Origin of the sequence: Mycolicibacterium pyrenivorans, from assembly GCF_025821625.1 — a bacterium.
GTDB lineage: Bacteria > Actinomycetota > Actinomycetes > Mycobacteriales > Mycobacteriaceae > Mycobacterium > Mycobacterium pyrenivorans.
In genome coordinates this window covers 1-42,205 of the sequence record NZ_JACKSH010000024.1, presented here as the reverse complement: position 1 = coordinate 42,205, position 42,205 = coordinate 1, and the positions used below count along the sequence as shown (strand labels likewise).

Sequence of the window (42,205 nt, the reverse complement as noted above, 5' to 3'; positions counted from 1 at the left end):
TCCTCACGGGCTCGTCCCTCGCCCGATCGTCGTCAGCCGTGTCTGATGGGCTGACTCCTCACGGGCTCGTCCCTCGCCCGATCGTCGTCAGCCGTGCCCCACCCGGAGCAGTTCCGCGACGCTCGTCAGCTTCACCCGCGGTCGGCCCGCTCCTTCACCCGCCGAGCGTTCGTGTTCGTCGATCAGCTTCCAGTGGTCGTCGGTGACCACCTTGGGCTGCCGCTCCACCAGCCATTCCGCCAGCCGGTCCGCATGGTCGGCGCCGAAATCGGCGAGTTCGGCGCCGCTCAGGTCCGCGAGCAGCGTGTCGACCGTCTCCTGGGAGTCCTTCTTGTTCGTGCCGATCACCCCGCTGGGGCCACGCTTGATCCAGCCCGCCACGTACTCGTTGCGGCTATCTGCCACCCGGCCGTCGACGTGCGGGATGGTGCCGGCGCGCTCGTCGAACGGCAGACCCGGGGTCGGCAGACCGCGGTAGCCGACTGCTCGGACCACGAGTTGCGCCGGGACTTCCTCCCGCTCGCCGGTGTCCTTGGCCGAGACCCTGCCAGCGGCGTCGCTGACCAGTTCGTTGCGGCCGAGCACGATCGACGCCACCCTCTTCGGCGTGCCCTCGCCGGCTTTGATCTCGATCGGTGATGTGCGGAAGCGGAACACGATGCGCCGTTTCGCGTCGGTGGGCGTGCGTTCGGCGTACTTGCGCAACACCTTGATGTTGTTGCGCACGGTCTTGCCCGCCGCCTCGAGGTCCTCGTCAGTGATGTCGGCGAAGTCGGCGGGGTCCACGACGATGTCAACATCGCCGAGCGCTTCGAGCTCGCCGAGCTCACGCAGTTCCAGCGTGGTGAACGGCGCCTGCAGCGGCCCCCGCCTGCCGACGATCACGACCTCCTCCACGCCGCGGGTGTGCAGCGACTCGAGCGCGTGGTCGGCGATGTCGGTGGCTGCCAGCACATCGGGGTCGCTGACGAGGATGCGTGCGACGTCGAGCGCGACGTTGCCGTTGCCGATCACGATTGCGCGTCCGGCCGTCAGGTCGGGTGCCATCTCCCCGAAGTGGGGGTGCGCGTTGTACCAGCCGACGAAGTCCACCGCGGCCACGCTGCCCGGGAGGTCCTCGCCGGGGATTCCCAGCGACCGGTCCGATTGCGCGCCGATCGCATAGACGACGGCGTCGTAGCGCTCGGCAAGCTCCGCCGGGTGTACGTCATCGCCGACCACGATGTTGCCGAAGAAGCGGAACCGCGGATCCAGCGCCGTCTTCTCGAACTGGGCGCTGATCGACTTGATCTTCGGATGGTCGGGCGCCACGCCCGAGCGCACCAACCCGAACGGGGTCGGAAGCATCTCCAGCATGTCGACGCGGACGTCGCGATCACCGGAGTCGGCGAACTTCAGCAAGGAAGCGGCGGCAAAGTACCCCGAGGGTCCTGAGCCGACGATGGCCACGTGATACGGCCGCATTGCGGGCATGTAGGGCTGCCTTCTGTCGCTGCCCGGTCGCGCGCAAGGGGCTGTCGCGAGGCGGCCGGACGAGGTTGCAACCCGATGCTAGATCGCGTCGAACGCCTGGCACGGCATTCTGCGGGGGTCGCGGGGAAACAATTGCGAATTCGCAGGAGGACGGGAAGAGCAGACGGCGGCGAAGGGAGCGATGGTCGGCAAGGTGAGTACCCTGAAGTCCCGTGGATCCTGACCGTCAATCCGATATCGCCACCCTCGACGCCACGCTCACCACCGTGGAGCGTGTTCTCGACGTCGAGGCGCTTCGCGGTCGGATCGAGAAGCTCGAGCAGGACGCCTCCGACCCGAACCTCTGGGACGACCAGTCGCGCGCCCAGAAAGTCACCAGCGAGCTGTCGCACGCCCAGGGTGAGTTGCGCCGCGTCGAGGAGCTGCGCGGGCGCCTCGACGATCTGCCCGTCCTCTACGAGCTCGCCGCGGAGGAGGGCGGCCCGGACGAACTCGCCGAGGCCGACGCCGAACTCAAACAGCTGCGCGAGGACATCGCGGCCATGGAGGTCCGCACCCTGCTCTCCGGCGAGTACGACGAGCGGGAAGCGCTGGTCAACATCCGGTCCGGAGCGGGGGGAGTGGACGCCGCCGACTGGGCCGAGATGTTGATGCGGATGTACATCCGCTGGGCCGAGCAACACAAGTATCCGGTCGAGGTGTTCGACACCTCCTACGCCGAAGAGGCGGGCATCAAGAGCGCCACCTTCGCGGTGCACGCACCGTTCGCGTACGGCACGCTGTCGGTTGAGCAGGGCACCCACCGGCTGGTGCGGATCAGCCCGTTCGACAACCAGGGTCGCCGTCAGACATCGTTCGCCGAAGTCGAGGTGCTGCCCGTCACCGAAACCACCGACCACATCGACATTCCCGAGGGCGACGTCCGTGTGGACGTCTACCGGTCCAGCGGGCCCGGCGGTCAGTCGGTCAACACGACCGACTCGGCGGTTCGACTCACCCACATCCCGACCGGTATCGTCGTCACTTGCCAGAACGAGAAGTCGCAGTTGCAGAACAAAGTTTCGGCGATGCGCGTGCTTCAGGCAAAGTTATTGGAACGCAAGCGCTTAGAAGAGCGAGCCGAGATGGACGCCCTCAAGGGTGACGGCGGTAGCTCCTGGGGAAACCAGATGCGGTCCTACGTGTTGCATCCCTACCAGATGGTGAAGGATCTGCGCACCGAATACGAGGTCGGCAATCCAGCCGCCGTGCTGGACGGCGACATCGACGGCTTCCTGGAAGCCGGTATCCGGTGGCGCAACAGAAAAGATGACGACTAGTACCAGTACGTATCAAGCGATCGATTTCGCCGAGGGCTGGAACAGTTTCTGGCACGGCGACATAGGCGCGTGGCTGTTGACGCAGGGATTGCGGATCGCCCTGCTGGTCATCGGCGCGCTGCTGGCCGCCAGGTTCATCAGCTGGATCGCGCGGCGGGTGACACGCCGGATCGATGCCGAGTACCAGGAGAGCGACCAGCTGGTGCGCTCCGAGAGCGCCAAGCACCGCCAGGCGGTGGCGTCGGTGATCTCGTGGGTTTCGATCGCGATTCTGTTCGTCGTCGTCGCGGTCGAGATCACCGACGTGATCAACGTTCCGGTGGGCTCTCTGGTGGCACCCGCGGCGGTGCTCGGTGCGGCGCTCGGTTTCGGCGCCCAGAAGCTCGTCCAGGATCTGCTGGCCGGGTTCTTCATCATCACCGAACGCCAGTACGGTTTCGGCGACCTGGTGCAGGTGAACATGCTCGGCGCGCCCAACGAGGCCGAGGGCACCGTCGAGGAGGTCACGCTGCGGGTGACCAAACTGCGTACCAGCGAGGGCGAGGTGTGGACCGTCCCGAACGGCAACATCGTCCGCTCGCTGAACATGTCCAAGGACTGGGCGCGCGCCGTCGTCGACATCCCGGTGCCCACCACCGCCGACCTCAACCGCGTCAACGACCTGCTGCACGCGGTCGGCGAGAACGCGATGGAGGATGACGGGCTGCGTGCGTTGCTGCTCGACACCCCACAGCTGATGGGCGTGGAGAGCATCGAACTCGACATCGTCAACCTGCGGATGGTGGCCCGGACACTGCCGGGCAAGCAGTTCGAAGTCGGTCGCCGGCTCCGTATCCGCATCATCGCGGCGCTCAACCGCGCGGGCATCGCCACCAAGGACCACACCCCGACGGTGGACACCATCGCCGGCCAGGCCGAGCCGTCTCAGAGCCGGGCGGAGCAGAAGCAGTGAACATCCGTGAGCGGCTGCGCGGTTGGCGGCGAGAAGACCGGGGGTGGCCCCGCTACCTGCCGGGCGGGCGGATCCGCACGTCGACGGCGGGCCTCCTCGTCGCCTTCATCGCCCTGTTCTGGCTGTATCAGGTCTATGAGCCGCCGGTGCGTGCGCCGGAGGCGCCGGCATCCGCGGTGGTGCCGCCCGGCTTCGTGCCGGATCCGGACTACACCTGGGTACCCCGGACACAGGTGCAGGAGCCGAGGAGCACGCCCACCACCACAACAACGCCCACCACCACCGAGCCGACGACCACCACCACCGAGCCGACGACCACCAGTCCGACGACACCGACGTCGCCGGGCGACACGACGAGCCCTACCGGTCCGCCCGGTCCCACCACGACGGTGATCGACCCGGACGGGCCTGGTCCGCTGAGTCCGCAGACGTTCACCCAGGCGCCGCCGGTCATCGGTGAAAACCCCACACCGACGGTGCCGGTGCCGCCGACCACGCTGCCGCCGCAGTAGCGCGGGGGTAGCCCGATGTCGTCCCGCTACACTGGCGTGCCGTGATGATCACCCTGGACCATGTGTCAAAGCAGTACAAGTCGTCGGCACGTCCAGCGCTCGACAACGTCTCGGTCAAGATCGACAAGGGTGAGTTCGTCTTCCTCATCGGTCCGTCCGGGTCGGGTAAGTCCACGTTCATGCGGCTGCTACTCGCCGAGGAGCAGCCCACGTCAGGCGACATCCGGGTGTCGAAGTTCCATGTCAACAAGCTGTCCGGCCGCCACATCCCCGCTCTGCGACAGGTCATGGGCTGCGTCTTCCAGGACTTCCGGCTGTTGCAGCAGAAGACGGTGTTCGAGAACGTGGCCTTCGCGCTCGAGGTGATCGGCAAGCGCGGTGACGTGATCAACCGGGTGGTTCCCGATGTGCTGGAGATGGTGGGGTTGTCGGGCAAGGCCAACCGCCTGCCCGCCGAACTGTCGGGAGGTGAGCAGCAGCGCGTCGCGATCGCCCGCGCCTTCGTCAACCGTCCGCTGGTCCTGTTGGCCGACGAGCCGACGGGCAACCTCGACCCCGAGACCAGCAAGGACATCATGGACCTGCTCGAGCGGATCAACCGCACGGGCACGACGGTGCTGATGGCCACCCACGATCACCACATCGTCGACTCGATGCGCCAGCGTGTCGTCGAACTCGAACTCGGCCGGCTGATTCGCGACGAACAGCGCGGCGTCTACGGAATGGATCGCTAAGTGCGCTTCGGATTTCTCATCAACGAAGTCCTGACGGGGCTTCGCCGCAACGTGACCATGACGGTCGCGATGATCCTCACCACCGCGATCTCCATCGGTCTGTTCGGCGGCGGCCTGCTGGTGGTGCGCCTGGCCGACCAGTCGCGCGACATCTACCTCGACCGGGTGGAGAGCCAGGTCTTCCTCACCAACGACGTCTCGGCCAACGACCCGAACTGCGACGCCGACCCGTGCAAGGCGCTGCGGTCGCAGATCGAGGCGCGCGACGACGTGCGATCCGTGCGGTTCCTGAACCAGACCGAGGCCTACGACGACGCGATCCGCAAGTTCCCGCAATACAAGGACGTCGCGGGCAAGGACGCGTTCCCGGCGTCGTTCGTCGTCAAGCTCAACGACCCCGAACAACACACGGACTTCGACGAGGCCATGGTCGGCCAGCCCGGGGTGCTCAACGTGCTGAACCAGAAGGACCTGATCGACCGGCTGTTCGCGGTGCTCGACGGGTTGTCCAATGCCGCGTTCGCGGTGGCGCTGGTACAGGCGATCGGCGCGGTGTTGTTGATCGCCAACATGGTTCAAGTCGCCGCGTACACCCGACGGACCGAGATAGGGATCATGCGGCTGGTGGGCGCGAGCCGCTGGTACACCCAGTTGCCGTTCCTGGTCGAGGCGATGCTCGCGTCGCTGATCGGCGTCCTGATCTCCATCGCGGGTCTGATAGCGGTGCGGGCGCTGTTCCTGGAGAACGCCCTCGACCAGTTCTATCAAGCCAACCTGATCGCACGCATCGACTACGCCGACATCCTCTACATCGCTCCCATCCTGCTCTTCGTGGGTGTGGTGATGGCCGGTGTCACGTCGTATGTCACGTTGCGCCTGTACGTGCGCAGGTAGCTGTGGCGAAGAAGGCCAAGGCCACCAAGGACCGCAACAACCAGGTTGTGGCGACCAACCGCAGAGCGCGGCACAACTATTCGATTCTTGAGACCTTCGAGGCCGGCGTCGCGCTGATGGGCACCGAGGTCAAGAGCCTGCGGGACGGACAGGCATCGTTGGCCGATGCGTTCGCCACCATCGACGACGGCGAGATCTGGCTGCGCAACCTGCACATCCCCGAGTATCACCACGGCAGCTGGACCAACCACGCCCCGCGACGAAACCGCAAGCTGCTGCTGCACCGGCGCGAGATCGACAACCTGGTGGGCAAGGTCCGCGACGGCAACCTGACCCTGGTCCCGTTGTCGCTGTACTTCACCGGGGGCCGGGTCAAGGTGGAGTTGGCGCTGGCCCGCGGCAAGCAGGCCCACGACAAGCGGCAGGACCTGGCGCGTCGCGACGCCGAGCGTGAGGTCACCCGCGAGATGGGTCGCCGCGTCAAGGGCATGACCTCCTGACCGGCATTCTCACTGCGCTGATGGCGGCTTTGGGTTACGGCATCAGCGACTTCGTCGGTGGCATCGCGTCGCGCCGGATCGCTGCGCTGCGGGTGGTGCTCGTCTCCTACCCGGTGGCGCTGCTCCTTCTGATCGTCGTTGCGATGCCGTTCGGCGGCGAGCTCAGCACCGCTGCGGTCGTGTGGGGACTGCTGTCGGGCATCGCCCAGGCATTCGGTGTGTGGTGGTTCTACGCCGCGCTGGGGTCGGGACCGATCTCGGTCGTGTCGCCGCTGACGGCGATCCTGGTCGCCGGGATCCCGGTCGCGGCCGGATTGGCGCTGGGGGAGCGGCCCGGGCCGGTCGCGCTCGTCGGCGTGGTGCTCGCGCTCGCGGCGGTGGTGCTCGTGAGCCGGGAAGCGACCGATGAGCCGCTTGCGCGAAGAGAATCCAGCACCGACGAGGATGACGCCCGACCCCACAAGTTCACGGCGAGGGTGGCCTGGCTGACGGTCGGGTCCGGCGTCGCGTTCGGGATGAACTTCGTGCTCCTCGACCAGGTGCCGCACGAGGCCGAGTTGTGGCCCCTGGTGTTCGGACGGTTGGCGGCCGTGTCGATTGTGCTGTTGGCCGCGGCGGTCACCGCCAACCTCGTTCTCGAGCGGGGTGTGCCCCTGAGGCTGGCGGTGCTGGCCGGGGTGCTCGACACCGTCGCCAACGTCGCAACCTTGCTGGCGCTGCAATCGTCGATGTTGTCGCTGGCCGGTGTTCTGATCGCGCTTTATCCAGCGGCCACGGTGCTGCTGGCGATCGTGGTGCTTCGCGAGCGGGTGACGCGGTGGCAGGCGGCCGGCATCGTGCTGGCACTGGCATCTGTCGGAATGATCGCCGGCGGTTAGTTACCGTCTCCCTAACGTTACGGCCGGGCAGCGGCCGGTCGCGGGGGGAAGGAGGCTGGTGGCAGCCATCGGCAACCGACCGCGCCTGACGCTGTTCGTGCTCGTCACCGTGCTCGCGGTGATCAACGCGCTGGCTCTCTGGGGTCACCAGGCGGCCGTGCGCGGAGAAGCGATACTCCAGCTGAGCACCGGGATGGGAGCCGTGATCTGCGGCCTCGTCGTCGCCCGGCGGGTGCGCGGCGCGTCGCGTTGGTGGCGGCTGCTTTACGTGTCGGCGATGGTGTGCTGGCTGATCGGGCAGATGCTGTGGTGGGCGGGCAGCGGTCGGGCGGACGGTGGGGTCGCATCGGCTGCCGGGGTGGTTCTCTACCTCCTGTTGCCCGTGTTCGCGCTGCCCGCGGTGATCCTGCTGGTGCATGCCGGCGGTGGTGTCACCGGACGCCGGGCCGGCACGCTGCGGCATTCGCTGGTCACCAATGTGCTCGACGGGGTGGTCGCGGGCATATCGTTCCTGATCCTGGCGGCCATGGGTGGATTCGGCACCCGGTCGACCGCGTCGTTACCCCGGTCGGGCAACCCCGATGTCGAGATGGCGTTCGCCCTCGCAGAACTGCTGCTCGTGGCCGCGGCCGTGGTGATCGCGATGATCTACGACCCGCGCAGCCCGTCACGGGCGAACTATTTCTTCCTGGCCGGCGGTCTTGTGATCATGGCCGCGTCCGACCGCATCATCGCCTACTTCATTTCCGTGGGAGTGGATGGCGGTGAATTGTGGGGCGGCATCGGATTCGTCGTCGGTCCGTTGCTGATCGCCTATGCGATGCTCGAACCTCCGCCGCCGCAGGAGGACGCGGACGACGGCCACAGAGCCGGCATCGACTGGGCGCAGCTGGTTCTGCCGTATGTCGGGTTTCTCGGGATCGCCGTCATGTTCGCGTTCCACGTGTTGATCGGGCAGCCGTTGAACGCGTTCGTCGTCGCCGCCACCGTGCTCATGGTGCTGCTGATGACCGTCCGCCAGGTCGTGGCGATGCGGGCTCAGCACCTGTTGACCGAGCGGCTGTACCGGGCGCAGCGGCGACTCGGATACCAGGTGCACCATGACGCGCTGACCGGGTTGCCCAACCGGCTGCTGTTCGCCCAGCGCCTGGACCAGGCGGTACGTCGTGGCCACTTCGTGTTGATCTTCGTCGATCTCGACGACTTCAAGGAGGTGAATGACCGCTTCGGCCACGCGGCGGGCGACGAATTGCTCTGCGCAGTGGGGGAACGACTCAAGGGGTGTGTGGCCGACACCGACACCCTGGCCCGCATCGGCGGAGACGAGTTCGCGATCTTGATCAACGGTGACGTTGACCAGTTGGACGTCGTGGCGGACCGTCTTCGGGTGGCCCTGCGCGACCCGTTCGCGGTTCATGGCTCCTCGGTGCGGGTGCGGGCCAGCATAGGTCTGGTCACGCCAGAGTCCGACGGCACCCTGCAGACGTCGGACGACCTGCTCAGGCAGGCGGACATCTCGATGTATGCCGGAAAACGGCTCGGCAAGGACACCGCGGTGGTCTATCAACCGGCTTCCGGGGTGCAGATCGACTTCCCGACTGCGCTGCGCCTGGCCGATGGCCGCGCACCGGCCGGCTTCCGGCTCGTCTACCAGGTCGTGGTGCGGCTTCCGGAGGGGACACCGGTAGCGGTCGAGGCCCTGGCCCGATGGACCGCGCCGAACGGCATCGAGATCGCCCCGGAGACGTTCGTCGCAGTGGCAGAAGCCGCCGGCCTGGGTGCCGACCTCGATGCGCTGGTGCTAGAGCTTGCATGTCGCGAGGTGCGGGAGGCGGGTCTGGACGTCGACATCCACGTCAACGTCGGCGCGGCGCGGCTGGGAAACCCCGGTTTCGAGCGCGACGTCCGCGACGCGCTGGCGCGTCATCGAATCCCCACGGGCAGACTCGTCATGGAGATCACCGAGACGGTGCCCATCGTGGACCTCGCCGACCCCGCGGCCCAGATCAAACGGCTCAACGCGCTCGGGGTCAAGGTCGCGCTGGACGATTTCGGGGCCGGGTACAACTCGCTGACGTATCTGCACGGACTGCCCGTCCAGATCGTCAAGGTGGATCGCAGCCTGGTGGTGGGCGCGGACTCTGATCGCGATCTGGCGCTGTACCGCTCGGTGGTCGGACTGTGCGACGCATTGGGCCTCCAGGTGATCGCCGAGGGCGTCGAGTCCGCCGCGCAGGCGGAGACGGTGTACAACGCCGGCTGCCGGCTGGCACAGGGGCATCTCTTCGGATGTCCGGTGCCGATCTCGCAACTCGGCGCGGGTGTCGTGGCGCGCGGCGGTTAGCACGAATTCCACGCACGCGTCCCCCGGAAAGGAACTAGGTTCGGCCGGGTGAACAGCCCCTCTCGCCCAGTCACCACCCTCGCCAAGTCCGACGTGCTCGACGGCCTCTTCGCATCCTGGCAGAACATCGACGACCTCTTGCAGACCCTCTCCGCCGAGGAATGGACGACACCGACCTCGCTGCCCGGATGGACCGTGCACGACGTCGTCGCGCACGTGACCGGCACCGAGTCGATGCTGCAGGGCGTCGCCACGCCTGAGGCCGACATCGACGTCTCGACACTCGAGCATGTGCGCAACGACATCGGCGTGATGAACGAGCACTGGGTTCGAAAGCTGCGCGAGGTCGACCCCGCCGAACTGCACCAGAAGTTCCGCAGCGTGACCGCCGAGCGCCGCAAGGCGTTGTCCGGCATGCCCGACGAGCAGTGGAACTCCGTGACCGCGACGCCCGCGGGGCCGGACACGTACGGGCGGTTCATGAGGGTGCGGGTCTTCGACTGCTGGATGCACGAACTCGACATCCGTGACGCTGTCGCGCGGCCCGCAGGCAACGAGGAACTCGTCTGCCCGGCCTCGGCACAGGCGTTCGACGAGATGGCTGCGAGCATGGGCTTCGTCGTCGGCAAGCGGGGCGGCGCGCCCGACGGCTCCCGGGTCAGCATCGAGTTGACCGGACCGCTGCACCGGATCATCAACGTGTCGGTGGAGGGCCGGGGCCGCGTCGTGCAGGATTTCGGCTCGCAGCAGCCGACGTCGACGATCACGCTGGACGGCGTGCTGTTCACCCGGATCGCCGGCGGTCGCACGACGCCGGCCGCCCACGAGGACGCGATCAGCTACGGCGGGGACGAGGCCGTCGGGCGCCGGATCGCCGAGCACCTCAACTACGTGATCTGAGCGCCTACGCACGCCTTGGTGGCGGGACGGACTATTTATTCGCCGGCCGGTGTTGAACATGGCTGTAGAATGAATATTCCTGCCGGAGGTCGGCAGGGGTGCGAGGGGCTGAACGGTTTCGACTTCGCGCATCGAATCAAGGGAAGCGTGCCGGTGCAGGCAATTGACCACCGTAAGCGTCGTTGCAACCAATTAAGCGCCGATTCCAATCAGCGCGACTTCGCCCTCGCTGCTTAAGCGACGGTGAGTCTGTCAGACCGGGAGCGCCCTCGGCCCGGACCCTGGCATCAGCTAGAGGGACAAACCGATACATCCGGTCGCGGGAAGTATCGGGACATCAAACAGCGACTGGGATCGTCATCCTGACTTGTTCGCGTGATCAGGAGATCCGAGTAGAGACATAGCGAACTGCGCACGGAGAAGCCTCGAGGGAATGCCGTAGGACCCGGGTTCGATTCCCGGCAGCTCCACCGATAGGGAATGGGCCAGGACGAAAGTCCTGGCCCATTTCGCTGTCTACTGATCCATCACGGTGGCCGTTTCACCGGGAAACTCACCTGCCTGGACTTATGCTGTTCGGGTCCCGCCCCGAGGCGAGGGCTCGACCGCGACGTCTTTCGAGGAATCCACATTCCAGAGCGATCAACCGCGAGGTCGAGTGGCCATCTATCGCGTTGGAAGCTCGGCGCACAAAGGGGAGTAGGGGCGTTGCTGACCAAGATGATGAGCACGTGACGGATAGCGTGACCCAGGGACGAGGGCGCCTCCTCGGGAAGTCCGCTGTCATCACCGGGGCGGCGTTTGGCATCGGTCGGGCGACCGCCCTGGTCTTCGCACGCGAGGGCGCGAGGCTGGTCGTGACCGACATTCAGCGCGAGCCGCTGCTGGCGCTGGCCGACGAACTGCGGCAGGCCGGGGCGGACGTCGAGGCCGTTGTCGGCGACGTCTCGATCGAGTCTGACGCGCGGCAGATGATCGCGGCGGCGACCGAGGGCTTCGGTCGGCTCGACGTGCTCGTCGCCAACGCCGGCACCATCCCCCTCGGCGACGTGCTGGAGATGACCGCCGGCGAGTGGGACGAGGTCATGGCTATCGATGGACGTGGCATGTTCCTCACGTGCAAGTTCGCGATCGAGGCGATGCTGCCGACCGGTGGTGGCGCCATCGTCTGCCTCTCCTCGATCTCCGGACTGGCCGGGCAGAAGCGGCAGGCGGCCTACGGACCCGCCAAGTTCATCGCTACCGGTCTGACCAAGCACCTGGCGGTCGAGTGGGCAGACCGGGGGATCAGAGTCAACGCCGTTGCGCCGGGAACGATTCGAACCGAGCGGGTCATGCGGCTCCCGGAGGAGCCGGGCGGCTCGGAGTATCTGGCGGCGATCGAAAGCATGCACCCGATGGGCCGTATCGGCGAACCGGCCGAAGTCGCCAGCGCCATCGTCTTCCTCGCGTCCGACGACGCCTCCTTCATCACCGGCGCCGTGCTGCCGGTCGACGGGGGATACCTCGCGCAATAGCGACGGCCCATGAGATCGAGCGGGGGTTCGCGAAGAACCACTGCTCGGTCTGTGAGGCGGCGCTGCTCAGCGAAGCGATCATCAGTACGGCCCTACGCAACCGCCTGCAGCGTCACTTCGGAGATTGCTGTTCGGCTCTGGCCATCGGTGGTGCCCAACGTGCTGATCCACACCAGCACATTCGATGTCTTGGTCCGGTCACGGACTTCGATGCGGTTGCGTCCCGGCTGTAGTGGCGTCGTCGGGGTCAGCTCCGTGGTGTTGGCCAACTCGGCCGGGTTTTCGGTGGGCGACGAGCGGATCTGCACCTCGGTTCCCGTGCTGGACAAGTCGATGATGACCGCGCTCAGCGCTGTCGGTTCGGACAGATGCAACATCAGTCCCTCTCCCTCGATGAAATTCGGGAACGGGACGGGGTCCTTGTAAGTGACGGTGGGCCACGACGTCTCGGGGTTGCCGTCGATTGCCAAGTCGGCTTTCTGCGGATTGTCCGGGACGCCGCTGGGTGAAAACACAGTTGCGCTCACTGGCTTGACGATTGTCCCCGGGCCGGTCCACAGCCCGAATCCGTCGGTGAACCACACAACCACAGCCGCCGCCAACACGATCACGCCGACCAGCGCGGCCAGTGCCGCCGCCCGGCCGCTTCCGCGGCTCGTCGACGATTCCCGCGACGCCTTCGCGCGGGACGGTGACGACTGTCGCGTCCTGGGCGCATCGCCTGGGAAGATGCCGATCTCGTCGGCGTCGAGGGTGTGGCCGTCCCAGACACCGCTGACCTCGACCTCGTCACCGTCGGAAAGTTGACCTGCTACGAGCTGAGTTTGTATCTCGACCAGAACAGGAACACGCAGGTTGTCGGTCCGGTCATTCGGCATCAAATGGAACGACACGGTTCCTAGCTGGTCCCGGGCACCGACCGCGCTTTGCCTGACGCCGTGTGCTGTCCCCTGAAGGACCAAACGCTCGAGGCGCTGCGTGGCCGGACGGCCATCCGAACCCCGCGTCTGTGAACCGAACTGCGGATGCGGTTGCGCGGCATCGCGGCGCGGACCGCGCTGCGTGAGGGCATGGGCAAAGTCGAGGCAACTGGGGTACCGCTCGTTGGGATCTTTGGCCAGTGCCCTCGCAAGGACGTCGTCGAGGTGCGCGAGATCGGGTCGCCGATTCGATATCCGCGGGGGCGGGGTACCCAGATGGTGACTGATGACCACAGCGCGATTGGCGTCCTCAAAGGGTGGTGCCCCGGTCAGCAAGTGAAAAGCCGTGGCAGCCAACGCATATTGATCCGCTCGGCCGTCGAGCGACTGGCCGCGGAGTTGCTCGGGGGCCATGTAGCTCACAGTTCCCACCGCGACGTTGTCGTCGGTGAGGTTGCTGACGTCGTCGATCCGACGAGCGATACCGAAGTCGGTCAACAGGATCCTCCGGCGGCGCCCATCCGATGCGGCGACGAGGATGTTCTCGGGCTTGACGTCACGATGGAGCAGACGGTGTTCGTGGGCGAAGTCGAGCGCGTCAGCCACCGCGGTGACGATTTCCGAGACATCTTGTTCCGGCATTCCGCTGGGATACGACTCCTTGACCAATCGACCGGCGTCAATGCCGTCCACGTAGTCCATCGAGATCCACAGCCGGCCGTCGTACTCGCCTCGGTCCAGAACACCGACGATATGGGGGTGTCTGAGCGTCGCGGCCGATTCGGCTTCTCGAATGAACCTAGCGCGAAACTCCGTGTCCGCCGTCGAGGTGGGGGACAAGATCTTGAGCGCGTCTTGACGAGGCAACCGAGGATGCTGGGCGAGGTAGACCTCACCCATCCCTCCGGTGCCGAGTAACCGCTGGATCAGGTATCCGGCGAATTCCTCGCCGTTGTTCAGCGGCATGCTCGGAAGCCTACAAACCGGCATGCGTACGCCGCAGTTCAGTAGGCCGATAGCCGTGTAGCCGTCGTCGACATCTCTCGTGTATGCCCAGGTCGTTTCGTGCGCCTTCGCGTCTTCGCGTCCTCAGGCCCGGTATTGCCGCTGGTCCGCATGATCTTGTTGCGGGATTCGATTCACGGTAGCTCCGGCGTTCTCGTGCCCGTCGGGACGGCCTCTCCGAGAGGTTCCGTCGACGGCCACGGGCGAATTGACTCACCGGCCGCCGTGTGGTCGGCTCAGGCGACCTACCGTCGAAGGGAATGTTGATGGGCGACGCCGACGCCGCTGCAATTCGTGCCGAGCGCGGCGACTGGATGAGCGAGCATCTCGCGATGTACCTCGAGTCGGGTGGAACACGGGGTCACATCCTCGACCTGAGTTCTGTCGGTGGTCGCGAAATGACCACCCACTGCCTGATCAGGTACCAGGGCCGTAAGTCGGAGAAGACCTATGTCAAGCCGCTCATCTACGGCAACGTCGGCGGTGAGATCGTCGTCGTCGCTTCGAAGGGTGGTGCCGACACGCACCCGGAGTGGTATCTGAACATCTCGGCCAGCAAGACCGTTGGTGTGCAGATCGCCACCCAGGCCTTCGAGGCCACCTGGCGCGAACCGGAAGGCACTGAACGGCACGATATTTGGGAGTACATGTGCCACCTGTATCCGCCCTACATCGCCTATCAACGGTCGACGAGCCGGCACATCCCGCTCGTGGTGCTGAAGATCGCACGGCCCATCGACGTGTTCACCTCCGCAGCTGACTGAGCCCATACCCAGCCCTCCTCGGGGATGTCGATGCGCCCACTCCGCTGCCCCGAGTGCGGGTGCGATCCGAAGTGGTTGTAGAGCAACAACATCGAGTCATATCGCCGCGCGCTCTCGCGGCGGTCGCGTCACGCGGGTCCACGTCGGTGAACCAAGCTTCTATTCCGCTGCTGCCGCGTATCATTTGACCGGACTGAACCAGGGGTCAGCCGGTCGGAGAAGCAGATGAAGGATGTTCTGATCGGCGTCGTTGTCTTCGCGGTCATATTCGGCGGCGCAGTGCTGGGGATGTTTCTCGGGAAGGTCCTTCCCGATCCGCATATGAGCACCGAATCGCGCGACGCCATCAGGACCATCATGGCCATGCTCGGGACGCTGTCGGCAGTTGTGCTCGGTCTGCTCACCGGGTCCTCCATCAGCTCGCTCGCCGAGAAGGAGAGTGAATTGCGTGGTGCGGGAGTGCAATTCATCATGCTCGATCGGACCTTGGCCGAATACGGGCCGGAGACCGCGAAAACCCGAGCACTGCTCAAGGATCTGCTTGCAGGGAGAATAAACCAGATCTGGCCGGAGGAAGGCGGTGCGGTTTCGCTCACGGCGCTCAGTAGCGGGGCCGGCATCAATCTGGTTCAGCGGGATCTCTTTGCCCTGTCGCCGCAGACAGAGCAACAGCGGTGGCTCCGGTCCAAAGCGCTGGAGAACACCAACACGATTGCGGAGTCGAGGTGGACGACGATCGAACAGGTCGGCAGCCGATTCCCCTGGGCGTTCTTCGTTGTCGTCGTGTCTTGGCTGGCGGTCATCTTCGCCAGTTTCGGGCTCTTCGCACCTCGCAATGCCAGCGTGATCGCGGCCTTGCTCGTCGCCGCGCTTGCTCTCGCCGGCCCGATCTTCATGATGCTCGAACAGATCAGCCTTATGGCGGGCTGGTCAAGATCCCCAGCACTTCGCTGCGCGTCGCCCTTGATCAACTGGGTCGGGCGTGACCGCCCACCCGAGCATGCCGTTGCTTGCCTGGCGGACAGGAAATCCTTCCCTTCAGTCAGTAGATCCTGGCTTTCCGGCGATTACCCCGCCGTTTGCTGAGCCGCACTATTGCAGAACGGGTGAACAAGCTGGCCAATGAGCGAATACTCAGCAGGCACATGCACGACATCCGCGTGAAAGGCCGAACAGTCAATCCATCAACAACGTGCCTCGTCCGGGCTGTGCACAGCGCAAACTCCTGAGCGCAGCCCCTCGGGGCAGCGATCAAACCACAGGAGAAATCATGTTGAGCACCTCTCAGCGCCGGAACGGCTTCCAAGGCCGGACCATCGCCGCCGTTCTGCTGGCTGCGTTTGCCGGCGTCATCGGCATGGTCAGCGCACCCGCACCGGCGCACGCCGCCGACGCCTACATCGCGCTGGCCATCGGATTCATCAACGAGAATCCGCCGGTCACGATGGCCGGAGGCTCGGCGATCAGCGCGACCCAAGACCAGGCCGGCATCGGGGCGCTGACGAACTGCCAGAACAACGGCGGCAGCCACTGCGTCACCCAGGTCATCGCCAAGAACGAGTGCGCAGCCGCCGCCTCGAACGACTACGGCGAAATGAAGGGCGCATCGGACCCGTCGCTGTCCGTCGCCGAATCCAAGGCCAGGAGCATGCTGCAGAACCAGCAGGGCGCAAAGGTCATCGTGTCGGGTTGCGCGAGTGGGTCCACCCCGCCGCCACCGCCGACCCAGCCGCCGGCGCCGAAGCAGGGGCCGACGGTGTCGTTCCAGACGATCGTGGGTGGATTGTTGGCGCGCATCACCGACCGCAGCGGCGTGACGTCGCAGTGCACCTACGCGACGGACAACTTCAGCCGCGGCTTCGGGCTGCCGGCCAACTCCACGTACGACCTGAAGATCGTGCCGGCCATTCCGCAGTTCCGGAACTGGACCGTCACCATCACGTGCGACAACGGAACGAGCACGACGGCGACCACGTACTTCTGATCCCGCGGTGCTGTCACCCGAACCGCCCGTACCGCCACGCGACGGTGCGGGCGGCTAGGGGTGGTCACGTCATCGGGATCTGTCGAGCGCCCACTGCCCGAAATCGGCGGCAAGGACCTCGTCGACGTCTACGTGCGTGCCACCCATCGCGACGCCCGGCTCGGACGCGGTCACGACCACTGACTGATAGAGCACCGCCCTGGGGTCGCGCTGACCGCCGGACCACGCCTTCGTCTGCCATGCCCACCAATGCCCCGGCGTGGTGGAACGCCCGATCACGCCGTCCGCGATGGCCCACGCACACGCTCGGGCATGACCATAGACACCCGTGCGATGCACGCCCAAGACCGAGTTGACTCCTCGAAGCCACTGGACCGCAACGCTTTTCCAGGTGTCGAAGTCGATGTCCTCGTCGATGCTGAAGAAGATCGGCGCCGAAGCCGGGCCCCCCGCCGCAGCGTGCAGTCGCAGTGCTGTTTGGGCGTCCGCCGCGCCGCCGTCGTACCCGCGGGTGTAGTCCGACGGCGTGGGCCACCCCGGTTTGCCGTACTGGTAACAGCTGACGACGTGGAGGCCGGCCGCGCGCAGCGCATCAGCGTAGCCGCGGGTGACGGGCTTGAAATCGAAGTCTGCGCCCGGCCGTAACTCGGACACATAGACGAGCGCCCCGTCGAAGCCCGCAGATCTGATCTGGTCCGGAGGGACCTGCCGATGGGTGAAATCGATCAACCTGATGTTCGCCGCTGTTGCCTCCTGGGTGGCGAGTGCCGCAAGCACCGATCCGAGCGCCAGCACAGCCGGCGCGGACAGGCCATAGGTGAGAGCTTTGCGACGGGAGAGGTACCGATGTCCGCCATGACCAGACGGCGCAGGCGAATGCTGCACGCCGCGATGGTAGCAACGCCCGGGCCGGGTCCGGCCGTGCTCGCTCACGATTCGTTACCAAGAAGCGCAGTTCATCGTTATCAGGAAACACCGCCCGAAGTACCGACGGCCTCGGCGGCGGTGTTGCACCATTTTCGCAGTGTCGCGCTACCGGGGATATCGCGCCACGTACACATGTTGTTCTCTGCTCGAAGGGGGAGCTGTCCATGCGCCGATCGACGGCCACGCTCGCAGCTGCAGCAGCCATCTGCGTCCTCACCGCCGGGTGTGCCAGTACAGGCAACGCCGAGTCGATGACACCCACCCGGACACTGATCCCGCGTCCCCTTGTCGAGCGAGAGCTGGCGAGCTTGTTGCTGACCCCCGAGGAGATCAACGCCGCGATGGGCACGACCGGAATGGCGGTCACCGGCAGCCAGTCCGTGATGAGCGACAACAACGCCACCATGTCGCCGCCGGAGTGCCTTGCCGTCGACGGCGCGGCCGAGGCTCTCGTCTACGCCGACAGCGGCTTCCGGGCCGAGCGCGATGAGAGCCTCAACAACGGCGATGACTTCACGCATTACCTCAAGCAGGCCGTCGTGTTGTTCCCCACCGTGGAGATGGCGGCCGCGTTCTTCGACGCCTCGGCTCAGCAGTGGCCGGCCTGCCGCGAGTACACCCACACGCAGAGCGGAACGCAGTGGTTCCCAGGACAGATCTCGAACGGCGACGGCACACTGAGCACCATCGCGACCCAGAAGGACGCCGCGGCCCCCGGCTGGGCGTGTGGACGCGCGCTTCAGCTGAAGAACAACATCATCGTCGACATCAACACGTGCAGTGCCAATCCCGCCGATTCAGCGTCGAAGGTCGCCGGGCTGATCGCCGACGACATCGGGTCGCGGTGGTAGGCACTGTGCGGCGCGCGACGTCCGGCTGAGGAACCGGGCGGTCAGCGCGGGGCTTTCTTGGCCTCCTGCTCGGCGGCGTGATCCTCGATCGCCTTGCCGATCGCATGCGCGGCGCGGTCCACGAACTCGGTCCCGCTTGCGGTCACCCAGTCGCACGAGGCGGTCGGTGGCGCCAGTTGACCGGTGAAGTGCGGCATCACATACTGCGCGAAGAGCTCATAGCTGTGCAGTTTCGCGACGGGCGGGGCCCAGTCGTGGTCGAAGAGCAGGAATGCGCCGAACCCGCCGTTGCTTGCCTCGACGAGCTCGGAGATCTTGGCGACCGCGTCCTCGGGTGTGCCGATGACGGCGAAGCCGGATTCCCGGTTGTTGGCGATGATCTCCGCGGCCGTCTCGCCCTGCACCGGACCCGCGGGCAGGATGTGGCTGAAATACCTTGAGAACTCTGCGATTCCGTACTCGACCTCGCGCTCGGCCTGCTCGCGGGTGTCGGCGAGGTGCATCGGGCCGACCAGCCGCCACTTCGAGCGGTCGGCGACATGACCGTGCTCGAGGGCGACCTCCTCCCACGTCGTCCAGTGCTGGGCCAGCAGGTCCATACCCTGTTTCGCGGTCGCTGCGATCGACAGCATGCCGATGCCGTGCCTGCCCGCGCCGCGCGGCCCGGTGGGGGAGAAGGACGCCGCGACCGCGACGTCGAAGCAGGGGTCGCTGTACGGCTTCAGCTGTAGGCGCGCGTCCTGGAGGGTGAACCCGTCGGTGTGCATCGTGACGGTCTCACCGCGGAGAAGCCGCATGATCGCGTCGAGGCTCTGCTCCATGCGTGGCCGTTGCTCGTCGGCAGGGATTCCCAGCATGTGCGCGTCCGACGTGAGCTGACCGGGCCCGCAGCCGAGCATGGCACGGCCGCGGGTGAGGTGGTCGAGCAGAACCATGCGGTCGGCGAGCATCAACGGGTGGTGGTACGGCAGGGAGCTGACACCGGTCCCGAGCTTGATGTGCTTGGTGCGCTCCGCGGCGACGGCGATGACGACCTCGGGCGACGCGATGATCTCGAACCCCGCGGAGTGGTGCTCGCCGATCCACGCCTCGGCGAAGCCGAGGCGGTCCATCGCCACGATCAACTCGAGGTCCCGCTCGATGGCGAGTGTCGGGTTCTGCCCGACCGGGTGGAAGGGAGCCATGAAGTTTCCGAAGCGCATCCGCCCATTGTGTCCTTGCGTCTCTGCCGTGGGCGCCGTTTCGTCTGTTGTGCACGTCGACGGCCTTTCCTCCGGGTTCCTCTACCTTGGAGGGCGCCGGCCGTGCCTGTGCCGGGAGTCGGTGATCTAGGGTTCGCTTGCCGAGTCCGCCGGTTTCCGGATGCGACGAGTTGGCAATACCGCCAGGATCGCGTTGCGGGCGCTGCGCGTGCGGTGCTGGATATGAGAAGGAGGGTCATGTCGGAGCTGGAGGACTTCGGGGACGAACAGGCTCCGGAGCCGGTCGAGCCGACCTACGCCGAGCACCTCCACCCCGCCCGCCCTCGCACCTTGCGGTTCCGGCCACGCGTCAAGGCGCCGTTCACCCGACGTTCCATCACCCAGGACGGGCCTGCCAACGGAACCAACCCCGCCTACGTGGAGTGGCTGCGGGCCCAGTCGATGCTGGCCGACGCCAACGAGATCAGCCAGCAGTTCTCCGGTCAGGGTTCGATGTGGCAGAACCCGTTTGCCACGCCCAATCCGCGCGGCGCCGTCGATACCGCGTCGGTCTGGTTCACGGCCTATCCGCTGTCGTTGATCACCCGGCCGGACGAATCGTTCCTCAAGGCCATGGCCAACGAGTTGATGTGGCAGGCCTTCGCCGAGATCGGCATCGAAGCGATCCACACCGGTCCGGTGAAGCGGGCCGGCGGCATCTCGGGCTGGCAGTACACGCCGAGCGTCGACGGCCACTTCGATCGGATCAGCACACAGATCGATCCGGCGTTCGGAACCGAAGACGAGTTCCGTCAAATGTGCGCCACCGCAACGTGGTACGGCGGGACCATCATCGACGACATCGTGCCCGGCCACACCGGCAAAGGGTCTGATTTCCGCCTTGCCGAGATGAAATACGCTGACTACCCAGGCATTTACCACATGGTCGAGATCGACCCGCGCGACTGGCACGAGCTGCCCGAGGTCCCTGCCGGTGCGGACTCGGTGAACATCGACGCCGTCACCGAGGAATGGCTGGACAAGGCGGGTTACATCATCGGCCGCCTGCAGCGGGTCATCTTCTACGCCGAGGGCGTCAAGGTGACGAACTGGAGCGTCACGCGGCCGGTCACCGGCGTCGACGGTGTCGCGCGACGGTGGGTCTACCTGCATTACTTCAAAGATGGTCAGCCGTCGATCAACTGGCTGGATCCCTCGTTCGCCGGGATGCGGATGGTCATCGGGGATGCTCTGCACTCGTTGGCCGACCTGGGCACCGGGGCGCTACGTCTGGATGCCAACGGGTTCCTCGGCGTCGAGAAGGCCGCCTCCGAGGGGAGCACCGCGTGGTCGGAGGGCCATCCGCTGTCCGAGGCGGCCAACCACCTCATCGCGAGCATGGTGCGCAAGGTCGGCGGATTCACGTTCCAGGAACTGAACCTGACGATCGACGACATCCGCCAGATCGGTGAGGCGGGAGCGGATCTGTCCTATGACTTCGTCAACCGACCGGCCTACCAACATGCGCTCGCCACCGCCGACACCGAGTTTCTCCGGCTGACGCTGCGCACCACGCTGGAACTGGGGGTCGATCCTGCGTCGCTGGTGCACGCCCTGCAGAACCACGACGAACTGACCTACGAGCTGCTCCACTGGGAGAACGGCCACCGCGACGACATCTACACCTACAAAGCGGCCGACCTCACGGGCGAACAGATCGCCGCATCGGTACGCAGCGACCTGATCCAGCAGTTGACCGGCGTGGCGGCGCCCTACAACCAGGTCTTCACCACCAACGGCATCGCCTGCACGACGGCATCGGTCGTCGCCGCGGCACTGGGTATCGGCGACCTCGACGAGATCGAGGACATCGACCTCATCCGCCGCGCGCACCTGCTGCTGGCGATGTTCAACGCCCTGCAGCCGGGGGTGTTCGCGCTGTCCGGCTGGGATCTGTGCGGAATGCTGACCCTGCCGATCAGTGCGGTGTCCGAACTCGTCGCAGGCGGGGACACCCGGTGGATCAATCGGGCCGCACACGACCTGATGGGCATCAACCCCCAGGCCAAGCAGTCGGCGGCCGGAATGCCGCGTGGCCGAAGCCTTTACGGTTCTATTCCGGAGCAGCTCGCCGACGAGACGAGTTTCGTGCGGCAACTACAGGCGATCCTCAAGGTGAGATCGCACTACGGCATCGCCACCAGCCGGCAGCTGGACATCCCGGAAGTGTCCCACCGCGGCATGCTGGTCCTCGTTCACGAGCTGGAGGGGGAGGGCCGCCTTCAGCTGACGGTCCTGAACTTCGCCAACGAGCCGAGCGCGGGAACCGTGCGTTCCGAACACCTCCCGCCGGGTGCGCGGGTCTCGGACATGTTCACCGGTACCGAACTGGCAACCGTGGACGACCTGCACAGCTTCGGGGTCGAGTTGGCGCCGCTGCACGGCATGTCCCTGTTGGTGGAGAGCCACGTCGAGGATCTGGACACTCCCGGCGTTTCGTCCTGAGGGGCGAACACCGTTCCCGTTGTCCTAGTTCAGGAACCTGTGGACATAGGGGGAGAACCGCTCCCGGAGGTCCTGTTCGTCGACACCGAACATCTCGCCGGACGTCTGGACCCTGCCGAACCGGTTGCGTTTGTGCTCGGCGATGTAGCGGTCGATCGCGGTGCGATCGTCATCGGTCATCGTCTCGCCGGCCAACTCGTAAACCTGTTCGGCGACGCCGACCTGGTCGGCCATGTAGTCGTCGAACCGGACGTCCATCGACCGCTCAGCGCCGATGACGTCACGATCGCGGATCAACTCCGACAGCATCAGGTCCAGCCGGTTCACCCAGGATGCCGATCTCGCGCACCGGCGGAGAAGCGCTGTACATGCGCGACGAATACGCCACCATGGCCAGCATCGACAAGGTCACGGGGACGGGGTCGCGGTGGGTGCAGACGACGACGAGCCCGGGAAAGACGCGATCGAGCACCGGCAGTTGTTCGAGGTGCTGCGGGGACTTCAGCAGCCAGCGCCTGCCGCCCCTGAGGAACTGCATCGCCTTGAGTTGTGTTGCCAGGTACTCGTAGTGGGGCGTCTGGTCGTGCCCCAGGTAGTAGTCGCGCCAACTCGGGACGTGCGCCAGCGTCTCCATCAGCATGGTCGAGAAGTCGTTGGCGAGGAGCTGAATCTCTTCGTGCACATGATCGGTCGTCATCTCGTGCATGCTGCGGAAGTGCGGCATCAGCAGGTCCATCATCGAGACCGCCAGGTCCATCCGCGCCCGCCTCGGATCCGGTTCCATCCCGGCTTCGGACGGTAGCGGGAACGGCTCGACGCTCTCCCAGTACTGCATGGTGCGGAAAGTCGGGCCTGCCGCCAGCAGGTTGTGCAGATGGGTGGTTCCGGTGCGGGGCAATCCGGCGATGACCACCGGTGGGACCAGTTCGACATCATGGATCTCGGGGTGACGGGTGAGCAGGTCGGTGAGGAGCAGGCGGTTCTTCAGCCACTGGGAGATCTGGCTGAAGAAGTTCACCACCCCGGGTGCGTGCATGTCGTCGATGTCGTTGAGCGCCGCGAGGTAGCGGTCGAGGCGCTCGCGGTAGTCGTCCGGGCCGAAGTCGTCGAGTCCCGTCGCCTCCCGCGCCGCGCGGTGCAGCACCTCGGAGTCGAGCGGGCAGTCGGCGGCCAGCGGCGCCATCATGTCTCGAACCTGTTGCGCCTCAGCGCTATAACGCGGAGCAGCCAGGTCGTCGAGCACGATGAGATCACCCGTGGATTCGGTCACGGCGAGTTATGTTACTCTGAGTCACGTAATGAGAACAGAGCTGGGACGCCCCAGGAACCGGCAGATCGACGACGCTGTGCTGAGCGCGACCGTCGAGTTGCTCGGTGAGGTCCCGTACGCCGAACTGACGGTGGACACGATCGCCCGGCGCGCCGGAACCAGCAAGCCCGCCATCTACCGTCGCTGGCCGGGCAAGGCACACCTGGTTCACGAGGCGGTGTTCCCGATCGACGAGTCGACCGAGATCCCAGCCACCGGTTCGCTTCCCGCCGACGTCCGGGAAATGGTGCGGCGCGTCGCCGACGTCCTGACCGCGCCACCCGCGCGTGCCGCCCTTCCGGGACTGATCGGCGAGATGGCCGCCGACCCCACCCTGCACGCCGCACTGTTGACCCGGTTCGGCGACATCATCACCGGCGGTCTCGGAGACTTCCTGCGCCGCGCCGTCGAGCGCGGGGAGGTGCGCTCCGAGGTGTCCGCGGACGAGTTGGCCGAGGCCGTCGCCGGTATCACCCTCGTGTCGTTGCTCACCCGCGGAACAGCACTCGATGACGGCTGGATGGACCGGGCCGCCACCCTTATCGTGAGAGGAATCAGCGCATGACCGAATCCACCGCCGCATGGCGGGAACTGCTCGAGACCCTGGGCGGGTTGGATCGCAGCTTCCTCGAGGGGGACCGTGCCGTCACCGACGACCGCCACCTCGCCGACGGGTACCGGATGCTGGCCACCACGCTCGGGGTGGCCTTCGACACCTACCTGTTCCCCGAGCCGAGCAGGCCCCGGTTCGTCGAACTGAACACCCCGTTCCGCCGGGACCGGCGGTGGGGCGGCGACAACACCGACGCGTGGTACCACATGTGCCCGGTGGACGATCGGCGGCGCTACCGGATCAGCGGCAATCGTGGTGACAGCGTCTACTTCTCGGTCACCGCCTACAACGAACCCGCTCCAGGGACCTGGTCCGACCGGGTGGTCAAGATCGTCAACGACAGCGACCTGGAGACCTCGGGCGCCATCGACACCACCGGCGATTTCGCGTTCGAGATCGGCCCGCTGCCGGGCATGGCGGTGCTGGTGACCCGTGACTACCAGGTCGATCCGCTCACCGGACGGCCGGTCAGCTGGAAGATCGAGGCGCTCGAGGATCCCGACCCGATCCGGCACGGAGACGCCGAGACGGCGGCGGCGTTGCGGGCCTGTGCGGCGTGGTTGCGGACGATGTTCGCGATCGTGCCGCTGGCGGTCGGGGCGAGGGTGGACGAGACCCACGCGCTCGGTCACCAGACCGCCCAGCTCGCAAACGAATTCGGCGAGCCGTACCAGGTGCAGGACAGCAACTTCGGCTGGTCGGCCCGCGATGCGTGCTACTCGTACGGCAGCTTCGTCCTCGAGGACGACGAAGCCCTGGTGGTCACCCATCGCCCACCGGTATCCCGATTCTGGAACATGGTGGTGTGGAACCAGTTCATGGGCGGTCACATCGTGACCGACGCCCGGGTGTCGGTCAACGCGCGCACCGCGATTCCCAACAGCGACGGGTCGGTGACCATCGTCATCTCCAAGGGCATGACCGATCACCCGAATTCGGTGTCCACCGTGGACTATCCGCGCGGCAATCTGGCGTTCCGCTGGTTCCACGCCGAGGAGGTGCCCGCCCGGCCGCAGGCCGAACTGGTGACGTTGTCGGAGGCGCCGACCTCGGTTTCGTGACGGGCGGGGTAGCCCCTCAGCGCTCGAGGTGGCCGCCCAGCAGCGAGAAGAACCCGTGTGACGGGTCGTCGGCACCTGTGCTGCCCTTCGGGGTGTCCCTGGTGATGGGGTGGCTCAGGTCCACGGTGGACGGATCGTTCACGTGTGCCCAGTCGGTGACGATCCTGCGTTCTGTGAAACCCCATGCACCGGAACGCTTCTCGTACTTGCCGAGGAAATCGTCGGCCGACCTTTTCGAGAAGCCGCCGTGGTCATCCGCGGCGTCCTGATGGTAAAGGCTGCGCAGATGCGCGATGTCGCCGCGATCGACGGCGCGGCAGTAGCTGTTCACGAGCTTGCGCAGTTCGAACTCGTCGAGCATTTCCCGCAACCGGGAGTCCATCGTCATGCCTTCTCCCGGAGCCGCACCATCCGCGTCGTCGAACTCTCATCGAGCTCCACGACGTCGGAGCGCGATCGCAGGAAGTCGCTGAAAGACTTGAAACCGAGCGACTTTTCGCTGAACGAGGGATCCATGCGTTTCATCTGCGCCTTCACCGCGGAATTGTGCAGCCAGTCGGCATCGTCTTTTTCCAGGCCGATCCGCAGCGCGCGGGTCAGCAGCCCGGTCGCCGCGGCCTGGGGATCGGGTGTCTCCGGCTCCTCTGTCTCGGGCTCCTCGGGTGTCTCGCGCTGCTGCACGGCCTTCGCCCGTCCCGAGCGCTTCTTCGGCGGCGGCTTCTCGGCACTGTCGTCGGCAGCCGGGGTCGGCTCGAACACCGGGATGCCGGGCAGCGCGTCGTAGGTGACGAACTCGTCGCACGCCGCCGCCAACATGCGGCTCGACGATCCGGCCACGCCGATGCCCACCACATACCGGCCCAGGCGCTTGCACCGCTGGGCGAGCGCGATGTAGTCGGAATCACCGGCGACGATCACCACGTGCGTCAGGTCGGGTAACCGGAACATGTCCTCGACCGCATCCACGGCCAGCCGGATGTCTGCCCCGTTCTTGCCGTACGCCGCCGCCGGGAACAACTGCACCAGATCCACGGCGCGTCCCACCAGTTGGCCGCGGTAGCCGGCATTGATCTCGGCCGACCAGTCGGCGTAGGCACGCGTCAGCACCAGCGTGCCGAAGGAGGACGCGAAGTCGATGATCGCGCCGACATCGACGGTGGCGCGGGCCAGTCGGCCCGGATCCTCGTCGAGGCCCTTGGCCTTGTCGCGCTGGAAGGAGTTGCGCCCGTTCACCTGGTCGTATCGCGAGATCACGATGTTGTCGAAGTCGAGGTACACCGCAACGCGGGTCGCGCCGGAATCCGTCATGGGCCCAGTCTGGTCGATGCGCGGTCCGGTCGGAGTGGTTAGCGTCGCTCGGTGAGGATTCACTCAAGTCGCCCCGCGCCATCGGTGAGCGGCGCAACATGACAGCGGTGAGCAGTGCCGCATGGGGCCGCGAGCCGACGAGACACACCGTGCTGGCCGAGACCGACAGCAGTGCCTACCACTCGCTGCGACAGCGGCCGGTGACCCGCGCCGAGCGGTATGCGCTCGGCAAGAGCCTGCGCAAACGAGTGCCCCGGCGCTCGCTGGCCGACTGGACCGCGCCGCCGGACCGGCCGGACCCGATACACCTCATCGAGGTCAACCACCGCGGCCGCCTCGACCGCCTGATCCCGGTGCGCGTCGGACGCATGACCGCCTCGCCGTACGGCTTCCTGCGAGGCACCGCCGTGGTGATGGCCGACGACGTGGCCCGCTTATCGTCGACGGGCATCACGCCGGTCGTCTGTGGGGATTCGCACCTGGGCAACTTCGGCTTCTACGCATCACCGGAACGCGACCTGGTGATCGATCTCAACGACTTCGACGAGGCCCATCCGGGTTGCTGGGAGTGGGACCTGCGGCGGCTGGTGGCCAGCATCTGGGTGGCGGGGCGCCACAACGGCGCGTCCGAGGACGACTGCGAGGCAGCGGTGCGCTCGTGCGTGTCGGCGTACCGCCTCGAGTTGCGCCGGCTGGCCGACCAGCCGCTGTTCTCGCGCTCTTTCACGCGGCTGGACGTGGACCGGCTGGCGGGCGAGACGGAGGGTCCGCTGAACGACGAAGTGCGGCGCTCGGCCAGACGGGCGCGCAACCGCACCAGCGACCGCGCACTGCCCCGATTCACCCAGGAGGTCGACGGGGTCCGCAGGATCGTCGAGGAGCCGCCGTTGATCACCCGGTTGCCCGAGACCGAGGCCGAGGCGCTGGCCGAAGCGCTCGACGACTATCTGCCCACCCTGTCCACGCACTGGCGGCGCGTGCTGGGCGGCTACACCCTGCTCGACGTCGCGCACAAGGTCGTCGGCGTGGGCAGCGTCGGGTTGCGCGCGTATGTGGCGCTGCTGGAAGGCTCCTCGCCGGAAGACGTGGTGTTCCTGCAACTCAAGCAGGCCCGCCGCTCGGTCCTGGCGCGCTACGTACACGGCGAATCGGCGTGGCACGCGCACCAAGGGCAGCGCGTGGTCGAGTACCAGCAGGCGCTGCAGACCGTCAGCGACCCGCTGTTGGGCTGGACGACCGTGAACGGCCTGCAGTATTACGTGCGACAGTTCCGCAACATGAAGGGCACCATCCCGCTGGACGCGATGGATCCCAAGGCCCTCGTCGACTACACCGGCGTCGTCGGTCAGCTGCTGGCCAAAGGCCATGCGCGAACCAGCGGCGCCTCGATGATCGCCGGCTACATGGGCCGCTCGGAGAAAGTGGACGACGCGCTGTGCGTCTTCGCGCGCCGGTACGCCGACCAGACCGAGGCCGACCACGCCGCGCTGGTGGCAGCCGTCGACAAGGGGCGACTGCCGGTCGAGCGTGGGGTGTAGGCGCGGGTAACCTGAACTCATTCTCATCGACGGCGAGGCGAGTGACCCGATCCGCGTGGCCGTGCTGGCGCCGATCGCGTGGCGGACGCCGCCCCGGCACTACGGGCCGTGGGAACAGTTCGCGTCGTTGCTCGCCGAAGGATTGGTGGCGGCCGGTCATGACGTGACGCTGTTCGCCACCGCGGACTCGATCACCACGGCCACCCTGCACGCGACCGCTCCGGCCGGGTGGTCCGAGGACACGACGATCGACCCGAAGGTCGCCGAGTGCCTCCATATCGCGTCGGTGTTCGAGCGGGCCGGTGAATTCGACGTCATCCACAACGGGTTCGACTTCCTGCCGCTCACCTACAGCGGCCTCGTCGCGACCCCGGTGGTCACCACCGTGCACGGGTTCTCGTCCGATCGCATCGTCCCCGTCTACGAACGCTATGACCGCACCACGACGTATGTGTCGATCAGCGACGCCGATCGGCACCCGAACCTGCACTACGCCGCCACGATTCACCACGGCATCGACGTCGAGGAGTTCGGGATCCACCCGAATCCCGGTGAGCATCTGTTGTTCTTCGGCCGGATCCACCCCGACAAGGGCACCGCCGACGCGATCGCGGTCGCCCGCCGGTGCGGCCGTCGGCTCGACGTCGCGGGCATCATCCAGGACGAGCAGTACTTCCGCGACGAGATCGCGCCGCACGTCGACGGCGAACAGGTGCGCTACCTCGGCCCCGTCGGCGCGGAGTCACGCACCGAGGTTCTCGGCGGCGCACACGCGCTGCTCCACCTCATCGACTTCGACGAACCGTTCGGTTACAGCGTGGTCGAGGCGATGGCCTGCGGCACGCCCGTCATCGCCAACGCCCGTGGCTCGATGGGCGAGCTGATCACCCACGGCGTGACCGGATTTCTCGTCGACGACCTCGATTCGGCGGTCGCCGCCGTCGGCCGCGCAGGCGAGCTCTACCGAACCGGAATCGCTGAGCACGCCGCCCGACGCTTCACCGTCACCACGATGATCGACGAGTACGTCACCGTGTACCGCGCCGTGATCGGCAACCGGACATGAGCGCGGAATGGTGGCGCTCTGCCGTCGTCTACCAGATCTATCCGCGCAGCTTTGCCGACTCCGACGGCGACGGGGTCGGCGACCTCGGGGGCATCATCGAGCGTCTCGACCATCTGCAGACACTCGGGGTCGATGTCATCTGGCTGTCGCCGATCTACCGATCACCGCATGCCGACAACGGTTACGACATCAGCGATTACCGCGACATCGATCCGCTGTTCGGCACGCTGGCCGAGTTCGACGTGCTGCTTGCGCGGGTGCACGAACTCCGGATGAAGCTGGTGATGGACCTGGTCGTCAACCACACCTCCGACGAGCATCCGTGGTTCGTCGAGTCGCGGTCCTCGCGCGACAACCCGAAGCGGGACTGGTATGTGTGGCGCGACGGCCGTGACGGTGCCGAGCCGAACAACTGGGCCTCGTTCTTCTCCGGCTCGGCGTGGGAGTGGGACCAGCACACCGGCCAGTACTACCTGCATCTGTTCGACCGCAAGCAGCCCGACCTGAACTGGGACAATCCCGAGGTTCGGGAGGCCGTCCACGACCTCATGCGCTGGTGGCTCGACCGTGGTGTCGACGGGTTCCGCATGGATGTCATCAACTTCATCTCCAAGGTCGAGGGGCTCCCCGATGCATCGGCGATCCAGGGGCAGCGGTTCGTCGTCGCCTTCGACGGGTTCGCCGACGGGCCGCACGTGCACGAGTACCTCGCCGAGATGCGACGCGAGGTCTTCACCGGTCGCGACGGCGAGTTCATCACCATCGGGGAGATGCCGGGGGTGACGCCGGAACAGGCGCGGCTCTACACAGATCCGGCCCGCCACGAGCTGGACATGGTCTTCCAGTTCGAGCACGTGTCCGTCGACCACGGCCCGGCGGGCAAGTTCGACTACCGGGGTCTGGACCTGGTCGTCCTGAAGAAGACGCTCCATCGGTGGCAGGCCGCGCTGGGCGAAATCGGTTGGAACAGCCTGTACTGGAACAACCACGACCAACCTCGGGTCGTCTCGCGCTTCGGTGACGACACCGCCGATTTCTGGGCCGCGTCGGCGAAGGCGCTCGCGACGATCCTTCACGGCATGCGCGGCACGCCGTTCGTCTATCAAGGCGAGGAGATCGGAATGACGAACTACCCGTTCCGAACTGCGCAGGACCACAAGGACCTCGAGGCGGTGAACTACTACGCGAGCGTGCTCGCCATCGGTGGCCACGAGGGTGCCGCACTGGCCGGCTTGGCCAAGATCGGCCGCGACAACGCCCGCACGCCGATGCAGTGGGACGCGGGACCGAACGCCGGATTCACCGCGGGCGATCCCTGGCTGTCGGTCAACCCCAACCACACCTGGCTGAACGCTGCGTCCCAGATCGACTCACCGGCAACGGTTTTCGCGCATTACCAGGCTCTCATCCGCCTCCGCCACGAACTGCCCCTCTTGGTGGACGGCGACTTCACGCCGCTGATGGAAGACGATCCCCACCTCTGGGCGTACACCAGGACCTCGCCGGACGGAAGCCTCCTCGTCATCGCCAACTGCGGGCGCGATCCGCGGACCGTCGAAGTCGGGCGGGAATGGCTCGGGGCCGATCTACTCCTCGGCAACCTTCCCGGCACGCCGGCCACGGTGACGTCGGGATCCCACTCCTGCCTCGAGATGACTGGCTGGGACGCGCGTATCTACCTTTCGGCCTGAACGGACCGCGGGCCCTGTCACGCGCAGCAGTCGGGGTTGAGCACCACGCACAGCGCTCCGACCGCGTCGCGGGCCGGTCGATGGTAGACGTGCATGCCCCGCCGGTCGGATTCGACGAATCCTGCCTTGCGCAGTTGTGAAAGGTGGTGGCTGACCGTGGATTCGCTGAGCTCGAGGAGTGCGGCGAGTTCGCCGCTGTTCTGGACGCCTGCCGCGGAACTGAACAGCAGCGACATGATCTTGACCCGCGCCGGGTCCGCAAGCGCCTTGAGGCGCAGCGCCACCTCGAGCGCGTCGTCGTCGCTCATCGGCCCGGCGGCCATAGGCGCGCAGCACACCGGAGCGGACATGTCGATCGTCGGCAGGGCCTTGGGCATGATTCGATCTTGCCATCGATGTTGACATATATCAAAAAGGTGGCAGGGTGGTGCCTGCAAGCCAATTCGATATAAGTCTCACAGGTTCGGAGGATTCAGCCCATGTCCCGAGTTCAACTCGCCCTCAACGTCGACGACCTCGACGAAGCGATCACGTTCTACTCCAAGCTCTTCAACACCGCGCCCGCCAAGATCAAGGAGGGGTACGCCAACTTCGCGATGACCGAGCCGCCCCTCAAACTGGTGCTGATCGAGAACCCCGGCAAGGGGGGCACGCTCAATCATCTCGGCGTGGAGGTGGCCGAGAGCGCCACGGTGCATGCGGAGATCGCCCGGCTCGCCGGCGAGGGCCTGTTCACCGAGGAGGAGATGAACACCACCTGTTGCTTCGCCACCCAGGACAAGGTGTGGGTCACCGGTCCGGCGGGGGAGAAGTGGGAGGTCTACACGGTGTTGTCGGACTCCGACACCTTCGGCACCAGTCCGCAACACACCCAGGGCGGCACCGCCGAGGCGGGCGCGTGCTGCGGCACCGCCGAAACCGCGAAAGCCTCCTGCTGACGGGGTCCCGAGACCACCGCTGCGGCCGATCGACGACGGTCCCTGACGAATACGTAGATCCGCTGCGGGGCCGCTGGTAGGGCCCTACATTGAGGTGACGCGGCCACGCCATGTGCCGACCCGATCAGAGGTACAGGCTGTGATTGCGAACATCAAGAGGACCCTGCGGTTGGCCGGGATGCGGCCGTTGCCGCGGTGGCCCACACGGACGCCGGTGGATCTGCGGGGCAAGCGGATCCTGCTCACCGGTGGGTCGTCGGGAATCGGTGCGGTGGCGGCGGAGAAACTCGCCGCCACCGGAGCGTCGGTCATCGTGGTCGCACGCCGGGAACGCCTGCTGGCCGAGGTCGTCGCACGGATCACCGCGTCCGGCGGGCACGCGTCGGCCATGCGGGCGGACCTGTCCGATCTCGATGAGGTCGACAGGCTGGTGAATTCGGTTGGCGCCGTGGATATTCTGATCAACAACGCGGCCAGGTCCATCCGCAGGCCGCTGGCGGAGTCCCTGGCGCGCTGGCATGACGTCGAACGCGTCATGCAACTGAACTACTTCGCCCCGCTACGGCTGATCCGGGGTCTGGCCCCCGGAATGATCGAACGCGGCGACGGGCACATCATCAATGTCGCCACCTGGCGGGTGCTGCCGGAATCCTCGCCGATGTTCGCCGCCTACAACGCATCCAAGGCCGCACTGAGCGCCGTCAGCCGGGTCATCGACACCGAGTGGGGCCACTCGGGTGTGCACTCCACGACCGTCTACTACCCGTTGGTGGCCACGCCGATGATCGCCCCGACCCGCGCGTACGCCGGAGTGGCCGCACTCAGCCCCGACGAGGCGGCCGACTGGATGGTGACGGCGGCGCGCACCCGGCCGATCCGCATCGCGCCGCGCAAGGCGATCGCGCTGCGAGCACTAGATGTCGTCGCGCCGCGGGCGCTCAACAACATCCTGGAGCGCGAGACCAACCGGATGAACGCCAACGCGCCTGCCGTCGACGTCGCCACGCCGCCACCCCCGGTGAGCATCCGGCTCGCCCGGCCTTCGTAGCGCACCGCTGTGTCGCGAACCGCGACCGGGCACCGGCCCGAGAACCTGTTCCTGGCCGCGGCTCTGACCACCGCGGCATTCTTCTGCGTGGCGCTGGTCGGGACCCTGGCGAAGGTGTCGGGTCAGTACACCTCCACGGGAGTGCTGCTGCTGTTCCAGAACCTGATCTGCCTGTTGTTCGTCACACCGGTCGCGCTGCGCGCCGGCACGTCGTCGTTGCGGACCGACAAGATCGGATTGCACATCCTGCGGGCGGTGACCGGCACCGCGTGCTGGTACGCGCTGTTCTTCGCGATCACGCAGATCCCGCTGGCCAACGCGACGCTGCTGACCTACAGCGCCCCGCTCTGGATGCCTCTGATCGCCTGGGTCGTCACTCGCCAGCGGGTGTCGGGACCGACCTGGGCCGGCGCGGGGCTGGGATTCGCCGGGGTGGTTCTGGTGTTGCAGCCCCAGGGACAGAGCTTCGACATCGGCGAGATGTCCGCGCTCGCGGGCGCGCTCTTCCTGGCCGTCGCGATGATGTCGGTGCGGTGGCTGGGAGCCACCGAACCCCTGCTCAGGGTCCTGTTCTACTACTTCCTGCTGTCCACCGTGATGTCGGTCCCGATCGCCGTGTTCGACTGGCAACCGTTCCCCGCCGAGGCGTGGGGTTGGTTGATCGGCCTCGGATTCGCCCAGTTGTTCTCCCAGATCCTGATCGTTGTGGCCTACCGCTACGCATCGGCGGAGAAGGTGGGGCCGTTCATCTACTCGGTCATCGTGTTCACCGCGCTGATCGACTGGCTCGTCTGGGATCACCGGCCCACGCTGGTCACCTACCTCGGCATGGCGCTGGTCATCGGCGGTGGCCTCGTGGCCGTCCGCGCCAGACCCGGCACCGCCGTCGAGGCGATGCCCGTACTCGAACCGGACAGAGGGGAAATCAGATGAGTCATTGGCTGGTGAGCAATGTCCCGTCAGGGCTGCTGCTCCTCGGGCTGATCGTCGTGATCGCCGGCGGGGCGGTGCTCATCCAGGCATTTCTGCGGCACCGTTTCCCCCGTCTCAGGGGTGACGCCCACAACGACGTCACCAAGTTCGCCTTCGGCGTCGTCGCTTTCGTCTACGCGTTCTTCATCGGCTTCGTCGTTTCCGCGATGTGGGGCCAGATCAACAGTGCCGACGGCAAGGTGCGCGCCGAAGGCTCGGCCGCGGTGCAGATGGCCAAGAACCTCACCGTGTTCGACGCCCCGGATCGGGACCGCCTGCGGAACAGCCTGCTCGAGTACGAACAGGCGGCGTTGACCGAGTGGCCGTTGGCGGCCAAGGGCCACTCCTACCCTGAGGCCGACAGCGCCCTGGACCGCCTCTTCACCGCCTACACGCAGGTGACACCGGGCAGCGACGTCCAGAAAACCGTCCTGGCGAACTCCCTCAGCGACCTCAACACGATGAGCCGGGCCCGCACCGAACGGGTGCTGCAGGCCAGCACCGACGTCGGCCCGCCCTGGTCGTTGTGGGCGGTGATCCTCCTGACCGGCGGGCTGGTTCTTGGTTGCGCGATCATCTACGGCGTCGAGGCACCCGTCATGCACTACTCGATGGTGGCGACGGTGGCCGCGTTGGTGGCCGCCAACCTGTTCCTCGTGCTGCTGCTCGCGCATCCGTTCATCGGTGACATCGGAACCTCACCGGAACCGCTTCGTCAGGTCGTCAGGGTGCTGGAGGGCAATCCGGCCTGAACAGGCACGTACTCTTCCAGGCCGTACTCTTCCTAGGTGACCGCTATCGACCCGGACAAGCTGAGCACGTGTTTACAGGTGCTGGCCGACATCGAGGCGCTGCCACCCGAGCACCCCGACGCCGTCGCTGTCCGGAGGGCGACCGCGGGCATCTTCAAGTCGGTGAAGAAGGCCCGCCGCGACGCCAAGCGCGACGCGGTGGCGGCGGCCGACCGCGCCGTCATCGCCGCCACCGCCACCGGTGCTCCCGGCCGCATCGACGACGAGACGGCCGGACTGCTGCTGGTGTCCTCGGCGGCCGGCGCCACCGCGGGCATGCTGATCCGGTCGCGGGCCTGTTACATCTGCAAGAACCATCACACGGTGGTCGACGCGTTCTACCACCAACTCTGCCCGGACTGCGCCGCGCTCAACCGGGCCAAGCGCGACGCTCGCACCGACCTCACCGGCAGACATGCCCTGCTCACCGGTGGCCGCGCGAAGATCGGCATGTACATCGCGCTGCGGCTGCTCCGCGACGGCGCGCACACGACCATCACCACCCGCTTCCCGAACGACGCCGTGCGCCGCTTCGCAGCCATGGAGGACAGCGCCGACTGGCTGCACCGGCTTCGCATCGTCGGCATCGACCTCCGCGACCCCGCCCAGGTCGTCGCCCTCGCCGACACCGTGGCCGCTCAGGGGCCGCTGGACATCCTGATCAACAACGCCGCCCAGACCGTGCGCCGAGCCCCCGGCTCCTACGCGGCGCTCGTCGAGGCGGAGCGCACCCCGCCGCCGGAACTCGTGGACGTGATCTCGTTCGACCGCGTCAGCGACGCCCACCCGGCCGCGCTCGCGGGCAGCCTGGCCGAGCACCACACCCCGCACGCGGTGTCCTCGTTGGCGATGACCGCCCGCAGCGCGTCCGCGGACCGGATCGCCGCGGGCACCGCGATCGACGCGGGCGGGCTGCTGCCCGACACCGCCGCCGTGAACAGCTGGACCCAGCGGGTGCACGAGGTCGACGCGATGGAACTCCTCGAGGTTCAGCTGTGCAACCAGACGGCGCCCTTCATCCTGGTGAGTCGGCTGCGCCCGGCGATGGCCGCGTCATCGGCCCGCCGCACCTACGTGGTGAACGTGTCGGCGATGGAGGGCCAGTTCAGCCGCGCGTACAAAGGCCCCGGCCACCCGCACACCAACATGGCCAAGGCCGCGCTGAACATGCTGACCCGCACCAGCGCCGGAGAAATGCTGGAGCAGGACGGCATTCTGATGACAGCCGTCGACACCGGCTGGATCACCGACGAGCGTCCGCACCCGACCAAGCTGCGGCTGGCCGACGAGGGTTTCCACGCCCCGCTGGACCTCGTCGACGGCGCCGCCCGGGTGTACGACCCGATCGTGCGCGGGGAGGCCGGTGAAGATCTGCACGGCTGCTTCCTCAAGGACTACGCGCCGACCAACTGGTAGCCGCCGCTCGCGGGAGGGCGCGGTCAGTCGACGGGGTTGGTGCGCTTGACGATCAGCGGATCGGCCGGTGTGAAGGGGAAGTTCGGCAGGTCGTCGATGTGGGTGTCGAAGGCGGCGGCCAACACCTCGCGCGAGTAGGCGCTCGCCGACGCGCGGTAGCCGATGTCGGCGGGGAAGGACTGATCGAAGAAGATCAGGAAGTGCCACTCGTCGGTGCCGATGTTCTCGATGTGGTGCGGGTAGGCGCGCGGGATGAAGTACATCTCGCCCGTGGTCATGGTCCAGGTGTCCAGTGTCCCATCGGGATTCATGACGGTCATGCGGGCATCACCTTGCTGGACGTAACCCATCTCCGCGGTCACCGGATGCCAATGCGGTTCGCGCATCCCGTCTTCGGTGACCCGCAGCGAGTACATCGACATGTCCTCGAGCGCCGGCCAGTACTGGTCACGGGCGAAGCGGGCGCTGCCGCTGACGTAGTTCAGCCCCGGGGCCTGGGCCTCGATGTCGAACTTGTGCGGGTCGTTGAAATACGCAGCCGTGGGCACGACCGGGTCGCCGACGCGGGCGGCCAGCTTGCGGTCGGCGGGTGGGTTGGGTGGGAGAGTGCTGGTGTCGCGCCGGATCTTGGCCATGTCGGAGGCGGGCAGGTCGTAGGTGTTGCCCAGCACGGCATCGGAGAACGCGCCCAGGGTGGCCCCGAATCCGAAGTCCTCGGGGCGTTCGTCGCGGAACGCGATGATGAACTCGGCGACGTCCGTGCCGATGTTCTCGATGTGGTGCAGAGACCCTGAGGCCGCGTGGAACATCTGCCCGGCCGTCACGACGAAGGTGGCGAACCTGCTGCCGTCGTCGAGGATCGACACCAGGGCGGTGCCGGAGATGCAGTAGGTGAGTTCGTTGGCGTTGGCGTGCCAGTGCGGGGTGCGCATCGCTCCGGGGTTGAGCACCACCCGCTTGATGGACAAGCCCTTCAGGATCGGCAGGTTGTCGGCGGTGATGCGCCGGATCGAGCCGAGCGCGGATTCCTCCACGATCTCGCCGTCGAGCAGTGAGGCGGTGTGGCTGCTGCGCATGCTGGTCGTCGTCATGCTTCCTCCTGATGGCTCGGCCGCTGCGGATCACTCTGCCCCGGCGAAGCTCCGCTGTCCTGGAAGCTGACCAGCCGGTGCCATGGCGAATTCCGCACCGTGGCGTTTCCTGCTGGCTGCAATGCCTCAGTCCACCCGCAGACACAGCGAGGCGAGGTGGGCTCGGGCGTCGTCGGGAATCGGTGTCGGGCCGTTGTCGTCGAGGAGGACGAGCACCGTGTCGCACAGGCTCACGCAGGCGTCGTCGTGGAAGAGGGCCGTCGAGGAGACGAACGAGGTGCGGCCGACGTGTCCGATGCCGCTCGCGGTCTGGATGACCGCAGGCCACGGCGCCTCGCGCAGATAGTGCACGACGACCGTCGACGTGACGATGCGCAGGCTTCGCGGCGCGCGCCCGTACGCACTCGGCAGGACGCGCCGGTTGAGCGTCGCTCTGGTGTTCTCGTGCAGTGTCTCGAGCGCCACGTTGTTGAGGTGCCCGTTGGCGTCCATGTCGGCGAACCGGGCCTCCATGGAGCCGTGGACCGGATACGTCGTCGCGGCCAGTCGCGCCGCGTGTGGCCGCGGCACAGTGCTGACGAGTGGGCTCGCACCAGATTCCATGGAGTCAACCTAGCCTCTCGCCCGGCCCCGTCGAGTACGACCGGTCGCGGTACCGGGGCAGCCTCTGACACAGTCGGTCGAGGTCACGGCCCGCCTGCATGACGGCCCGGTCCGGCCTGACGAGCACGGCTGTTGCCCTCCTGCGGCGCAGCCACCGCCCCAGATCGCTGTCCGTGCCGGTGACGTGAACGATGGCTCCGCGCTGCTCGATCAGGGCTCGCTCGCGGGGGCTCGGTGAGCTGGTGGTGACGACGGCGAAACCGCCGCCCAGCACGGCGTCGAGCCGGTGCCCGCCGGTGATCACCGGGTTCGGGCACAGCCTGCCCGCCAGCCGGCGGGGAGTACGGGCCCTGCGCACCAACGCAGAACGGCGCAACGGCGGGGTCTCGCCGGCCAGCACCTTGGCGGTGACACCCGGAAGTCGCTGCAGTGCAGGCAGGACCATTCGCCGCGTCAGGCTGCCGAGTTCGCCGCCCGCTGTCATGCAGCGCCCGATACCCAGCGCGAGCCGGATCATGGTCCTGGCGTGGGGCTTCCGTTCCTGCGCGTAGGTGTCCAGCACGTCCTCGGGCAAGGCGGAGTCGAGCACCCCCGCCAGCTTCCACGCCAGGTTCATCGCGTCGCGCAATCCCGCACCCATGCCCTGCCCGATGAACGGCGGGGTGAGATGGGCGGCGTCGCCGAGCAGGAAGACGCGGCCTCGGCGCCATCGGTCGGCGAGTTGTGCGCGGAACGTGTATTCGGTGACGCGCACCAGGGTCAGGTCGTCCGCGGGCACCTGGTCGACCCACGGACGAAACAGCGGCAACAGCGAGTCGAGGGTGGCGTAGTCGCCTGCGGATTCGGACTGCAGCAGCTGGAACTCCCACCGGTAGCGGGTCTCGCCGATGCGCATGTAGGTGGCGGCGCGCTGCGGGTCGCAGACCTGGTGGACGCCCTCCCACTGGTCGATGTCAGCCGAGGTCGCGACATCGACGACGAGCCAACGTTGTTCGAAGCCGAGGTCGTGCATGCGGGACCCGATTCGGCGGCGGGTGATGCTGTTGGCTCCGTCGCATCCGAGGACGTAGTCGGCGTCGACGCGGTGCTCGGTGCCGTCGGAGCGATCCGTGTAGGTGACGCGGACCCGGTCCGGCTTGGCGTCGGTGACCTCGGTGACCTCGACGCCGCCCCGTAGCCGGGCGCGCGGGTAACGCTCGAGGTTGGCACGCAGCAGCGTCTCGAACTCGGGTTGGTCGAACATGTTCGCCTGAGGAAAGCCGTTGCCGCTCAACGCGGTATCACGGTTGAACTCCGCCAGGACGTTCATCGAACCGTCGAGCAGTCGCAGCCCGTGTGCGGGGCGTGAGATCGCGGCGAATCCGTCGGCGAGACCCAGGCGGGCGACGATACGGCAGATTTCATCGTCCAGGTGAACCGCCCGGGGTTGGGGATAGACCTGTGCCCATCGGTCGAGGATCACGCAGTCGATGCCGTACTGCGCCAGCAACGTCGCCACGGTGATGCCGGTGGGGCCCGCCCCGATGACGACGACGGGGACGTGCTCGACGCTCACGCGTACCTGACCACCGCGCGTTGGGTTCCGAGGTCGATCGCCGCGTCATCGGTGCCCACGCTCGCCTCGACGACATCGCCGGCCTTCAGGTACTTGACGTTCTTCGACTGACTCTTGAAGAACGCCTTCCACTTCAACGCGGGCGGCAGCAGCGCGCCGATCATCTCGATCGGTTTGGGGGGAGCGCTGAGCGCCGTCCCGGCCGGGGTGCCGGTCAGCACCAGATCACCGGCGTCGAGTCGCTGGAACCGGATCAGTTCCTGCAGGGCACGCAGCGGGGGATAGATCATGTCGCCGCCGACGACGGCGTCCTGGCGCAGTTCGCCGTTGACGCGCAGTTGCAGGCGAAGGTCGCTGAAGCGTTTCAGCTCGTCGGCGTCCATCAGCACCAGCGCCGGTCCGACCGGGGTGAATGTCGGGTACGACTTCGCTTCGTAGAACTGCGTTTTCGGAAGCTGGATGTCGCGGGCCGACACGTCGTTGGTGACAACGAGGCCGGCGACGTAGTCGGGAAGATCGGACTCGTTGAGGGTGGTGCCGACCGGTAGCGCGCGGCCGATGACCACGCCGATCTCGACCTCGTAGTCCAGGAAGCGGACGTGTGCGGGTTTGACGATGTCATCGGTGGGGCCGTTGATCGATCCGGATGCCTTGCGGAAGAACGTCAGTGGCACGGTCGCCGGATCCATGCCCGAGTCCCTGACGTGGGACGCGTAGTTCGTCATCTGGGCGACCACCCGACACGGGGTGGTCACCGGCGACACCAGGTCCAGCCTGTCGACGGAGACCGCGGCGGCGCGGTCGGTCGCGGCGTCGATGGCGGCCCGATCTCGCAGCAACTCCGCGGTGGTGGTTGCGGCGGTGTCGATCTTCACTGCGCCGGAGCCGATCCGGACATACCAGGCGTCGGCGGTGCGGAGGACGGTGGTGGTCATGAGCTCGCTACTTTCATCAGGCCGCGGAGGCGGGTCAGGGTGAATTCGTTGTCGTGCTCGCGCACAGCGCGCCACATCGCGCGCAGTTCCTCGACCGACTCGCGCCCGGGGGTGATACCGAGGAAGTCTCTGGTGACAGGTGGGCCCCACTGCGCGAGTCCGGTGGCGGTGAAGGCCGCCCACCCGGGTTCGAGGCTGCTGTCGAACATGTCGCCGTCGGCGAAGTGCTCGACGAGGAAACCGTCGGGGTCGCGCCAGTAGTCGAAGATCTGGCTGCCCTGGATGTGGCGACCGATTCCCCAGGATCGGTGGTATCCGCGGTCGCGCAGGTACTCGCCGCCCGCGGCCAGTGCGTCCATGTCACTGACCTGATAGGCGGAGTGCACGTAGCGGTTTCGCGGTCCGAGCGCCATGGCCAGGGTGTGGTGGTCGGCCGGGGTGTCGCCCCGGTCGCAGCGGATGAAGCTCATCGCCGGTCCGAGGTGACGCTGGCCCGGGAAGTAGAGGAAGTCGCTGACGATCATCCCGAGGTGGTCCAGGTACCAGTTCAGTGTCTCGAGGTATCTGGTGCTCTGCAGCACGACATGGCCCAGCCGCTGCACCCGCGCGGGGATGCGCCGTGGCCGCTGTGTCGCATTGGCGCGCAACAGGTCATGACCGACATTGAGAACCTGGGGTAGTTGCGGTGGGAGCGGCGCCAGCGCGTGGGTGTCGGCGACGATGCGGACCGGGATGCCGCTGGGGTCGACGAGATCGGCGCTCAGTCCGCCGATGCTCTCGGGTAGCGGGCGCGCCGCGACACCGATTTCCTCGGCAAGGCGCACCACGTCGGCCCTGTGCTGAGCGGTGAACGCGGTCCCGACGAAACGGGACCGTGGGCCTCGACGCACGATCAGGCACGGAGCGCCGGCGTCGCCGCCGCGCAACTGCAGTTCGTCCTCGCTGCGCATCGCCGTGGAGAAGCCGAACGCCTGCGCGAACGCCTCGGCGCGCAGCAGGTCGGGCTTCTCGAACTCCAACCACGCGATGTCGCGGACCTTGATCACCGGATTGCGGGACCGGCCAGGGTGCTCGCCCTTGCGCGCACCCTGCTCGCAGTGCAGGTCGCGGTGCGCGTCCGTGGCCTCGCTCATCAGTACCTCCTATAGTTCTGACGAAATCGTCACATGCGCCGTAATCCTCAGTCAAGCAGTTCTGACGAAATCCTCACAAATGAGGAAGGCGGTTACAATGACTCGATTCGCGGAGGGAGAGTGTCGATGGCGCAACCGGACGAGCCGCCGAACCGCCTCGCGCGCCGCAAGCAGAAGACGCGCGCCGCGCTGATCAGGGCGGCGCAGTTCTTCATCGCGGAAGGGAAGCTCAACGTCCCTGTCCTCGAGATCACCCAGGCAGCCGACGTCGGCATGGGTTCGTTCTACAACCACTTCACCAGCAAGGAAGAACTGTTCGAAGTGGCACTTACCGAGGTGCTGGACTTACACGGCGCGCTGCTCGACGAACTCACCAAGTCGTCGGAGGACCCGGCAGAGACGTTCGCCCGCAGCTTCCGCCTGACGGGTCGGCTGTTCCGCCATCGGCCGCAGGAGAGTCGGGTGCTGCTCTCGAGCGGGCTGTCTCTGCTGTCCTCCGACCGTGGCGTGGCACCGCGCGCCCGGCGCGACATCGCCGCCGCGGTGGCCGCGGGCCGATTCCAGGTGGACGATCTCGGCGTGGTCATGGCCGTCGTCGGTGGGGCGCTTCTCGGTCTCGGCCAACTGCTCCGCGACGAACCGGATCGTGACGTCGCCGCCACCGCGGACAAAGTCACCGAACACGTCCTCAAGGTCCTCGGGATGCCCTCCGACGAGGCCCGCCGGATCTGTCGGTTGCCGCTGCCCGAAATCGACTCCGTCGGGCTTCCGGATTCGGCCGCGTAGTTGAGGCAGACTTGCGCAGATGACGACTCCGCCGCAGCGCCCCGGACAGCCTGGCCGGCGCGGCGGGGAGACCCCGCCACCCGACCCTGCGACCCATCGGCTGCCGCGTCCCGGCCGGCCGGACCCACCCACCGAACAGATCCGCGCCCGGCGCCCCGACGCGGCGCCCACCGAGCAGTTCCGGCAGCCCC

At 66.8% G+C, this 42,205-nt stretch carries 38 protein-coding genes, 1 other RNA gene and 1 pseudogene; 27 read left to right on the top strand and 13 right to left on the bottom strand.

The features are described 5' to 3' along the window. Positions 1–87: 87 nt before the first annotated feature. Positions 88–1,473, bottom strand: a complete 1,386-nt coding sequence (locus H7I57_RS03275; protein ID WP_275080836.1) for an FAD-dependent oxidoreductase — start codon at positions 1,471–1,473, stop codon at positions 88–90. Between the two features lie 212 nt (positions 1,474–1,685). Between H7I57_RS03275 and prfB the strand changes: the two genes are divergently transcribed. From prfB to H7I57_RS03220, 11 genes are all read left to right on the top strand, one after another. Further along, the gene (gene prfB, locus H7I57_RS03270) at positions 1,686–2,792 is read left to right on the top strand and encodes a peptide chain release factor 2 (RefSeq protein ID WP_264021857.1); all 1,107 of its coding nucleotides are present in this window, start codon (positions 1,686–1,688) and stop codon (positions 2,790–2,792) included. Next, complete coding sequence (locus H7I57_RS03265; RefSeq protein WP_264021856.1) at positions 2,782–3,744, top strand: mechanosensitive ion channel family protein; 963 nt, start codon at positions 2,782–2,784, stop codon at positions 3,742–3,744. The genes prfB and H7I57_RS03265 overlap by 11 nt, the downstream gene beginning before the upstream one ends. Next, positions 3,741–4,256, top strand: a complete 516-nt coding sequence (locus H7I57_RS03260; protein WP_264021855.1) for an Rv3103c family proline-rich protein — start codon at positions 3,741–3,743, stop codon at positions 4,254–4,256. The genes H7I57_RS03265 and H7I57_RS03260 overlap by 4 nt, the downstream gene beginning before the upstream one ends. A gap of 44 nt (positions 4,257–4,300) precedes the next feature. Continuing rightward, entirely contained in the window at positions 4,301–4,990 is a 690-nt protein-coding gene (gene ftsE / locus H7I57_RS03255) for a cell division ATP-binding protein FtsE (protein ID WP_264021922.1), read from the top strand. After that, a complete protein-coding gene (gene ftsX / locus H7I57_RS03250) occupies positions 4,991–5,884 on the top strand; it encodes a permease-like cell division protein FtsX (RefSeq protein ID WP_264021854.1) in 894 nt (297 codons plus the stop codon). Positions 5,885–5,886: 2 nt separating this feature from the next. Then, the gene (gene smpB, locus H7I57_RS03245; protein WP_264021853.1) at positions 5,887–6,384 is read left to right on the top strand and encodes an SsrA-binding protein SmpB; all 498 of its coding nucleotides are present in this window, start codon (positions 5,887–5,889) and stop codon (positions 6,382–6,384) included. Beyond that, positions 6,381–7,262: an EamA family transporter gene (locus H7I57_RS03240; protein WP_264021920.1), complete on the top strand. Its 882-nt coding sequence runs from the start codon at positions 6,381–6,383 to the stop codon at positions 7,260–7,262. The genes smpB and H7I57_RS03240 overlap by 4 nt, the downstream gene beginning before the upstream one ends. 58 nt (positions 7,263–7,320) lie before the next feature. After that, the gene (locus H7I57_RS03235) at positions 7,321–9,606 is read left to right on the top strand and encodes a putative bifunctional diguanylate cyclase/phosphodiesterase (RefSeq protein WP_264021852.1); all 2,286 of its coding nucleotides are present in this window, start codon (positions 7,321–7,323) and stop codon (positions 9,604–9,606) included. Between the two features lie 48 nt (positions 9,607–9,654). Further along, positions 9,655–10,506, top strand: a complete 852-nt coding sequence (locus tag H7I57_RS03230) for a maleylpyruvate isomerase family mycothiol-dependent enzyme (protein WP_264021851.1) — start codon at positions 9,655–9,657, stop codon at positions 10,504–10,506. A 104-nt stretch (positions 10,507–10,610) separates the two neighbouring features. Beyond that, positions 10,611–10,979, top strand: a transfer-messenger RNA (tmRNA) gene (gene ssrA, locus H7I57_RS03225). A gap of 258 nt (positions 10,980–11,237) precedes the next feature. Continuing rightward, complete coding sequence (locus H7I57_RS03220) at positions 11,238–12,023, top strand: SDR family NAD(P)-dependent oxidoreductase (RefSeq protein WP_264021850.1); 786 nt, start codon at positions 11,238–11,240, stop codon at positions 12,021–12,023. 92 nt (positions 12,024–12,115) lie between these two features. Here H7I57_RS03220 and H7I57_RS03215 read toward each other — a convergent pair whose 3' ends face one another. After that, entirely contained in the window at positions 12,116–13,909 is a 1,794-nt protein-coding gene (locus H7I57_RS03215) for a serine/threonine-protein kinase (RefSeq protein WP_264021849.1), read from the bottom strand. A 305-nt stretch (positions 13,910–14,214) separates the two neighbouring features. Between H7I57_RS03215 and H7I57_RS03210 the strand changes: the two genes are divergently transcribed. From H7I57_RS03210 to H7I57_RS03200, 3 genes are all read left to right on the top strand, one after another. Then, positions 14,215–14,712 (top strand): nitroreductase/quinone reductase family protein, encoded by a 498-nt coding sequence (locus tag H7I57_RS03210; protein ID WP_264021848.1) that lies wholly within the window; start codon positions 14,215–14,217, stop codon positions 14,710–14,712. 225 nt (positions 14,713–14,937) lie between these two features. Continuing rightward, positions 14,938–15,798, top strand: coding sequence for a bestrophin-like domain (locus H7I57_RS03205; RefSeq protein WP_264021847.1), 861 nt, complete (start codon positions 14,938–14,940; stop codon positions 15,796–15,798). 184 nt (positions 15,799–15,982) lie between these two features. Continuing rightward, positions 15,983–16,696 carry a DUF4189 domain-containing protein gene (locus tag H7I57_RS03200; RefSeq protein WP_264021846.1) on the top strand — a complete coding sequence of 238 codons (714 nt, stop codon included), beginning with the start codon at positions 15,983–15,985 and terminating at the stop codon, positions 16,694–16,696. A 69-nt stretch (positions 16,697–16,765) separates the two neighbouring features. Here the strand turns inward: H7I57_RS03200 and H7I57_RS03195 are convergent, their stop codons facing one another. Continuing rightward, a complete protein-coding gene (locus H7I57_RS03195) occupies positions 16,766–17,581 on the bottom strand; it encodes a DUF1906 domain-containing protein (protein ID WP_372510113.1) in 816 nt (271 codons plus the stop codon). Between the two features lie 206 nt (positions 17,582–17,787). Here H7I57_RS03195 and H7I57_RS03190 point away from each other — a divergent pair, with 206 nt between their 5' ends. Next, positions 17,788–18,474 (top strand): sensor domain-containing protein, encoded by a 687-nt coding sequence (locus tag H7I57_RS03190; protein WP_264021845.1) that lies wholly within the window; start codon positions 17,788–17,790, stop codon positions 18,472–18,474. Between the two features lie 41 nt (positions 18,475–18,515). On the opposite strand, the gene H7I57_RS03185 is transcribed toward H7I57_RS03190, so the two are convergent. Continuing rightward, positions 18,516–19,676 carry an LLM class flavin-dependent oxidoreductase gene (locus tag H7I57_RS03185; protein WP_264021844.1) on the bottom strand — a complete coding sequence of 387 codons (1,161 nt, stop codon included), beginning with the start codon at positions 19,674–19,676 and terminating at the stop codon, positions 18,516–18,518. Between the two features lie 237 nt (positions 19,677–19,913). Between H7I57_RS03185 and treS the strand changes: the two genes are divergently transcribed. Then, the gene (treS, locus tag H7I57_RS03180; protein WP_264021843.1) at positions 19,914–22,160 is read left to right on the top strand and encodes a maltose alpha-D-glucosyltransferase; all 2,247 of its coding nucleotides are present in this window, start codon (positions 19,914–19,916) and stop codon (positions 22,158–22,160) included. A gap of 24 nt (positions 22,161–22,184) precedes the next feature. On the opposite strand, the pseudogene H7I57_RS03175 reads toward treS, so the two are convergent. Beyond that, a pseudogene (locus H7I57_RS03175) lies at positions 22,185–23,346 on the bottom strand (sulfotransferase family protein). Positions 23,347–23,458: 112 nt separating this feature from the next. On the opposite strand from H7I57_RS03175, the gene H7I57_RS03170 reads away from it, so the two are divergent. After that, positions 23,459–24,034 (top strand): TetR/AcrR family transcriptional regulator, encoded by a 576-nt coding sequence (locus H7I57_RS03170; RefSeq protein WP_264021842.1) that lies wholly within the window; start codon positions 23,459–23,461, stop codon positions 24,032–24,034. After that, a complete protein-coding gene (locus H7I57_RS03165; protein ID WP_264021841.1) occupies positions 24,031–25,143 on the top strand; it encodes a DUF1214 domain-containing protein in 1,113 nt (370 codons plus the stop codon). Before H7I57_RS03170 ends, H7I57_RS03165 begins: the two co-directional genes overlap by 4 nt. 16 nt (positions 25,144–25,159) lie before the next feature. Here the strand turns inward: H7I57_RS03165 and H7I57_RS03160 are convergent, their stop codons facing one another. Together H7I57_RS03160 and H7I57_RS03155 are read right to left on the bottom strand one after the other, a co-directional pair. After that, positions 25,160–25,531 (bottom strand): nuclear transport factor 2 family protein, encoded by a 372-nt coding sequence (locus tag H7I57_RS03160; protein ID WP_264021840.1) that lies wholly within the window; start codon positions 25,529–25,531, stop codon positions 25,160–25,162. Continuing rightward, positions 25,528–26,451, bottom strand: a complete 924-nt coding sequence (locus H7I57_RS03155; protein WP_264021839.1) for an NYN domain-containing protein — start codon at positions 26,449–26,451, stop codon at positions 25,528–25,530. The genes H7I57_RS03160 and H7I57_RS03155 overlap by 4 nt, the downstream gene beginning before the upstream one ends. A 98-nt stretch (positions 26,452–26,549) precedes the next feature. Between H7I57_RS03155 and H7I57_RS03150 the strand changes: the two genes are divergently transcribed. Genes H7I57_RS03150 through H7I57_RS03140 form a run of 3 tightly spaced genes read left to right on the top strand, consistent with a single transcriptional unit; the run spans position 26,550 to position 30,746 of the window. Continuing rightward, on the top strand, positions 26,550–27,989 hold the full coding sequence (locus H7I57_RS03150) for a DUF2252 domain-containing protein (protein WP_264021838.1): 1,440 nt from the start codon (positions 26,550–26,552) through the stop codon (positions 27,987–27,989). Positions 27,990–28,044: 55 nt separating this feature from the next. Continuing rightward, a complete protein-coding gene (locus H7I57_RS03145) occupies positions 28,045–29,055 on the top strand; it encodes a glycosyltransferase family 4 protein (protein ID WP_264021837.1) in 1,011 nt (336 codons plus the stop codon). Beyond that, positions 29,052–30,746 (top strand): glycoside hydrolase family 13 protein, encoded by a 1,695-nt coding sequence (locus H7I57_RS03140; RefSeq protein ID WP_264021836.1) that lies wholly within the window; start codon positions 29,052–29,054, stop codon positions 30,744–30,746. Before H7I57_RS03145 ends, H7I57_RS03140 begins: the two co-directional genes overlap by 4 nt. 17 nt (positions 30,747–30,763) lie before the next feature. Here the strand turns inward: H7I57_RS03140 and H7I57_RS03135 are convergent, their stop codons facing one another. Further along, positions 30,764–31,123 carry an Rv2640c family ArsR-like transcriptional regulator gene (locus H7I57_RS03135; RefSeq protein WP_264021835.1) on the bottom strand — a complete coding sequence of 120 codons (360 nt, stop codon included), beginning with the start codon at positions 31,121–31,123 and terminating at the stop codon, positions 30,764–30,766. A 102-nt stretch (positions 31,124–31,225) separates the two neighbouring features. Between H7I57_RS03135 and H7I57_RS03130 the strand changes: the two genes are divergently transcribed. From H7I57_RS03130 to H7I57_RS03110, 5 genes are all read left to right on the top strand, one after another. Then, positions 31,226–31,684 carry an ArsI/CadI family heavy metal resistance metalloenzyme gene (locus H7I57_RS03130; protein ID WP_264021834.1) on the top strand — a complete coding sequence of 153 codons (459 nt, stop codon included), beginning with the start codon at positions 31,226–31,228 and terminating at the stop codon, positions 31,682–31,684. A 139-nt stretch (positions 31,685–31,823) separates the two neighbouring features. Next, positions 31,824–32,732 (top strand): SDR family oxidoreductase, encoded by a 909-nt coding sequence (locus tag H7I57_RS03125; RefSeq protein WP_372510112.1) that lies wholly within the window; start codon positions 31,824–31,826, stop codon positions 32,730–32,732. A gap of 9 nt (positions 32,733–32,741) precedes the next feature. Next, positions 32,742–33,665: a DMT family transporter gene (locus H7I57_RS03120; RefSeq protein ID WP_264021833.1), complete on the top strand. Its 924-nt coding sequence runs from the start codon at positions 32,742–32,744 to the stop codon at positions 33,663–33,665. Further along, positions 33,662–34,456 carry a bestrophin-like domain gene (locus H7I57_RS03115; RefSeq protein WP_264021832.1) on the top strand — a complete coding sequence of 265 codons (795 nt, stop codon included), beginning with the start codon at positions 33,662–33,664 and terminating at the stop codon, positions 34,454–34,456. Before H7I57_RS03120 ends, H7I57_RS03115 begins: the two co-directional genes overlap by 4 nt. A gap of 36 nt (positions 34,457–34,492) precedes the next feature. After that, positions 34,493–35,911, top strand: a complete 1,419-nt coding sequence (locus tag H7I57_RS03110) for an SDR family NAD(P)-dependent oxidoreductase (RefSeq protein ID WP_264021831.1) — start codon at positions 34,493–34,495, stop codon at positions 35,909–35,911. 23 nt (positions 35,912–35,934) lie between these two features. Here H7I57_RS03110 and H7I57_RS03105 read toward each other — a convergent pair whose 3' ends face one another. The 5 genes from H7I57_RS03105 to H7I57_RS03085 all read right to left on the bottom strand — a co-directional run bounded on the left by H7I57_RS03105 (position 35,935) and on the right by H7I57_RS03085 (position 41,228). Beyond that, a complete protein-coding gene (locus H7I57_RS03105) occupies positions 35,935–37,002 on the bottom strand; it encodes a cupin domain-containing protein (protein WP_264021830.1) in 1,068 nt (355 codons plus the stop codon). A gap of 126 nt (positions 37,003–37,128) precedes the next feature. After that, positions 37,129–37,605, bottom strand: a complete 477-nt coding sequence (locus tag H7I57_RS03100) for an acyl-CoA thioesterase (RefSeq protein ID WP_264021829.1) — start codon at positions 37,603–37,605, stop codon at positions 37,129–37,131. A gap of 4 nt (positions 37,606–37,609) precedes the next feature. Beyond that, positions 37,610–39,160 carry a bifunctional 3-(3-hydroxy-phenyl)propionate/3-hydroxycinnamic acid hydroxylase MhpA gene (gene mhpA / locus H7I57_RS03095; RefSeq protein ID WP_264021828.1) on the bottom strand — a complete coding sequence of 517 codons (1,551 nt, stop codon included), beginning with the start codon at positions 39,158–39,160 and terminating at the stop codon, positions 37,610–37,612. Beyond that, positions 39,157–40,095: a fumarylacetoacetate hydrolase family protein gene (locus tag H7I57_RS03090; protein ID WP_264021827.1), complete on the bottom strand. Its 939-nt coding sequence runs from the start codon at positions 40,093–40,095 to the stop codon at positions 39,157–39,159. Before H7I57_RS03090 ends, mhpA begins: the two co-directional genes overlap by 4 nt. After that, positions 40,092–41,228, bottom strand: a complete 1,137-nt coding sequence (locus tag H7I57_RS03085; RefSeq protein ID WP_264021826.1) for a VOC family protein — start codon at positions 41,226–41,228, stop codon at positions 40,092–40,094. The genes H7I57_RS03090 and H7I57_RS03085 overlap by 4 nt, the downstream gene beginning before the upstream one ends. Positions 41,229–41,354: 126 nt before the next feature. Between H7I57_RS03085 and H7I57_RS03080 the strand changes: the two genes are divergently transcribed. Next, complete coding sequence (locus tag H7I57_RS03080; RefSeq protein WP_264021825.1) at positions 41,355–42,014, top strand: TetR/AcrR family transcriptional regulator; 660 nt, start codon at positions 41,355–41,357, stop codon at positions 42,012–42,014. Positions 42,015–42,205 lie beyond the last annotated feature (191 nt).

Bases quoted from the DNA above. Each gene is read 5' to 3' on its own strand.
- H7I57_RS03170 (WP_264021842.1), top strand. From the start codon at position 23,459: ATGAGAACAGAGCTGGGACGCCCCAGGAACCGGCAGATCGACGACGCT.
- H7I57_RS03140 (WP_264021836.1), top strand. From the start codon at position 29,052: ATGAGCGCGGAATGGTGGCGCTCTGCCGTCGTCTACCAGATCTATCCG.
- H7I57_RS03100 (WP_264021829.1), bottom strand. From the start codon at position 37,605: ATGGAATCTGGTGCGAGCCCACTCGTCAGCACTGTGCCGCGGCCACAC.
- ftsE (WP_264021922.1), top strand. From the start codon at position 4,301: ATGATCACCCTGGACCATGTGTCAAAGCAGTACAAGTCGTCGGCACGT.
- H7I57_RS03080 (WP_264021825.1), top strand. From the start codon at position 41,355: ATGGCGCAACCGGACGAGCCGCCGAACCGCCTCGCGCGCCGCAAGCAG.
- H7I57_RS03090 (WP_264021827.1), bottom strand. From the start codon at position 40,095: ATGACCACCACCGTCCTCCGCACCGCCGACGCCTGGTATGTCCGGATC.
- treS (WP_264021843.1), top strand. From the start codon at position 19,914: ATGTCGGAGCTGGAGGACTTCGGGGACGAACAGGCTCCGGAGCCGGTC.
- H7I57_RS03155 (WP_264021839.1), bottom strand. From the start codon at position 26,451: ATGACGGATTCCGGCGCGACCCGCGTTGCGGTGTACCTCGACTTCGAC.
- H7I57_RS03190 (WP_264021845.1), top strand. From the start codon at position 17,788: ATGCGCCGATCGACGGCCACGCTCGCAGCTGCAGCAGCCATCTGCGTC.
- H7I57_RS03130 (WP_264021834.1), top strand. From the start codon at position 31,226: ATGTCCCGAGTTCAACTCGCCCTCAACGTCGACGACCTCGACGAAGCG.
- H7I57_RS03185 (WP_264021844.1), bottom strand. From the start codon at position 19,676: ATGCGCTTCGGAAACTTCATGGCTCCCTTCCACCCGGTCGGGCAGAAC.
- H7I57_RS03265 (WP_264021856.1), top strand. From the start codon at position 2,782: ATGACGACTAGTACCAGTACGTATCAAGCGATCGATTTCGCCGAGGGC.
- H7I57_RS03210 (WP_264021848.1), top strand. From the start codon at position 14,215: ATGGGCGACGCCGACGCCGCTGCAATTCGTGCCGAGCGCGGCGACTGG.
- H7I57_RS03200 (WP_264021846.1), top strand. From the start codon at position 15,983: ATGTTGAGCACCTCTCAGCGCCGGAACGGCTTCCAAGGCCGGACCATC.
- H7I57_RS03215 (WP_264021849.1), bottom strand. From the start codon at position 13,909: ATGCCGCTGAACAACGGCGAGGAATTCGCCGGATACCTGATCCAGCGG.
- H7I57_RS03115 (WP_264021832.1), top strand. From the start codon at position 33,662: ATGAGTCATTGGCTGGTGAGCAATGTCCCGTCAGGGCTGCTGCTCCTC.
- H7I57_RS03205 (WP_264021847.1), top strand. From the start codon at position 14,938: ATGAAGGATGTTCTGATCGGCGTCGTTGTCTTCGCGGTCATATTCGGC.
- H7I57_RS03165 (WP_264021841.1), top strand. From the start codon at position 24,031: ATGACCGAATCCACCGCCGCATGGCGGGAACTGCTCGAGACCCTGGGC.
- H7I57_RS03085 (WP_264021826.1), bottom strand. From the start codon at position 41,228: ATGAGCGAGGCCACGGACGCGCACCGCGACCTGCACTGCGAGCAGGGT.
- H7I57_RS03135 (WP_264021835.1), bottom strand. From the start codon at position 31,123: ATGCCCAAGGCCCTGCCGACGATCGACATGTCCGCTCCGGTGTGCTGC.
- H7I57_RS03150 (WP_264021838.1), top strand. From the start codon at position 26,550: ATGACAGCGGTGAGCAGTGCCGCATGGGGCCGCGAGCCGACGAGACAC.
- H7I57_RS03275 (WP_275080836.1), bottom strand. From the start codon at position 1,473: ATGCCCGCAATGCGGCCGTATCACGTGGCCATCGTCGGCTCAGGACCC.
- H7I57_RS03160 (WP_264021840.1), bottom strand. From the start codon at position 25,531: ATGACGATGGACTCCCGGTTGCGGGAAATGCTCGACGAGTTCGAACTG.
- H7I57_RS03105 (WP_264021830.1), bottom strand. From the start codon at position 37,002: ATGACGACGACCAGCATGCGCAGCAGCCACACCGCCTCACTGCTCGAC.